60 protein-coding genes are annotated in these 57420 nt (G+C 45.3%); 46 read left to right on the top strand and 14 right to left on the bottom strand.

Going from position 1 to position 57420, the window contains the following annotated elements; genetic code table 11:
- Positions 1-246: 246 nt before the first annotated feature.
- Both HDC91_RS19255 and HDC91_RS19250 read right to left on the bottom strand, forming a co-directional pair.
- Positions 247-1479, bottom strand: coding sequence for a TlpA disulfide reductase family protein (locus HDC91_RS19255; RefSeq protein WP_183554994.1), 1233 nt, complete (start codon positions 1477-1479; stop codon positions 247-249).
- Between the two features lie 57 nt (positions 1480-1536).
- Positions 1537-2676, bottom strand: coding sequence for an acyl-CoA dehydrogenase (locus HDC91_RS19250; protein ID WP_183554993.1), 1140 nt, complete (start codon positions 2674-2676; stop codon positions 1537-1539).
- Between the two features lie 609 nt (positions 2677-3285).
- On the opposite strand from HDC91_RS19250, the gene HDC91_RS19245 reads away from it, so the two are divergent.
- The 7 genes from HDC91_RS19245 to HDC91_RS19215 all read left to right on the top strand — a co-directional run bounded on the left by HDC91_RS19245 (position 3286) and on the right by HDC91_RS19215 (position 10063).
- The gene (locus HDC91_RS19245) at positions 3286-5340 is read left to right on the top strand and encodes a M13 family metallopeptidase (protein WP_183554991.1); all 2055 of its coding nucleotides are present in this window, start codon (positions 3286-3288) and stop codon (positions 5338-5340) included.
- Between the two features lie 108 nt (positions 5341-5448).
- A complete protein-coding gene (pnuC, locus tag HDC91_RS19240; protein ID WP_183554989.1) occupies positions 5449-6084 on the top strand; it encodes a nicotinamide riboside transporter PnuC in 636 nt (211 codons plus the stop codon).
- Entirely contained in the window at positions 6084-6644 is a 561-nt protein-coding gene (locus tag HDC91_RS19235; protein ID WP_183554987.1) for an AAA family ATPase, read from the top strand. The genes pnuC and HDC91_RS19235 overlap by 1 nt, the downstream gene beginning before the upstream one ends.
- A gap of 131 nt (positions 6645-6775) precedes the next feature.
- The gene (locus HDC91_RS19230) at positions 6776-7336 is read left to right on the top strand and encodes an RNA polymerase sigma factor (protein ID WP_162430197.1); all 561 of its coding nucleotides are present in this window, start codon (positions 6776-6778) and stop codon (positions 7334-7336) included.
- Positions 7333-7899 carry a hypothetical protein gene (locus HDC91_RS19225; protein WP_183554985.1) on the top strand — a complete coding sequence of 189 codons (567 nt, stop codon included), beginning with the start codon at positions 7333-7335 and terminating at the stop codon, positions 7897-7899. The genes HDC91_RS19230 and HDC91_RS19225 overlap by 4 nt, the downstream gene beginning before the upstream one ends.
- Positions 7880-9220: a hypothetical protein gene (locus HDC91_RS19220; protein WP_183554983.1), complete on the top strand. Its 1341-nt coding sequence runs from the start codon at positions 7880-7882 to the stop codon at positions 9218-9220. Before HDC91_RS19225 ends, HDC91_RS19220 begins: the two co-directional genes overlap by 20 nt.
- Positions 9221-9304: 84 nt before the next feature.
- Positions 9305-10063, top strand: a complete 759-nt coding sequence (locus tag HDC91_RS19215) for a TerC family protein (RefSeq protein WP_183554981.1) — start codon at positions 9305-9307, stop codon at positions 10061-10063.
- Between the two features lie 170 nt (positions 10064-10233).
- Here HDC91_RS19215 and HDC91_RS19210 read toward each other — a convergent pair whose 3' ends face one another.
- Positions 10234-12495 carry a Tex family protein gene (locus HDC91_RS19210; protein WP_183554979.1) on the bottom strand — a complete coding sequence of 754 codons (2262 nt, stop codon included), beginning with the start codon at positions 12493-12495 and terminating at the stop codon, positions 10234-10236.
- Between the two features lie 158 nt (positions 12496-12653).
- On the opposite strand from HDC91_RS19210, the gene HDC91_RS19205 reads away from it, so the two are divergent.
- Together HDC91_RS19205 and HDC91_RS19200 are read left to right on the top strand one after the other, a co-directional pair.
- Positions 12654-13493, top strand: coding sequence for a transporter (locus HDC91_RS19205; protein WP_183554977.1), 840 nt, complete (start codon positions 12654-12656; stop codon positions 13491-13493).
- 17 nt (positions 13494-13510) lie between these two features.
- The gene (locus HDC91_RS19200) at positions 13511-14167 is read left to right on the top strand and encodes a metal-dependent transcriptional regulator (RefSeq protein WP_183554975.1); all 657 of its coding nucleotides are present in this window, start codon (positions 13511-13513) and stop codon (positions 14165-14167) included.
- A 28-nt stretch (positions 14168-14195) separates the two neighbouring features.
- Here HDC91_RS19200 and HDC91_RS19195 read toward each other — a convergent pair whose 3' ends face one another.
- The gene (locus HDC91_RS19195) at positions 14196-15119 is read right to left on the bottom strand and encodes an EamA family transporter (RefSeq protein ID WP_183554973.1); all 924 of its coding nucleotides are present in this window, start codon (positions 15117-15119) and stop codon (positions 14196-14198) included.
- A 112-nt stretch (positions 15120-15231) separates the two neighbouring features.
- Between HDC91_RS19195 and HDC91_RS19190 the strand changes: the two genes are divergently transcribed.
- Entirely contained in the window at positions 15232-15858 is a 627-nt protein-coding gene (locus tag HDC91_RS19190; RefSeq protein WP_183554971.1) for a CGNR zinc finger domain-containing protein, read from the top strand.
- A gap of 52 nt (positions 15859-15910) precedes the next feature.
- On the opposite strand, the gene metK is transcribed toward HDC91_RS19190, so the two are convergent.
- Positions 15911-17161, bottom strand: a complete 1251-nt coding sequence (gene metK, locus HDC91_RS19185) for a methionine adenosyltransferase (protein WP_183554969.1) — start codon at positions 17159-17161, stop codon at positions 15911-15913.
- Positions 17162-17368: 207 nt separating this feature from the next.
- Between metK and HDC91_RS19180 the strand changes: the two genes are divergently transcribed.
- From HDC91_RS19180 to HDC91_RS19035, 30 genes are all read left to right on the top strand, one after another.
- Positions 17369-18259 (top strand): diacylglycerol kinase family protein, encoded by an 891-nt coding sequence (locus tag HDC91_RS19180; protein WP_183554967.1) that lies wholly within the window; start codon positions 17369-17371, stop codon positions 18257-18259.
- An 80-nt stretch (positions 18260-18339) separates the two neighbouring features.
- Positions 18340-18675 carry a translation initiation factor gene (locus tag HDC91_RS19175; protein WP_183554965.1) on the top strand — a complete coding sequence of 112 codons (336 nt, stop codon included), beginning with the start codon at positions 18340-18342 and terminating at the stop codon, positions 18673-18675.
- Positions 18676-18836: 161 nt separating this feature from the next.
- Entirely contained in the window at positions 18837-20441 is a 1605-nt protein-coding gene (pckA, locus tag HDC91_RS19170) for a phosphoenolpyruvate carboxykinase (ATP) (RefSeq protein ID WP_183554963.1), read from the top strand.
- Between the two features lie 298 nt (positions 20442-20739).
- Positions 20740-21576, top strand: a complete 837-nt coding sequence (locus HDC91_RS19165) for a MotA/TolQ/ExbB proton channel family protein (protein ID WP_162430209.1) — start codon at positions 20740-20742, stop codon at positions 21574-21576.
- Positions 21577-21677: 101 nt separating this feature from the next.
- Positions 21678-22295, top strand: a complete 618-nt coding sequence (locus HDC91_RS19160; RefSeq protein ID WP_183554961.1) for a biopolymer transporter ExbD — start codon at positions 21678-21680, stop codon at positions 22293-22295.
- Between the two features lie 6 nt (positions 22296-22301).
- Complete coding sequence (locus tag HDC91_RS19155; protein ID WP_183554959.1) at positions 22302-22835, top strand: biopolymer transporter ExbD; 534 nt, start codon at positions 22302-22304, stop codon at positions 22833-22835.
- 35 nt (positions 22836-22870) lie between these two features.
- Positions 22871-23695: an energy transducer TonB gene (locus tag HDC91_RS19150; RefSeq protein ID WP_162430212.1), complete on the top strand. Its 825-nt coding sequence runs from the start codon at positions 22871-22873 to the stop codon at positions 23693-23695.
- A 6-nt stretch (positions 23696-23701) separates the two neighbouring features.
- Positions 23702-23932: a hypothetical protein gene (locus tag HDC91_RS19145; protein ID WP_183554957.1), complete on the top strand. Its 231-nt coding sequence runs from the start codon at positions 23702-23704 to the stop codon at positions 23930-23932.
- Positions 23922-24836, top strand: coding sequence for a PstS family phosphate ABC transporter substrate-binding protein (locus HDC91_RS19140; RefSeq protein ID WP_183554955.1), 915 nt, complete (start codon positions 23922-23924; stop codon positions 24834-24836). The genes HDC91_RS19145 and HDC91_RS19140 overlap by 11 nt, the downstream gene beginning before the upstream one ends.
- 30 nt (positions 24837-24866) lie before the next feature.
- Entirely contained in the window at positions 24867-26585 is a 1719-nt protein-coding gene (locus HDC91_RS19135; RefSeq protein WP_183554953.1) for a hypothetical protein, read from the top strand.
- 68 nt (positions 26586-26653) lie between these two features.
- Complete coding sequence (locus HDC91_RS19130) at positions 26654-27025, top strand: NADH-quinone oxidoreductase subunit A (protein ID WP_183554951.1); 372 nt, start codon at positions 26654-26656, stop codon at positions 27023-27025.
- A 197-nt stretch (positions 27026-27222) separates the two neighbouring features.
- Positions 27223-27765, top strand: coding sequence for an NADH-quinone oxidoreductase subunit B (locus HDC91_RS19125; RefSeq protein ID WP_162430216.1), 543 nt, complete (start codon positions 27223-27225; stop codon positions 27763-27765).
- On the top strand, positions 27765-28268 hold the full coding sequence (locus HDC91_RS19120) for an NADH-quinone oxidoreductase subunit C (protein WP_183554950.1): 504 nt from the start codon (positions 27765-27767) through the stop codon (positions 28266-28268). Before HDC91_RS19125 ends, HDC91_RS19120 begins: the two co-directional genes overlap by 1 nt.
- 5 nt (positions 28269-28273) lie before the next feature.
- Positions 28274-29485: an NADH-quinone oxidoreductase subunit D gene (locus HDC91_RS19115; RefSeq protein ID WP_183554948.1), complete on the top strand. Its 1212-nt coding sequence runs from the start codon at positions 28274-28276 to the stop codon at positions 29483-29485.
- Entirely contained in the window at positions 29478-29996 is a 519-nt protein-coding gene (nuoE, locus tag HDC91_RS19110; protein WP_162430219.1) for an NAD(P)H-dependent oxidoreductase subunit E, read from the top strand. Before HDC91_RS19115 ends, nuoE begins: the two co-directional genes overlap by 8 nt.
- A gap of 116 nt (positions 29997-30112) precedes the next feature.
- Positions 30113-31477 carry an NADH-quinone oxidoreductase subunit NuoF gene (gene nuoF / locus HDC91_RS19105; protein ID WP_183554946.1) on the top strand — a complete coding sequence of 455 codons (1365 nt, stop codon included), beginning with the start codon at positions 30113-30115 and terminating at the stop codon, positions 31475-31477.
- Between the two features lie 129 nt (positions 31478-31606).
- Positions 31607-32605, top strand: a complete 999-nt coding sequence (locus HDC91_RS19100; protein ID WP_183554944.1) for a 2Fe-2S iron-sulfur cluster-binding protein — start codon at positions 31607-31609, stop codon at positions 32603-32605.
- A complete protein-coding gene (gene nuoH, locus HDC91_RS19095; protein WP_162430222.1) occupies positions 32605-33636 on the top strand; it encodes an NADH-quinone oxidoreductase subunit NuoH in 1032 nt (343 codons plus the stop codon). Before HDC91_RS19100 ends, nuoH begins: the two co-directional genes overlap by 1 nt.
- 17 nt (positions 33637-33653) lie before the next feature.
- Positions 33654-34151, top strand: coding sequence for an NADH-quinone oxidoreductase subunit I (locus HDC91_RS19090; RefSeq protein ID WP_183554942.1), 498 nt, complete (start codon positions 33654-33656; stop codon positions 34149-34151).
- Positions 34152-34215: 64 nt separating this feature from the next.
- On the top strand, positions 34216-34725 hold the full coding sequence (locus tag HDC91_RS19085) for an NADH-quinone oxidoreductase subunit J (protein WP_183554940.1): 510 nt from the start codon (positions 34216-34218) through the stop codon (positions 34723-34725).
- Complete coding sequence (gene nuoK, locus HDC91_RS19080) at positions 34725-35054, top strand: NADH-quinone oxidoreductase subunit NuoK (RefSeq protein WP_067056863.1); 330 nt, start codon at positions 34725-34727, stop codon at positions 35052-35054. The genes HDC91_RS19085 and nuoK overlap by 1 nt, the downstream gene beginning before the upstream one ends.
- Positions 35055-35195: 141 nt before the next feature.
- Positions 35196-37115: an NADH-quinone oxidoreductase subunit L gene (nuoL, locus tag HDC91_RS19075; RefSeq protein WP_183554938.1), complete on the top strand. Its 1920-nt coding sequence runs from the start codon at positions 35196-35198 to the stop codon at positions 37113-37115.
- Positions 37116-37123: 8 nt separating this feature from the next.
- The gene (locus HDC91_RS19070) at positions 37124-38590 is read left to right on the top strand and encodes a NuoM family protein (protein ID WP_183554936.1); all 1467 of its coding nucleotides are present in this window, start codon (positions 37124-37126) and stop codon (positions 38588-38590) included.
- A gap of 14 nt (positions 38591-38604) precedes the next feature.
- Positions 38605-39984, top strand: coding sequence for an NADH-quinone oxidoreductase subunit N (locus HDC91_RS19065; protein ID WP_183554934.1), 1380 nt, complete (start codon positions 38605-38607; stop codon positions 39982-39984).
- 126 nt (positions 39985-40110) lie between these two features.
- Complete coding sequence (locus tag HDC91_RS19060) at positions 40111-40749, top strand: DedA family protein (RefSeq protein WP_162430227.1); 639 nt, start codon at positions 40111-40113, stop codon at positions 40747-40749.
- Between the two features lie 16 nt (positions 40750-40765).
- Positions 40766-41311, top strand: a complete 546-nt coding sequence (locus HDC91_RS19055) for an inorganic diphosphatase (protein WP_162430228.1) — start codon at positions 40766-40768, stop codon at positions 41309-41311.
- A gap of 8 nt (positions 41312-41319) precedes the next feature.
- On the top strand, positions 41320-42660 hold the full coding sequence (locus tag HDC91_RS19050; protein ID WP_162430229.1) for a hemolysin family protein: 1341 nt from the start codon (positions 41320-41322) through the stop codon (positions 42658-42660).
- Positions 42661-42750: 90 nt separating this feature from the next.
- The gene (locus tag HDC91_RS19045) at positions 42751-43458 is read left to right on the top strand and encodes a 16S rRNA (uracil(1498)-N(3))-methyltransferase (RefSeq protein WP_183554932.1); all 708 of its coding nucleotides are present in this window, start codon (positions 42751-42753) and stop codon (positions 43456-43458) included.
- Complete coding sequence (locus HDC91_RS19040; protein WP_183554929.1) at positions 43459-44121, top strand: DUF4159 domain-containing protein; 663 nt, start codon at positions 43459-43461, stop codon at positions 44119-44121.
- 49 nt (positions 44122-44170) lie between these two features.
- Positions 44171-44668: an acetyl-CoA carboxylase biotin carboxyl carrier protein subunit gene (locus tag HDC91_RS19035; protein ID WP_183554927.1), complete on the top strand. Its 498-nt coding sequence runs from the start codon at positions 44171-44173 to the stop codon at positions 44666-44668.
- 81 nt (positions 44669-44749) lie between these two features.
- On the opposite strand, the gene HDC91_RS19030 is transcribed toward HDC91_RS19035, so the two are convergent.
- From HDC91_RS19030 to HDC91_RS19015, 4 genes are all read right to left on the bottom strand, one after another.
- Positions 44750-45298 (bottom strand): NUDIX hydrolase, encoded by a 549-nt coding sequence (locus tag HDC91_RS19030; protein WP_183554925.1) that lies wholly within the window; start codon positions 45296-45298, stop codon positions 44750-44752.
- An 85-nt stretch (positions 45299-45383) separates the two neighbouring features.
- On the bottom strand, positions 45384-46190 hold the full coding sequence (locus HDC91_RS19025) for a YgcG family protein (RefSeq protein ID WP_183554923.1): 807 nt from the start codon (positions 46188-46190) through the stop codon (positions 45384-45386).
- Between the two features lie 9 nt (positions 46191-46199).
- Positions 46200-46634 (bottom strand): TPM domain-containing protein, encoded by a 435-nt coding sequence (locus HDC91_RS19020; protein ID WP_183554921.1) that lies wholly within the window; start codon positions 46632-46634, stop codon positions 46200-46202.
- A 98-nt stretch (positions 46635-46732) separates the two neighbouring features.
- A complete protein-coding gene (locus tag HDC91_RS19015) occupies positions 46733-47311 on the bottom strand; it encodes a LemA family protein (RefSeq protein ID WP_162430236.1) in 579 nt (192 codons plus the stop codon).
- Positions 47312-47511: 200 nt separating this feature from the next.
- On the opposite strand from HDC91_RS19015, the gene HDC91_RS19010 reads away from it, so the two are divergent.
- Positions 47512-49800, top strand: a complete 2289-nt coding sequence (locus HDC91_RS19010) for a GH92 family glycosyl hydrolase (RefSeq protein WP_183554920.1) — start codon at positions 47512-47514, stop codon at positions 49798-49800.
- A 222-nt stretch (positions 49801-50022) separates the two neighbouring features.
- Here the strand turns inward: HDC91_RS19010 and HDC91_RS19005 are convergent, their stop codons facing one another.
- Positions 50023-50592: an RNA polymerase sigma factor gene (locus HDC91_RS19005; protein ID WP_183554918.1), complete on the bottom strand. Its 570-nt coding sequence runs from the start codon at positions 50590-50592 to the stop codon at positions 50023-50025.
- 338 nt (positions 50593-50930) lie between these two features.
- Between HDC91_RS19005 and HDC91_RS19000 the strand changes: the two genes are divergently transcribed.
- Together HDC91_RS19000 and HDC91_RS18995 are read left to right on the top strand one after the other, a co-directional pair.
- Positions 50931-52481, top strand: a complete 1551-nt coding sequence (locus HDC91_RS19000) for an NAD(P)/FAD-dependent oxidoreductase (protein WP_183554916.1) — start codon at positions 50931-50933, stop codon at positions 52479-52481.
- Between the two features lie 245 nt (positions 52482-52726).
- Entirely contained in the window at positions 52727-53215 is a 489-nt protein-coding gene (locus tag HDC91_RS18995; RefSeq protein WP_183554914.1) for a DinB family protein, read from the top strand.
- Between the two features lie 75 nt (positions 53216-53290).
- Here the strand turns inward: HDC91_RS18995 and HDC91_RS18990 are convergent, their stop codons facing one another.
- The 3 genes from HDC91_RS18990 to HDC91_RS18980 form a co-directional block, all read right to left on the bottom strand.
- Positions 53291-53506, bottom strand: coding sequence for a hypothetical protein (locus tag HDC91_RS18990; RefSeq protein WP_162430243.1), 216 nt, complete (start codon positions 53504-53506; stop codon positions 53291-53293).
- A 101-nt stretch (positions 53507-53607) separates the two neighbouring features.
- Positions 53608-54009: a hypothetical protein gene (locus HDC91_RS18985; protein WP_183554912.1), complete on the bottom strand. Its 402-nt coding sequence runs from the start codon at positions 54007-54009 to the stop codon at positions 53608-53610.
- A gap of 20 nt (positions 54010-54029) precedes the next feature.
- Positions 54030-54605 carry an RNA polymerase sigma factor gene (locus HDC91_RS18980; protein WP_255476797.1) on the bottom strand — a complete coding sequence of 192 codons (576 nt, stop codon included), beginning with the start codon at positions 54603-54605 and terminating at the stop codon, positions 54030-54032.
- 316 nt (positions 54606-54921) lie between these two features.
- Between HDC91_RS18980 and HDC91_RS18975 the strand changes: the two genes are divergently transcribed.
- Positions 54922-55287 (top strand): CoA-binding protein, encoded by a 366-nt coding sequence (locus tag HDC91_RS18975; protein ID WP_129877370.1) that lies wholly within the window; start codon positions 54922-54924, stop codon positions 55285-55287.
- A 62-nt stretch (positions 55288-55349) separates the two neighbouring features.
- Here HDC91_RS18975 and HDC91_RS18970 read toward each other — a convergent pair whose 3' ends face one another.
- Entirely contained in the window at positions 55350-55922 is a 573-nt protein-coding gene (locus HDC91_RS18970) for a C40 family peptidase (RefSeq protein WP_183554910.1), read from the bottom strand.
- Between the two features lie 105 nt (positions 55923-56027).
- On the opposite strand from HDC91_RS18970, the gene HDC91_RS18965 reads away from it, so the two are divergent.
- Positions 56028-56444 (top strand): DUF4476 domain-containing protein, encoded by a 417-nt coding sequence (locus tag HDC91_RS18965; protein ID WP_183554908.1) that lies wholly within the window; start codon positions 56028-56030, stop codon positions 56442-56444.
- A gap of 647 nt (positions 56445-57091) precedes the next feature.
- Positions 57092-57420 (top strand): hypothetical protein (locus HDC91_RS18960; RefSeq protein WP_183554906.1); only part of this gene is annotated, 329 nt, incomplete at its 3' end.

Below are 57420 nucleotides of genomic sequence, written 5' to 3'. Positions count from 1 at the left end.
GCACGTGAACACCGTGAACATTCATGAACGACTGATAATCAGCATTTTAATAATTCAGGTACTGACAAAACACTGCCACCATTTACTTAACCACCTGATGTTGATTTTATAACGCGTCAAAGCAAAGGGCTCGTGCGATTCCTTCCCTTGGGAAGGTGCACGAAGGGGTTATTGAGGCGTATAAACCCCTCCCTTCCACTACGTAGACCACTGCACCCCTCCCAAGGGAAGGAATTAAATTATTTATTACCTTTCCGCCAGCAGGTCATCCGTCAGCTTTTCAAACTCGCTGATGAACGCGGTATAATGTTCGCCTGTGCCCGGGCCGCTAAATCCGGTGTGTATTTTTCGTACATCGCCCTTTTTATCGATAATAATGGTGGTGGGGAAGCCTACTACTTTGGTTAGTGCCGGCAGGCTTTTGGCAGTTTCTTCCTTGTTGCTGGTGTAGCCCGTTATCAACAGGGGGTAGGTTATATCAAAACGGTTTTTTAACTGCGCCAGCGTACGCTGTGATCTGGCGAAATCATTGGTGCGCTCATAGGCCAGGCCAATAACCTCTACGCCCTTAGGCCGGTACTTTTTGTAATAATTAACCATATAGGCGGTTTCGTCCATACAATTTGGGCACCACGATCCCATGATCTGAACAATCACCACTTTATTTTTAAAACGGGCGTCGCCTAACGAAACCTGCTTGCCGTTAATATCTTTAAAGCTGAAAGCCAATTTTTTATAACCAGGTTTTAATGCGGATAGCGAATAGGCATCCGGCAGCTTAGCGTTCTCGTCCCGTACGGCGGCCCAAACATCTGTACCGGTGAGGCCCGAAAAAAACTTACCATCGGTTAAGGTATTGTTATCGCTGATCTTAGCAGTAAAAAGGAAGGCGTGCCCGCCATCAAAGCACGACAGGTACAGGCTGTCGCCGGATACCGTGCCATCTAAAAAACGGTAATCGCCGGTGGTGGTCAGGAACGTACCGGTAACCCTTTGCCCAGCCTGTTTAAATTCGCCCACGGTTGTGTCGCGCCCGGTGGAATCACCAATAATTGCCGACCAGCGCCCGCTAACGTTGTAATTTGTTTTGGCCGGCGCTTCAAAAAAGCGCCATGGCGTACCCGCGGTCGCGCTAAAGTTCATGAGTGCGTCACGGTCGCCCAAATGCTTTATATAGTGCCCCGTCAGTCTATCGCCATCTTGTTTCAATCTGAATTCGGAATCGAACAATGGCATTTTAATAAATACCGAATCCCCTTTGGCGGTTAAGTCGGTTACCTTTAAGTGCTCCGTATTATTGATGATGGCCAGTTCTTGTTTGCCGGCTGTGTTGCTTACCTCAAAATTAAAAGGTATCTGGTGCGCACTTGCAGTTATTAATGCACCCCGCCAAATACCAGGTTTAAGTTTAGTTTGGGCTGCTGTTATATGCGTAAGCGCGGCAACCAGTACCGCGCTGAAGAATATCCTTTTTATCATAGCAAAAATAGTCTACTAACTTTATATACTTTTTCAAAAGTAGTAAAAGCCGCACAACTATTTTAAAACTTCACGCGATATGACAATGCGCTGAATTTCAGATGTACCCTCGTATATCTGGGTGATTTTAGCGTCACGCATCAGGCGTTCTACGTGGTATTCTTTCACAAAACCATAGCCCCCGTGTATTTGCACCGCTTCCACTGTAGTGCGCATAGCGGTTTCCGAAGCGAAAAGCTTAGCCATTGATGCTGCCTGCGCATAAGGCAGGCCGTTATCTTTAAGCCATGCCGCCCGGTAGCAAAGCAGGCGCGCAGCTTCTATCTCGGTAGCCATGTCGGCCAGCTTAAACTGGATGGCCTGCAGGTCGGCCAGGGTTTTACCAAAGGCTTTACGTTCTTTAGCATATTGCACAGATAGTTCGTAAGCGCCCGAGGCTATGCCCAGGGCCTGTGAGGCTATGCCGATACGCCCGCCTTCAAGCGTAGCCATCGCGAACTTGAAGCCGAAGCCGTCTTCACCAATGCGGTTTTCTTTAGGGACCTTAACATCGGTAAACATAAGAGAATGCGTATCTGACCCGCGGATGCCCAGCTTGTTTTCTTTTGGGCCCACTGTAAAACCTTCCATTCCTTTTTCAACTATAAGCGCGTTTATGCCGCGGTGTTTTTTACTGGCATCGGTTTGCGCCATTACAATATAGGTAGATGCGGTACTGCCGTTGGTGATCCAGTTTTTAGTGCCGTTTAAAAGGTAATGGTCGCCCATATCAATTGCGGTGGTGTGCTGTGATGTGGCGTCCGAACCGGCCTCCGGTTCGCTCAGGCAAAATGCGCCTATTTTTTCGCCCTGGGCAAGGGGTACCAAAAATTTCTGCTTCTGTGCTTCGGTACCATATTTTTCTAAACCGTAGCAAACCAGCGAATTATTAACCGATACCACTACCGAGGTTGAAGCGTCAACCTTTGATAGTTCTTCCATAACGATAGAATAGGATATGGCGTCCATGCCGCTGCCGCCATACTGCGGCGATACCATCATACCTAAAAAACCCAGCTCCCCCAGTTTTTTTACCTGTTCTGCCGGAAATTTTTGGTGCTCGTCGCGTTCAATAACGCCGGGCTTAAGTTCGGTTTGTGCAAAATCACGCGCCGCCTGGCGTATCAGTAAGTGTTCTTCGGTAAGTTCAAATTGCATAACGGTAAATAAAAATTAAAGGTATAATTATTATGCATGCATAGCAAAAATATCGGCACAAAAAAAGAGAGCCTTTTTGAAGCTCCCTTTTCCCCTAATTAATTTAAACTATTGATTAAACCCAAAATAAAAGAACATGTTCATCTCAACTTGGGCAACTGAGAATTCGTTTTAGCCTGATCAATTTTGAAAGTTTTTCACAGGTAGATGATATATTTTCAAAGATGTATGCAGGGCCGCTTAACTTTGAACAAAACATAAGCCACAAATCCGTATCCGCGAAAATAAATTACGGCAAGTTTATTTGCAGCCGCACCCGAAAACGACGGTTGCGAGAAAGTTTTTAATCTGAAAGAAAAATTATATTTAGTAATATCGTGATTAACAGTGTTTTGTAAATCATGCCCGACAGCGCATTTTCATTTACCCGGTTATAAAGCACGTAGAACTACGTAACTTTCTTGTTGCACAAATAATTTGATATTTTTTTGTTTTAACCACCCTTTAAACTGATTTTTAGAAAAAATTACCTAAACAGGCCTGTACAGAAAAACATAACATTCTGTTTTTCCATACACTCCCTGTATTTTATTTTATACAAATTGTAAAATGATAATAAAAAAGTACACTCTGCATGCTGTTACAGCCTGCGCCATGAGCGCCTTATTACTAAGCGCTTGTAAGGATAAAAATAAAACGTACGCCGAGAATGATGTGGTGATCAAAAACATCGACAAAAGCGTAAAGCCCGGGGATGATTTTTTTATGTACGCCAATGGCACCTGGTTAAAAAATAATCCGATACCTGGAGCCTACTCGTCCTGGGGGATTGGTAACGCTGTGCAGGAAGACCTGCGCAATAAACTGAAAAAGATAAATGAAGACGCACTGAATGCCAATGCGGCTAAAGGCAGCAACACGCAAAAAATAGGCGATTTTTATTACAGCGGCATGGATACCGTTAACATTGAAAAGCAGGGCCTGGCCCCGTTAAAAGAGGAGCTGGCCAGGGTTGATAAGGTAACCGACGTGAGAACGCTGATAGAAGAATTTGCGCACCTGGAAACCATCGGGGTGCAAACGCCGTTTGGCGCTTATGCCGCGCAGGACGACCGCAACAGCGAAAAGATATTGATGCAGCTGTCGCAGTCGGGTATAGGGTTGCCTAACCGCGATTACTATTTTAACACAGACGAGCACAGCGCAGCTATACGTAACGATTACCAGCAAAAGCACTTGCCCGCTTTGTTTAAGCTGATAGGCCTTGACGATGCAGCAGCCAGGGCAGCTACGCAAAAAACGTATGCCATAGAGAAATTCCTGGCGGATAGTTCGCGCAAATTGGTTGACCTGCGCGACCCATACCATAATTATAACAAGATGGCGCTGGCGGGGTTAAGCAAACTGGCGCCGGTTGTTGACTGGAAAAAAACGTTTGAGCAAATGGATTTTAAGCAGGTTGATACGGTGATTGTTGGCCAGCCCGAGTATTATCGCGCGGTTAACAAGGCCCTTACAACTTTTACTGTTAACGACTGGAAGAACTACATCCGCAAAAATATCGTTAACGATTATAGCCCTTACCTGAGCAAGGCGTTTAGCGATGAAAGTTTCAGGTTTTATGGTACTGTTATTTCGGGCAGAAAAGAACAGTTGCCACGCTGGAAAAGGGTGCTGGATACCGAAGGCAGCCTGATGGGCGAAGTGCTTGGGCAAATATTTGTAAAAGAATACTTTCCCGAGAAAACCAAAAAGCGCTACGTTGATCTGGTAGAGGCTGTACGCACATCATTTGGTGAACACATTGACAAGCTTGACTGGATGAGTGCTGAGACCAAAAAGAAAGCGCATGACAAACTTGCCAAGGTGTTCCCTAAGGTAGGTTTCCCGGATAAATGGAAAGATTTTTCGTCGCTTGAAATAAACCGCGGCCCATATGCGCAAAATGTGATGCGCGGCAACAGCTACTGGCATAAATACAATGCGGATAAACTGGGTAAGCCCGTTGACCGCACCGAATGGGGGATGACGCCCCAAACGTATAATGCTTATTACAACCCGTCGAATAATGAAATTGTACTGCCGGCGGCCATATTTATTTTGCCATGGGCGATGGACGAGAATATAGACGATGCCGTTGTTTATGGTTATGGTGCGGCATCCACCATTGGCCACGAAATTACTCACGGCTTTGACGATCAGGGCCGCCAGTACGACGAGAAAGGGAACCTTAAAGCATGGTGGACACCGGCTGATTCTACAAAGTTTGCGCAGCGCGCCCAAATGCTGGTCGATCAGTTTAACGGTTACACCGTTTACGGCCAGCATATCAACGGAAAGGCAACCTTAGGCGAAAACATTGCAGATTTAGGAGGGATAACTATCGGCCTTGATGCCTTTAAAAAAACCGACCAGTATAAGCAAGGTAAAACTATTAACGGCCTTACCCCAATACAGCGCTACTTTTTAGGCTACGCCATGGGGTGGCTGGGCCAGGATAGAAAAGAATCGTTATTAAGCCAGATACTAACCAACGAGCACTCGCCCGGCTTTTTACGGGTAAACGGCCCTTTTAGTGATGTGCCCGAATTTTATGAAGCATTTGGCGTTAAAAAGGGCGACAAAATGTGGCTGGATCCCGATAAACGGGTAAAGATCTGGTAAAGCCTCACCCTGCCCTCTCCAAAGAAGAGGGTTAAAAGAGCCTCATCTTAAGTCCCTCTCCTTTGGAGAGGGGTTTGGGGTGAGACCTGCTTTTTATATCTTTACCGCATGCAAATCGTACACGCCCTGCAGCAGTGGTGGCAGCATCAAACCTGGCTCGAAATAACCGGGGTTATAACCGGGCTGCTCTGCGTGTACCTCGCTGCAAAAAATAATATCTGGAACTGGCCGTTTGCAATTATCAGCGTAACAATCTACGTCTTCATTTTTTTTGAAGCCCGCCTTTTTGCCGACATGGGCCTGCAAGTTTATTTTTTAGCCATGAACGTTTATGGCTGGTGGTACTGGAGCCGAAGGCCGGCAAATGAAAAAAAGATTCCCGTTGCCCGCATCACAAAAAAAGAAGTGGCCATATCTGCAGTGGCGATAATTATATTTACAATTTTACTCGGCTCGTTATTAAAATATACGCCCGCCTCATTCCCGTATCTTGATAGTTTTTGTACCGCTTGCAGCCTGGTTGCCCAGGTGTTTTTGGCTCGGAAGGTGCTCGAGAATTGGCTGATATGGATATTTGTAGATGTTGTATATGTGGGTGTATATATTTTTAAGGACCTTCACCTTACGGCCCTGATGTATGCCATATACGTAGCCATTGCGCTGATGGGATATCTCGATTGGAAAAAAGACTGGATAAGAGGCCGGAAAGAAACAAAAAGTAAGATCCAAGAAACAAGAAATTGATGATCAAATCCGAAATCGAAAGTTCGACATCCGAAATAATAAAAATAGCCGTTGTTGGCCCGGAGTCTACCGGTAAATCGCACATGTCGGCTTATTTGGCTAAGTATTACCAAACGGTTTGGGTGCCTGAATATGCGCGCGGGTATTGCGAAAAGCTAACCGCGCCCCCCACCTGGCAGGACGAGATAAACATGTTTTACGGGCAGCTTGCGTTAGAGGCGGAGTTGCTGCCTCAGGCAAATAAGATACTTATCTGCGATACTACGTTTATTACCGTAAAGATATGGAGCGACCAGATATTCGGTCAGGCGCCTCAACAGGTTATTAACGAATTGCCAAAACACCCATACAACCTTTACCTCTTACTGGATATCGACCTGCCCTGGCAGGACGACCCGCTGCGCGATTTCCCGCACCTGCGCGAGCATTTTATGCAGGTATGGCACACCGAATTGCAGGCGTTAAACGCCCGTTATGTGGTGATATCGGGCACCGGGGACAACCGGTACCAAAACGCTGTTGATGCGATAAGCACTTATCTCTCTGAACAGAAACTTTAGCGGAATTTTGGAAGGGCAGAATTCTGTATATCAATTAATTCTTAAAAATTTGGGTTCAGACATTTTTTTTCTTCCCACCGTGCAACGTTGTTAAATACCCTGCGTCATTTAACCTGAAACCTGTCATTAATTTGGAAGCCGTATATGTAGATAAACACTATAGCCTGGTGGTTGAGTGTAAACAGGGAAGTAAAAAGGCCTGTTATGAATTGTATCGATTATATGCTAAAGCGATGTTGAACGTCGCCTTTAGAATTGTGGGCAATATTGGCGAGGCGGAAGATGTTTTGCAGGAATCGTTTACGGATGCTTTTAATAAACTGAAGGATTTTAGGCAGGAAACAACCTTTGGTTTATGGTTAAAACAAATTGTTGTGCACCGCTCTATAAACCTTTTGCGAAAAAGGAAGTTAGCGTTTGTTGAAATAGAAGACGGGCAACTGGATAATGTACCCGACGAAGAGCCCTGGGATGATGAAGACGTACAATACCAGGTAGCACAGGTAAAAGAAGCCATGAAGGAGTTGCCCGAAGGCTACCGTGTGGTATTATCACTTTATCTTTTAGAAGGGTATGATCACGAGGAAATAGGGCAGATACTGAATATTACAGAAAACACCTCGAGAACGCAGTTTTTGAGGGCTAAAAGAAAATTGAGCGAGATATTATTAAGAAAGGGAATAAGAAAATGAGCAAGCGTTTAGAAGATTTTATGAGCAGCAACAGGGAAGAATTTGACGACCTGGAGCCACGCGCCGATATCTGGAACAATATTGCCAGGGAGTTGGATGCGTGGGAGGAAGCGGCGCCAAAAAAGCGCGAAGCAAAAACCTTTTCACTGGGTTTTGTACTAAAGGTAGCCGCTTCGGTGATCGTAGTTATGGGTTTAGGTTTCGCTGTGTACCTAAAAGGCCAGCATACGGCAACCGTAAACCTGGCCGATATTAACCCCACTTATGCCAGGCAACAAATGCACTATGCATCGATGATAGAGAGCAAGCGCACCAGGTTAAAACTGGTTGCCAAATTTGACCCGCAGCTTTACAATGAGTTTACTGCCGACCTGAAAAAAATGGACGCCAACTACAAAAAACTAAATATAGATTTAGCCACCAGCCCTAACCAGGAGCGTGTTTTACGTGCAATGATCCGGAACTTGCAAATACAAACAGAGGTGCTTAATCAGCAACTGAGCGTAATTGAACAATTTAATCAAAGTAAAAAGGATCATCAAAATGAAAACAAGGATATTTAAACACAGCCTGCTTGCGGCTTTCGCCGCACTGGCCTTAACCACTACCGTAGCAGCACAGGACTCTGTTGTGGCCCCGCCTGCGCCACCCGCCCCGCCCAAAGTTTATTTATTTAAGGAAAATAAAGCCTTTAAGAAAAACATGGCCGACCTTAAAATAAAAATGAAGGACCTGAAGGTGAAGATGGGCAAAATGAAATTCAAGCAAAACGCGGATCTTAAGTTTGCCTTTAAAGATTTTGACAAAAACTTCAAAGAAAACTTTAAAGATTTCGGTAAAAATTTCCGGGATTTTGGAAAAAACTTTGCCGGCAGCTTTAGCGAGCTATCGCCCAATTTTTCCGAAGGGTTTAAGAACATGGATGGCATAAGCTTCAATAACAACTTTAGCGATGATGAATACAAGCAGAAGGTTGCCAGCGGCCAGATTACCGAAAAGGTAAAAAATTACAGTAAAAGCTACAGCGCTGATGGGAATGATATTTTGCAGATCAACAACAAGTTTGGTAAAGTAGTGGTTAACACCTGGGCCAAAAACGAATTTAAGGTTGATGTACAGATGAAGTTTGGCTCCGACGATGAGGATTTTGTGAACAAGATGATAGAGGGCTCAAGCATCAGCGATAGCAAGGTAGGTTCAATCGTATCATTTAAGACTAACCTGCCACGTAATACCAACAGCCATGGCAACACCCATATGGAAATAAATTACACCGTATACATGCCCGCCGGGAATACATTAGATCTTACCAACCAGTTCGGCAGCGTTACCCTGCCCGACCTTACCGGTAAAACCATATTAAGAGTGTCATATGGCGCATTGAATGCTCAACAGCTTTTAAATAAGGATAACGATGTAAAGGTGAGGTTTGGGGATGCTACCCTGGTTACCTTTAATGGCGGCAAGCTGGATATTGGTTACGGCAAGCTAAAAGCCGGCACGGTAAGCAATGTTAACGCCGATGTATCTTTTGGAGGCATGACCGTAGACAGGCTAAAAAACAACGTAGACGTAAATATCAAATACGGTAACGGCTTTGATATCGGATCGATTGACAAATCGGTACGCAACCTTACCATCAATGCATCGTTCACAAAAATAAAGCTCGATTTTAAGGAAGCCGACAGCTTTAATTTTGATGTGGTTACCAAATTTGGCGGCTTTAACTATGATGACGACAGGATGAAAGTTACCGACAAATCACCAAGCGACAGCGAGCGCGGATGGTCGTCAACAAAAACCTACAAAGGGTACATAGGGAAAAGTAACAGCGATGGTAAGATTGCCATTAATGCCAGTTATACCGATGTAAAGTTCTATTAAAAACTATTGATCAAGCATAAATTTAAAACCCTTGCCATAACGGCAGGGGTTTTGCTATTTTAGCCCTGAAAAAGTTTACACCGAATGGAAATATTAACCGACCCGGAAGCGTGGGTTTCGCTGATAACGCTAACCCTTTTAGAGATAGTGCTGGGTATCGATAATGTGATATTTATATCCATATTATCAGATAAACTGCCAAGGAACCAGCAGGAAAAGGGCCGTAAGATAGGCCTGGCAATGGCAATGATAACCCGCATATTGCTGCTGCTTACCATCACCTGGGTTATGAAACTCACTGCGCCATTGTTCAACATTTCGGGCATGTTGGGCGTTACCGACCCTGAATGGGTAGAAAAGCTGGCCATCTCTGGCCGCGACCTGATACTTATTATCGGCGGCTTGTTCCTTATATATAAGAGCACTGCCGAAATACATCATAAAATTGAAGGCGAAGACGAAAATGAAGGAAATGTTAAACCGCATTCGTTTTGGGGAACCATTGTTCAGATCATGCTGCTGGACATCGTTTTCTCGCTCGATTCGGTTATTACCGCGGTTGGTATGGCCAAGCACGTAGAAATTATGATAGCTGCGGTAGTAATAGCTGTAGGTATTATGATGTGGGCATCAAGCGGCGTAGCCAATTTTGTGAACAAACACCCAACTGTAAAAATGCTGGCGCTATCGTTCTTGTTATTAATTGGCGTATCGCTGTTAGCCGAGGCTCTTGAGCAGCATATTCCTAAAGGATATATTTACTTCGCAATGGCTTTCTCGATACTGGTTGAGATGCTGAACCTTAAAATGCGGTCAAAACGAAATGCCAAAACTACCCATTAAGTGGTTAAGCAGTATGATCAGTGTACCGGAATAAGTCACTGTAATAGGGCATATTAAGCCTTGGTTTTGATCATCAGGATAGATTAAGGCTTACAGCGGGGCGAGGCACCCGCCGCGCTGTAAGCATAAATTCCGGTATGCGGCAGAACGCTGAATTATACAAAGCAATTCTATTTAAACTTATTTTTAAGGGCGGCCAGTTTGCTCGTCATATCCATTTCGGGTTCCGGTTGTACCTTTTTTGTAAAGGTTTTTTGAACCGGTTTTTGATCGCGGGGTTTAGTTCCGCCTTGTTCGCGTTTTTCGCTCTCTTTCATTGATAGCGAAATGCGCTTGCGGTTAACATCCACTTCGGTAACGGTTACCTCAACCTTTTGGTGCACTTTTAATACCTCGTTAGGGTCTTTTATAAAACGGTTGGTTATCTGGCTCAAGTGCACCAGGCCATCCTGATGAACGCCGATATCTACGAAGGCGCCGAAGTTGGTAATGTTGGTTACAATGCCAGGCAGTTTCATGCCCGTTTTCAGATCGCCAATGGCGTTAACACCTTCGGTAAAACTAAATGCTTCAAACTGTTCACGCGGGTCGCGGCCGGGTTTGGCCAGCTCGGCAATAATGTCGTTTAGCGTGGGCAACCCAACCGTATCTGAAATATATTTTTGCAATGGGATGGATTTACGCAAGTTATTATCGCGCATCAAATCCTGCACGCTGCATTTCAGGTCTTTGGCCATTTGCTCAACAAGCGCGTAGCGTTCCGGGTGTACCGAGCTGCTATCCAAAGGGTTTTCCGCTTCGCGGATACGTAAAAAGCCTGCGGCCTGTTCGTATGCCTTGTCGCCCAGGCGGGCCACTTTTTTAAGCTGGTCGCGGCGTTTAAAAGCGCCGTTTTGGTTGCGGTACTCTACAATGTTTTGCGCCAGTTGCGGGCCAAGGCCCGATACATACGATAATATTTGTTTTGATGCGGTATTAAGTTCCACACCCACTGCATTCACACAGCTGATAACGGTGTCGTCAAGCGATGTTTGCAATTTGTTTTGGTCTACATCGTGCTGATACTGACCTACGCCGATGGATTTCGGGTCTATCTTTACCAATTCGGCCAGCGGGTCCATCAAACGGCGACCAATAGAAACAGCGCCCCGTACGGTAATGTCCTTATCCGGGAACTCCTCGCGGGCAACATCAGATGCTGAATAGATGGAAGCCCCGCTTTCGTTTACCATAACAACGGTTGCTCCCGGCAGGTTAAGGTTTCGTATAAACAGTTCTGTTTCGCGGCCAGCGGTGCCGTTGCCTATAGCGATTGCTTCAATGTTGTATCGCTCAAATAAGTGCTGAACGGTTTTCCCGGCTTCTTTGGCCTGCCCTGCACCGGTATGGGGGTAAATGGCAGTGTTTTCTAATAGTTTTCCCTGTTCATCCAGGCAAACTACCTTACAACCCGTGCGGAAACCCGGGTCGATGGCCATTATCCGTTTCTGACCAAGCGGAGCGCCCAGCAATAATTGGCGTGCATTTTCTGCAAACACCCTTATCGCTTCTTCGTCGGCTTTCTTTTTGGTAAGCAGGCGTATCTCAGTCTCCATCGATGGTTTAAGCAAGCGCTTGTACCCGTCGGCTATCGCCAGCCCAACCTGCGATGCAGCGGCATTGCGCGAAGTAATAAATTCGCGCTCTAACAAAGCGATAGCGTCCTCTTCGGCAGGTTTTATGTCCAGGTAAAGTATCTCTTCCTTTTCGCCGCGGCGCATGGCCAGTATGCGGTGCGAGGGCGCTGTTTTAACAGGCTCTGTCCAATCAAAATAATCTTTGTATTTAATGCCCTCTTCCTCTTTGCCCGGTGCCACTTTCGACTCAAAAACGCCCTTCTCGGTAAATAAGTGGCGCATCTTAGCCCTTGTTTCGGCATGTTCGCTAATGTGCTCGGCAATAATATCACGCGCGCCGGCAAGCGCTTCCTCAATAGTATTTACGCCTTTTTCCGGATCGATAAATTTGCCCGCTTCCAGTTCAACATCAAAATTCTTTTGAGCCAAAACAGCATCGGCCAGGGGTTGTAAACCTTTTTCGCGGGCTGCCGTTGCGCGGGTTTTGCGTTTGGGGCGGTATGGCAGGTAAATATCTTCCAACATCACCATGGTTTCGGCGGTGTTTATCTGCTCTTCCAGTTCAGGCGTAAGCTTGCCCATATCAGTAAGCGATTTCAAAATAGCTTCGCGGCGTTTATCCAACTCGCGCAGTTGCTGCACACGGTCGCGGATGGCGGCCACCTGCACCTCGTCAAGACTGCCTGTAGCTTCTTTACGGTAACGGGATATGAAAGGCACCGTTGCGCCTTCGTCAAGCAGGTTAATGGTTGCGCTTACCTGTTTGCTTGCTATAGAAAGCTCCCGGGCTATTTTTATGTTGTAATCAGATTCCACAGTTATAATAATTATACCGATCAATTTTTTGTCGTTTATCGGGAATGCGAAGTTGGTACTCTTTAATCAAAAATCAAAAGCAATTAAAACAATCTATTTATTAGGCTTATCTAATAAATTATAATCGCTTAACCTAATTTTAGTATATTTGACCAATCATGAAGATGTCTTTAACGCTATTGGGTTGTGGAATAATGCTGACGTATGTTACTGCCTACGGGCAAACAGATACTACCCGGCACAAATACAACTTGTTTAACCCTGTGCCAAAGGACAAAATGAAAGACATGGAAACCGACAGGCCGGATGTTACCGAGAGCGCATATACGGTAGAAGCAGGCCATTTCCAGGTAGAAAGTGATTTGTTCAGGCATGTGCGTAATACAAGCGATGGCGTGCATAGCATCCAGAACACGTATAACCTGGCTAACTATAAACTGGGTTTAACTGAGCGCTCAGACATACAGCTTGTGGTGCCAACCTATACAACCATAACCATGCGTAACATAATTACAGGCAAAATAATAAACAAGGCCGCCGGCATTGACGATATCTCCGTACGCTTCAAATATAACCTGTGGGGGCATAATGGGGGTAAAACGGCGCTTGCGGCCCTGCCTTACGTCGTGCTGCCTACGTCGTCGTTTTCCAGCACGGCTACGCAATATGGCATAGTATTCCCATTTGCGCTGTCGCTTACCGATAAGTGGAACTTTGGTTCGCAGGTCTCGGTTAATATAGCTAAGGAAGAAGACAATGCTTTTCATCCCGAATATCTATACTCTTTCACTTTTGGCCGGGAGATCACTGAAGATCTGAGCGCCTTTGTAGAGGGTGTTGCTACCTATAATGTATTTAAAAAGAACGCCGAGACCTTTGCCAACGGCGGCCTGATTTTTTCTGTGACAGATAACCTAAACATTGATGCGGGGGTAAATATTGGCCTTAAACAAACTTCTGACAAAATATATTTTCTGGGTTTTTCGTTCCGGTACTAATTAAGCTTATTTGAAAGATGCATACCCTATCAGAACAGAATTACCTGAAATGTATTTATCGGCTTGGGCAGGATAAAGGGAAGAAAATAACACCAACCGCAATTGCCGCGCTGCTTGGTAACAGCCCGGCCTCGGTGGTTGATATGATACGCAAGCTTACCGATAAGCACCTTATAGTGTATGATAAAAGGAAAGGCGTAGAGCTGACCGAACCGGGACACAAACATGCCGCGCTTATTGTACGCCGGCACCGCCTTTGGGAAGTTTTTTTGATGGAAAAATTAGGCTACCATTGGGACGAGATACATGATATTGCCGAGGAATTGGAACACATTAACGATGCATCGCTGGCCGACAGGCTGGATAAGTTCCTGGGATTCCCGGAATATGACCCGCACGGCGACCCTATACCCCAGGCAGATGGTAAAATTCCCAAGCGGCACGCTACAACGCTTGTTAATGCCCCCGCAGGGTGCAATTGCCGCGTGGTTGGGGTAAAAGATTCCTCAGCCCAGTTTTTACAATATCTGCTAAAGCTTAAAATTAATATCGGCACAATAATCCGGGTAATAGAAAAGATCCCGTTCGATGGCTCGCTTACGATCTGCATCGACGAAAAAGACCAGAAAACGGTTTCACAAAAATTTGGCGAAAGCATATTGGTTGATGTATAAATCATTAATCCCCTCGGTAACTTATATACTAATCAGCATGTTTGCTCTTTAAGTATGCGGGTAAGTTAACCAAAAGTATTCCAACTAAAATTACAATCAGGCTTATCAGCTGCGCGGCGTTTACCCGCTCATTTATAAGTAACCAACCCAATAGTACCGCTACAACGGGGTTTACGTAAGTGTGGGTACTTATTATAGCCGGCGGCTTTATGCTGATAAGCCATACAAATGAAAGGTAAGCCACTAGCGATCCGAAAACCACAAGGAACAGTAATCCTGCCCATGCTTCGGCGCTTACGTTAGCGAATGAAAAGCCAGCCTGCTCGTGTTTCGCAAATGCTATAATCGCGCTTGCAGCACCCGCGGCTAATAATTGTATGCTGGCGTTCATAGTAGATGAACTGCTGCCCTTGCTGTTTTTGGTGATTAACGCCCCCAGCACCCAAAGAACCGCGCTGAATAACACCACAATACTGGCTATGGTAGCCAGGGGCGAAGGATTTACCACCGATACACCAAGTTTAAGGAACAGGAATATGCCGGCAAAGCCGATAATAAGGCCGCTAAGGATATATTTGTTTGAAAAGTATTCAGACCAGTTCTTCCTGTCGAGCAGTAAAAATATCAGGGGCTCGGTAGCTACCAGTATGGCGGCCTGCCCCGAGCTGATGTATTGCTCGGCCCAGGCTATCATACCGGTGCCGCCAACCAGCATCATGATGCCGCTAATGGCATGGCGCCATAGGTTGCGCGATACAGGCAGGCTTTCGCCCTTAAATTTACACCAGGCAAAAAATATAACGCCTGCCATAGCATAACGTAACCCTACCAGTATAAATGGAGGGAAGCTTTTAAGCCCGTAAATAACCGCCAGGTAGGTTGACCCCCAAATGATATATATGTTAAAAAACGCGAACGCTACCAGTAACGGTGAAACCAGTTTTTTTTTCATCACCAAAACCATTTAATTTTTACTATCATAAGTGGTAACGCTGGTAAAAGTAATAATGTTTTTTACTATCTAAAATATTTTTGGTGGTAAACATTATATATTTGATATAACAATGAGTAAGGTTAGAAATATAGCTAATTTACCTTTAGACGGGGGCCTGCTTTGCCTTGATTTTGTAAATACCGTACAAACGCGTAAAAAGGAGGTGTTTCATGAGTATATACCTAATTACGGGGCATTTTTACAGTGGTGCGTTAAGTTAAATATCATCAGCCCAAAAGAGTTGAAAATGTTTAGTGATATAACAGAACACGCACCGGCTTCGGCTATTACGGCCTATCATCATGTTATGATAGCACGCGAACTGTTGTATAAAGTATTTTCGGCAAGGGCCGCGGGTATGCCGGTAGATAAGGATGTTTTAGGTGGCTTTAACGAATTGCTGGCAGAGACCCTGCAGCACATTGGCTTTGATAACGCGAAAGATGGGTTAAAAGAGGTTTGGCAAAATACCGAAGATAATATTGTAGCCCCATTGTGGAAGGTAATTAAATCGGCCTATGACATTTTAACCGCGCCCGAAGCCAGGTACGTAAAAGAATGCCCGGCCTGCGGTTGGCTGTTTCTGGATAAAAGCCGCACCCATACCCGGCGGTGGTGTAACCCGCTGGAATGTGGCAGTGTGGATAAAGCTACACGTTATTATCATCGCCAGAAAGCGAAAAAGCAACAAGCATAAAAAAAGACACGCTCCAATAGCGTGTCTTTTTTTATTTTAAGTAAACTGGTTATTATAAACCAAAGGCGCTTTTCACCTTATCTACGTAATCAAGCTTTTCCCAGGTAAACAGTTCCACTTCGCGGGTTACAATGCTGCCGTCGTGCGCACGGAACGATTTGGTAACCGTTACGTTAGGGCGGCCGAAATGGCCATAGGCAGCGGTTTCGCTGTAAATAGGGTTACGTAATTTAAAACGGGTTTCAATGGCGTATGGCGTCATGTTAAAAATGCTTTCAACCTTTTTAGCTATTTCGCCATCATTTAAATCAACTTTGGCAGTGCCGTAAGTGTTTACGTAAATGCCCATAGGCTGTGCCACACCAATAGCGTATGATACCTGAACCAAAACTTCGCTGCAAATACCGGCAGCTACCAGGTTTTTGGCAATATGGCGGGTAGCGTAAGCAGCAGAGCGGTCAACTTTGGACGGGTCTTTGCCACTAAATGCACCACCACCGTGCGCGCCCTTACCGCCATAAGTATCAACAATAATTTTACGTCCGGTTAAGCCGGTATCGCCATGGGGCCCGCCGATAACAAATTTGCCGGTTGGGTTAATATGATATTTGATCTGGTCGTTAAAGAAATGCGCGTACTTTGGATATTTAGCCTTAACACGCGGGATCAGGATATCAACAATATCGCTGCTGATCTTTGACAGCATAGCCTCCTCATCACCAAAGTCATCGTGCTGAGTTGATATCACTATGGCATCTATGCGGGTTGGCTGATTGTTGTCGTCATATTCAAGCGTAACCTGCGATTTCGCATCCGGGCGCAGGTATTTGATATCGGTATTTTCGCGGCGGATAGCGGCAAGCTCTACTAATAAAGCGTGTGCAATATCCAAAGCCAAGGGCATATAGTTATCTGTTTCTACCGTAGCATAGCCAAACATCATCCCCTGGTCGCCGGCGCCCTGCTCTTCTTTGGCTTTGCGGTCAACTCCCTGGTTAATATCAGGCGATTGCTCGTGTATAGCTGATAATACACCGCACGAACTGCCGTCAAACATATATTCGCCTTTGGTATAACCAATACGGTTGATTACATCGCGGGCAATTTTTTGTACATCTAAATAAGCCTTTGATTTAACCTCGCCGGCTAAAATAACCTGCCCGGTTGTTACCAATGTTTCGCAGGCTACCTTCGACTCCGGGTCGAATGCTAAGAAATTATCAATTAATGCGTCCGATATCTGATCGGCAACTTTATCCGGATGCCCTTCTGATACGGATTCGGATGTAAATAAGTATGGCATATTATTTAAAATAAACGTAAATCGAAAGGTGAAAGTTCTATCTGAAACGTTGTAAAAGGAGCAGGGTTAGCACTTTTTTACGTGGTTGCAATACGCTCCTCCCAATTTCAGAGGGCGTTAAATCAGTCCACTTTCGGGTGGCAAAAATAAAACAATTTTTCACAAAGCCGAAAATACATTTACTTTTGACGACTGAAACCCATATAGTTGAAAAGGAAAGCTTTATTTATAATAAACCCGGTATCGGGCGGGAAGAAAAAGGATGGTGTGCCGGAGCTTGTGGGAAAGTACCTTGACCCGGCTATTTTTGAATATGATATTGAATACACTACCGGTATTTTTCATGCCCACGACCTTGCCAGGGCGGCGGTAGGCGAGTACGAAGTTGTTGTTGCCGTTGGGGGCGACGGTACCGTGAACGAAATAGCATCGGCAATTGCCGAAACAGATACGATTTTAGGTATTATCCCCTTTGGCTCGGGCAACGGCCTGTCCCGGTTCCTGAATATACCAATGGATACCGAAGGCGCCCTTAAAACCATGAACGCCGGACGGACAATTACTATTGATGCAGGTAAAATGAACGGGCAATGGTTCTTTAACATGGCGGGCATGGGGTTTGACGCCCATATAAGCCATGTGTTTGCGTATGGTAGCGAAAAACGCGGCTTTATCAGCTATTTCAAATCGTCGTTAAAGGAGATAGCTAACTATAAGGCCAAAGATTACCAGATAGAGATAGACGGGATCACATACGCCCGTGAAGCGTTTATGCTGAGCACGGCCAATTCATCGCAATATGGCAACAATGCGCATGTATCGCCGCATGCATCGGTGCAGGATGGTTTATTGGATGTATGTATCATCAAGCCTTTCCCGCTTTGGCGCTTCCCCGAAATGGGGCTGCGTATGTTTACTAAAACCGCCGATAGTTCGAGGTTTGTAGAAATTATTAAAGGGAAGCATATTCATATTACCCGTGCTCAAAGCGGGCCCATTCACCTGGATGGCGAACCACAGGACGCCGGTACAGATATAAAGATAGATATAGTACCTAATGCGCTAAAAGTTATTGTCGGCGGAGGGTATAAAAATTAAGGGCCCCTTTAGGGTTAAAAATAACGAATAATTATATTAACAGGTGTACCCCAAACAGGGGAAGATTTAGAGGGGCTACTATGGCAAAGAAGAATTTTACGGGCATCATGTATTCAACAGATCCTGATTTTCAGTACCAGGAAGAAGGCGGCAACGAACAGCAGACCCTGCCGCCACAGCAACAAAACCTTAAAATATTTTTAGACCGGATAAAAGGCAATAAGCTGGTGACCCGCGTTAATGGCTTTATCGGGCTTGACGCCGATCTGCAGGTCATCGGTAAAAAGCTGAAAACCAAATGCGGCGTAGGAGGCTCTGTTAAGGATGGCGAGATACTGCTGCAGGGTGATTTCAGGGATAAGGTGCTAACCATGCTGCAAACAGATGGTTTTAAGGCAAAAAAAGCCGGAGGTTAGTGTATCGACATAAAAAATAATTGCTAACATTAACGATTGATTATTAATGATTTATGTAGTGTGTAAAACGTACATTATGTAAATAAATACTGCAAAACACTTGTTTGTTAGTGTATCAAACAGGTAATTTTGCGGCAACCAATTATAAATCAATCTTCTTAATGAAAAGTATGAATAACCGGGTACCCCAATTAGGGTATCTTAACCTGGCAAAGGCCCCTGCTATTTTATATCAGCTAACCCCCGCACAACTTGTTGAAGCCGCAATAAAAAGGAACGAAGGCGTTTTGAGCGACTCCGGCGCGCTTGCCATTGATACGGGCGCATTTACCGGCCGCTCGCCCAAGGACCGTTTTATTGTTGATGACCATATCACCCATGATAATGTATGGTGGGGAAGCATCAATTTTAAGTTTGACGGTGCAAAGTTTAACGCCTTATATAATAAGATGACCAGTTACCTTGCCGGGCGCGAGATTTTTGTGCGCGACTCATGCGCCTGTGCCAACGAAAAATACCATATAGATATACGTGTAGTAACCGAAACCGCTTACCAAAACCTGTTTGTACACCACCTCTTCATTCGCCCGGAGGTTATTAACCCCGAAAACCAGCCGGAGTGGACTATAATTGCCGCGCCGGGCTTTATGGCCGACCCTGAAGTTGACGGCACAAGGCAGCCGAACTTTTCCGTCATCAGCTTTAGCAAAAAGATGATACTGATTGGCGGTACGGGTTACACCGGCGAGATCAAGAAAGCGATATTTTCGGTGTTAAACTTTATCCTGCCGTACGATAAACAGGTACTGCCTATGCATTGTTCGGCCAATACGGGCAGCAAGGGCGATACCGCGGTTTTCTTTGGTTTATCGGGTACGGGCAAAACCACACTCTCTGCCGATCCGCAGCGCAACCTGATAGGCGACGACGAACACGGCTGGAGCGATTACACCATATTTAATTTTGAAGGCGGGTGTTATGCCAAATGTTCGGGCCTTACGGCCGAAAAAGAACCGCAAATATTCAGTGCTATAAAATATGGCGCACTGCTTGAGAACGTTAATTTTTATCCGGGTACGCGCAAGGTTGACTTTAATAATATAGATAAGACCGAAAATACGCGGGTTGCATATCCGTTATCTAACGTAAACAACGCCGTAATACCGTCAATAGGGGCATCGCCAAAAAATATATTCTTTTTAACTGCCGATGCGTTTGGCATATTGCCGCCGGTTTCAAAATTAACGGCCGAGCAAGCCATGTATCATTTTATATCCGGATATACAGCTAAGATAGCAGGTACAGAAACCGGTATAACCGAGCCTAAAGCAACCTTTTCTGCCTGTTTTGGCGAGGCCTTTTTACCCTTGCACCCGGTTACCTACGCCAAACTGCTGGGTAAAAAAATAAAAGAGCACCAGGTAAATGTGTGGCTGGTAAACACCGGCTGGACCGGCGGCGCCTACGGAACCGGGCAGCGCATGAAACTTTCATACACCAGGGCCATGATAACCGCGGCAATAAATGGGGGGCTTGATCATGTACAGTACCACCAACACCCGGTATTTAATATGATGATACCTGAAAGCTGCCCCAACGTACCCGATGAAGTGCTTGATCCTAAAAACATCTGGGCCAGCCCTGAAAATTATGAAGACAGTGCAAACAAGCTGGCAGCAGCGTTTGTTAAAAATTTTGAAAAGTACGCCGCTTACAGCACCGCAGATATTATAAACGCAGGGCCAAACGTAGCCGAAACAGTGTAGTTAGACGCGATTATATCAGTTTAGTTACACATTTTTTATGTGTTATAACTTGCTATTATTAAAAAAAATGGGTTTCATTGTAAAAAATTGTCTGCCTGACAGACAATTTTTCTGTTTTAAAGCGTTAAGTAATCACCAATTTGCAGAACGCTGAAAGCTGTATATTAAATTATTATAAAGAATTACATAAAAAGTTTTTTTATTTCATTTAAATTCTATTTTTGTTATTCGCTAAAAACGCACACATTTTTTATTAACTTATATTATAAACAAAACGAAAACTAAAAATTAAAAAGTAATGGCAAACGCACCAACAAAACCAACTACTCCTGTTAAAGAAAGCTCAAGTGCATCAGGCGCATTTGCAACTTTGACCATTCCTATCTGTATAGTAGTGGCAATTTGTATTTTTATATTCATCTTAGGTCACCCAAGTCACTTTAAAGGCGGTAACCCCGAGAATGATCCAAACCCGGGCGATTTATTTGGTACTATACACAAAGGTGGGGTAATTGTACCTATCATCATGTCGTACCTGTTAATGGTTATCGTTTTTTCAATCGAAAGGTTTGTAGTTATCGGCAAGGCATCAGGTACAGGTAATGTAGATGCATTTGTTAGGAAGATCCAATCTTTACTTAACGCTGGTAACATCGACGGCGCAAGCGCTGAGTGCGACAAACAAAAAGGTTCTGTAGCAAACGTTATCAAATCTGGTTTGAAAAAATACCGCGAAATGGAAGCTGACCAGACAATGGACGTTGACCAAAAAGCATTAGCTATCCAGAAAGACATTGAAGAAGCTACCGCTTTAGAAATGCCAATGTTAGAGCAAAACTTAACCATTATCGCTACCCTGGTATCAATCGGTACATTAACCGGTCTGTTAGGTACGGTAATCGGTATGATCGGTGCGTTCGCTACATTGGGTGCATCTGGTGCTCCAAACCAATCAGAACTTTCAACTCACATTTCTGAGGCGCTTATCAATACAGCGTTAGGTATCGGTACTTCGGCTATATCAATTGTAATGTACAACGTGTTTACATCAAAAATTGATAAGTTAACCTATGCTATCGATGAGACTGGTTTCAGCATCGTACAAACATTCGCGGCTTCTCACAAAAATAAATAATTGTAAAATATAGTTTGCTTTTATCCGTTATAACAAAATATAATTTGGATAATTGAAATGAGTCACTATCTTTACATTATATATTTTAAATTTAACAGAATATGCCAAGAGTAAAAGTTGCAAGGAAAAGCACTGCGATAGATATGACCGCCATGTGCGACGTAGCTTTCCTGTTGCTTACCTTCTTTATATTAACAGCAAAGCCCCGTACAGAAGACCCTGTGCCAATAGATGTGCCATCGTCAACGGCAGTAACACCATTGCCCGAAGAGAACGTACTTTTATTAACAGTTGGTAAAGGCCAGGTATTTTATACGGTAGAGGGTACCGATATCCGTAAGCAAACCCTTACGCAGATGGGCGAAAAGTATAACATTAACTTTACCCCGCTGCAAAAGCAGGTATTTTCGAGCCTACCGGTTTTTGGCGTACCTATCAGGCAGCTGCCTGCTTTCCTTGACCTGGACAGCGATAAGCGCAAGGCGTTTAAACAACCGGGTATCCCTAACGATACAACAGCCAACAACGAACTTAGTGATTGGATACGCGAATCGCGCAAAGCGGTTGCCTCGTTACATAACAAGCCGTTAAGGATATCTATAAAAGGGGATAACAAGGAGGAGTACCCAACTATTAAAAAGGTAATTGGTATTCTGCAGAGACAAAAAGTTAACAAGTTTAGCCTGATCACGGCGGTTAAAGACGCACCAAAAAAATAACAGAAAATGGCAGAATTAGACACCTCCTCCGGCGGGGGAAAAAAAGGCGGGAAAGTAAGAAGTAAGAAAGCCTCGACACGTGTGGATCTAACCGCGATGGTGGATTTAGCGTTCCTGCTTATCACCTTCTTCATCATGACCACCACGCTATCAAAGCCTAAGGCTATGGATGTGGCCATGCCCGATAAGGATGAAGATACAAAACAGCAATTGCCGGTAGCTGCTTCGCGCTCTATGACCATATTATTAGGCGCTAACGATAAACTGGAATGGTTTTTAGGCGAGCCCGGTACAGCGCAGCCATCTACCGAAGATTACGGTAAAGACGGTATACGTAAAGTGCTTATAGAAAAAGGCAAGGAAGTACAGCAAACCTTTGGTAATTATATGATAGTGCTTATCAAGCCAAGCGATAAATCAAACTATAAAAACCTGGTTGATATTTTAGATGAGATGAAGATCACCAACGTGCAATCATACGCTATTATTGATATTACACCGGTTGAAGTGGATTTATTGAAGAGAGATAACAATTACTAAAAGGAATTATTAAAGTAAATTAACGTTATAAGATAATGTTTGGATCAAAATTAGACATACTAAACCAGCAGTGGATTGACGTTGTTTTTACAGGCCGTAACAAAGCTTATGGTGCATACGAATTAAGAAAGGATAATCCTCGTAATACAAACAAGGCCCTTATTATTGGAGTTGCAGTATTTGTTTTACTTATATCTTTTAAAACAATCCTCAATGCTATATCGGGATTTATCCCTAAAGCTGATGAAAAGGTAAAGGTTACCGAGGTGGTATTACCGCCGCCGCCGGTAAACGAGGAGGTTAAACCACCACCTCCGCCACCAGAACCACCAAAACCAAAGGTTGATCAGGTGAAGTTCCCTCCTCTGGTTGTAAAACCGGATAACGAGGTTCGCGAAAAGGAACCGCCAACCGTAAAAGAGCTGGAAGTTGCAGACCCTGGTCAGAAAGACCAGAAGGGCGACCCGAATGCCGATATCAGAATTGATGAACCGGTAGGTAACTCGGACGTTAAACAAGTAGTTGAAGAAAATCCTAACCAGATTTTTACCGCGGTAGAGAAATCTCCGTCGTTCCCTGGCGGTGAGGGTGCATTCGGCAAGTACTTGGGTAAAAATATCCGTTACCCGGCCATAGCAAGAGAAAACAACGTTCAGGGACGTGTGGTTTTAACTTTCGTGGTTGAGAAAGACGGTTCGTTAACCGATATTAAGGTTTTACGATCGTTAGGTAGCGGTACAGATGAAGAAGCTGTACGTGTATTGAAAGCTTCGCCTAAATGGACACCAGGTATTCAAAACGGACGTCCCGTTCGTGTACAATACAGTATACCTGTAAACTTCCAGTTGGCATCAGATTAAATCTTAATGTTATCAGATAACAATGAAAAGCAAAAATCGCCCAAAAGGCGGTTTTTGCTTATTTTAGGAGTGGCTGCATTTATTTGCTTGTGTGTGTTTGGGCTGATGATCATTTTCGGTGATTATTTCCTGGCAAATTTGCCCAAAACACAACGGATCATATTTGGTTCGGTAGTATTGATATATGCGGTTTTACGCTTTTCGCGCTATTTAAGAAAGGACCCTAATGAAATTTAGTTTCAGGGCGTTATTGTCAGGCGTAGCGTTTTTAATAATGCTGCAAGCCTGTAAGCAAAATGCCGGTAAAAAAACGGAGCTTGACGGTTTTATGTCAGGAACTGCGGTATTTGGTGCCGATGAATCGTTTTCGCCTATTATTGACGAAGAACTGTATATTTTTAAGGCAGCTTTTCCAGACGCCAACCCCGTACTTCAATATAAGGCCGAAGCTGATGTGGTAAACGACCTGATGAACGACAAATACAGGGTGGCTATTTTATCCCGAACCCTGGATACCACTGAACTTGGTATATTAAAAAGGCGCAGTTTAACGGCAGATACCATCAGGTTTGCTGTAGATGCTATCGCGCTTATTGTAAATCAGGCATCTAATGATACTTTAATTTCGGTAAACGAAATAAAAAATATGTTGAACGGGAGATCAAAAACTGATAAAAATATCGTGTTTGACAACCCGAACTCGAGTTTGGTAAGGTATTTGAAGACCTTGTCTGGTAACAACGGGTTGAAACAAAAAAATATTTACGCGTTAAGCTCAAGTAAAGAAGTTATAAGGTATGTAAGTACCCACCCAAATTCAATTGGGATAACGGGTTTCAGCTGGCTAAATGATCCGGATAAGGATTATGCCGACGCGGTAGATAAGGTTAAAATTGTTGGTGTGCGCAACGAAGATAGTAAGACAGCCCCCAACCAGTACTTTAAACCTTCGCAGGAAACGCTTGTCCAACATACGTATCCGCTAAGCAGGTCGTTATATATAATCGATTGTACAGGCCGAAAGGGATTAGGCGCAGGCTTTGCATCATTTTTAGCCAGCGAACGCGGACAAAGAATAATACTAAAATCGGGGTTATTACCCGATTCTATCCCCCCGCGGGAAATAAACATTATACACTAACTATATATATTTACAAACTAAAGAGATAAGATGAAAATGATCAGTAAGATAAGTAAGCTGGTATTAGCACTGACCCTTGTAGGTTCATCAACAGTTTTTGCGCAAAGCTTAGCCGATGCCAAGAAAGCGATTGATGCAGAGCAGTTTCAGAAGGCTAAATCGATGCTTAAGAATTTAACCGTAACACAGGCTAATAAGGACGAAAACTTTTTTTACCTGGGTTGGGTGTATCTTTTACAAGATTATCCCGACTCGGCAAAAACTGTGTTTCAAAAAGGTGTTGCTGTAAACCCAAAATCTGCTTTGAATAATGTAGGGTTAGGCGCGGCCGCTTTTGTTGACAAAGACAGGGCTACGGCTACAAGATATTTTAACCAGGCGCTTGCGTTGGCAGACAAACATGATGGCGACCCTGCGTTGTATATAGGTAAGGCATACTTACTTAACGAAGTTGATGGTAAAGTTGCGCCGGCGGATGCCAATGCTGCTATTGCCGTGTTAACAAAAGGCAAAGAAGCTGATAAAAAGAACGCTAATATTTTAGTTGCATTAGGTGATGCCTTACGTACACAAAGCAAAAACTCTGATGCAGTAGGCGCTTACCAGTCTGCCTTAGAGATAGATCCTAAACTGGCACATGCTAAGGTAGCAACCGGTATCATCTGGAAATATGCCAATAACTTTGAAGCATCGCAGGATGAGTTTAAAAAGGCTTTGGCCATTGACCCTAACTACGGCCCCGCCTACCGCGAGTGGGCTGAGACCGATGTTCGCTGGGCGTTGTCAGATCCTAAAATGGCATCAGTAAAAGTTAAAGAAGGTGTGGATAATTATCGTAAGTATCTTTCTTTAACAGATATGTCTATTGAGTCGCGCTTACGTTATGCCGACTTCCTGTTGTACGCCGGGGATTACAAGGCACTACAAACAGAGGCCGCCGCATTAGCAAGCTCTGCAAACAGTAACCTTAAAGTATACCGTTACTTAGCTTACGCTGCGTACGAAAATAAAGATTACCAGGCTGGCATAAACGCAATGAACACCTGGATAACAAAGGCCGATCCTAAACGTATCATTACACGGGATTACGTGTACCTGGGTCGTTTGCAATTGGCAAATAAGCAAGATTCGTTAGGTGTCTTATCGTTGCGTAAAGCTTTAGAGTTAGATACAACCAAGGTAGATGTTTATCCGGAAATAGCTAAAGCGCTTTACGGGCAGAAAAAATATATTGAATCGGGCGATACCTACGCAAGTTTTATAGCCAAGTCAAACAAGGCAACGTTAAACGATTACTTGTCGGAAGGGTTGAGCTACTATAAGGCATTTACCGAACAATATTTTAGTAACGCAAAACCAAAGCCTACGCCAGATACAACGCTTTTGGTAAAAGCCGACTCTGCCTTTAGTTACATTCAGCATAAGGCGAGTGCGCCCGTTGCAGTAGTTGCACTATACCAAGCCCGCGCAAATGATTTTAGGGAACCCGACAGAAATACAATAAAAGGGTTAGCAAAACCATATTACGAGCAGTATATACAATTGCAAACAGCTAAAACCACATTAAGCGATAATGATAAAACATTCCTGGCCGAGGCATATGCTTACTTAGGTGCTTATTACGACTTTAAAGAAAAGGACGATGCAAAAGCAGCTGAAAACTACAGCAAGGCAAGGGAGTACGACCCGACTAATAAATCGGCAGCGGCTTACTTCTCGCGTAAAAGCGGTGGTTCTAAAAGCAAATAAAACAACTAACCAAAAGCCCCTTTAAAAAGGGGCTTTTTTTATTATGCGCCCCTTTGTATATTTGCCCCATGGAATTACACAGTTTGCCGGTTAACTATTTACCAATCATATTCCAGATGCTGGTGGCCATAGGGTTTGTTGTTACAACAATGCTTGTGACTCACAAAATTGGCCCTAAGCGCGTAACCAAGGATAAATTAACGCCGTTTGAATCGGGTATAGAAGTTATCGGTAATGCCCGTACACCTATGTCTATCAAGTACTTCCTGGTGGCTATACTTTTTGTATTGTTTGATGTGGAGGTGATCTTTATGTATCCCTGGGCGGTAAACTTCCGCGACCTGGGCCGTGAGGGTATGATAGAGATGTTTATTTTTATGGGCACGTTACTTGCCGGGTTTATTTATATTATAAAAAAAGGCGCATTAAACTGGGACTAATCAAACCAGTCTAACTAAGATAAGCGTAGCCGGAATAGCTGCCGCTATAAATAGATACTTAGGAAGTTTATATCCGGCAGTTTAGATTGATTCTAAATATATTCCTGAACCTGCATAGTGTATTTGTTACAACGTATTTATTGTAAATTTGCACATCAGTTTTAGCTGATGTCATAATATTATTTGAGAGGAATTTAATGAGTGATATTCAAATAGTTGAAGCCCCTGCGGGTGTTGAGGGATCGGGGTTTTTTGCTACCAAACTTTCTGAAGCAGTGGGTTTGGCACGTTCGCACTCCTTATGGCCGCTGCCGTTTGCAACTTCTTGCTGCGGTATCGAGTTTATGGCCACTATGGGTTCGCATTACGATCTGAGCAGGTTTGGGGCCGAGCGTTTAAGCTTTTCGCCGCGCCAGGCCGACCTGTTGATGGTAATGGGTACCATATCAAAAAAAATGGGACCGGTTTTACGCCAGGTTTACCTGCAAATGGCCGAACCACGTTGGGTAATGGCTGTTGGTGCCTGCGCATCAAGCGGTGGTATATTTGATACATACTCTGTATTGCAGGGTATAGATGAGGTAATCCCGGTTGATGTTTACGTGCCGGGCTGTCCCCCACGCCCCGAGGCTATTATTGATGGTTTTATGGCTATACAAAAACTGGTACGTACCGAGTCTATTCGCCGCCGCGAAGAGCCTAAATACCAGGCATTGCTGGCTAAATATGGTATCCAATAATGGCTAAAATTGCAAACGAAGAGCTTTTACAGAAGCTAAACGATAAATTTCCGGGCCAGATAACCCAAACAGGTGCCGATTTTGGCTTGCTAACTGTGGAAACGGATAAAAATGTTATCAGCGAGGTGTTAAACTTCCTGAAAACAGATAGCGCGCTGCAGTTTATATTTTTAACAGATATCACGGCCATACATTACCCCGAACTGGAAAAACCGATCGGCGTGATCTATCATCTGCACAGCCTAGCCACCAATACACGTATTCGTATTAAGGTTTTCCTTGCAGAAGCTGATCTGCATATACCAACTGCAACCACCCTATGGGATGGCGCCAACTGGATGGAACGCGAAACGTACGATTATTTCGGGGTGATATTCGACGGGCACCCTGACCTGCGCAGGATACTGAATGTCGACGACATGACGGTATTCCCGATGAGGAAAGAATTCCCGCTGGAAGACCCAAACCGTATTGATAAAAAAGATTATTTTTTCGGGAGATAATATAAATGCAAAACCACCCCGTATATACCGATAACGACCCGCAGACCGAGTACTCTACACTCAACCTGGGCCCAACGCACCCTGCAACGCACGGTGTGTTCCAGAATGTGTTGCAGATGGATGGCGAACGTATTGTTAGCGGTGTATCAACCATAGGCTACATACACCGGGCGTTTGAAAAAATTGCCGAGCATCGTCCCTTTTACCAGATAACACCGCTTACCGACAGGCTTAACTACTGCTCGTCGCCTATAAATAACATGGGCTGGCACATGACAGTAGAGAAGCTGTTAAATATACAAACACCCAAGCGTGTCGACTATATGCGTGTTATCATCATGGAGCTGGCCCGTATTGCCGACCATATTATCTGCAACGGGGTGCTGGGTGTTGATACAGGCGCTTTTACAGGCTTCCTGTATATGATGGAGTATCGTGAGGAGATTTACGAGATATACGAAGAAATTTGCGGTTCGCGTTTAACAACAAACATCGGCCGCATTGGCGGGTTCGAAAGAAATTTCAATACGATCGCGTTTGACAAGATCCGGAAATTCCTGGTGAAATTTCCGCCTGTTTTAAAAGAATTTGAGGCATTATTTAACCGTAACCGCATATTTGTCGATCGTACAAAGGATGTGGCTGCCGTTACTGCCGAAACCGCATTAAGTTACAGCTGGAGCGGCCCGCTTTTACGCGCCGCCGGGGTTGATTATGATGTGAGGGCTATGGAGCCTTACTCGTCGTACGAAGATTTTGATTTCGAAGTGCCTGTGGGCGAGAACGGCGACGTTTACAACCGCTTTTTGGTACGTAACGAAGAGATGTGGCAGAGCTTGCGCATTATTGAGCAGGCGCTGAACAAAATAGAGAAGGAACCGTCGGAGATATTCCACGCGAATGTGCCGGCCTATTACCTGCCCCCGAAGGAAGAAGTTTACAATAATATGGAAGCTTTGATCTATCACTTTAAAATTGTGATGGGCGAAGTAGAAACCCCAACCGCCGAAGTTTACCACGCGGTTGAAGGTGCAAACGGCGAACTGGGCTTTTACCTGGTGAACGATGGTGGTAGGTCGCCGTACCGTTTGCATTTCCGCAGGCCAAGCTTCATCAATTACCAGATGTATGCGCCAATGAGCCAGGGGATGTTATTGTCTGACGCTATTATTAACATGAGTAGTTTAAACGTTATAGCCGGAGAGTTAGATGCTTAGTGTACAGGATACCAACACACCGGTGACATTTTCACCAGAATTGCTTGATAAGTTTGCTGATGTAGTTAGCCGTTATCCTTACGGTAAACAAAAATCGGCGCTGCTGCCTATACTGCATCTGGTACAGGCAGAGTATGGCTGGGTTAGCGTACCTGCAATGGACAGTGTTGCCAATTTTCTTTCTATCCAGCCGATAGAGGTTTACGAGGTAGCGTCCTTTTATACCATGTACTTTTTAAAGCCGCAGGGCAAGTACATGCTCGAGGTTTGCCGTACAGGCCCATGCGAAATTGTTGGCGCTACGCCCATAATGGAGCATATTGAAAAAACGCTTGGTGTTAAAGAGGGCGACGTTACTCCCGACGGTTTATTTAGCTGGCGTGGTGTAGAGTGCCTTGCTGCATGCGGCTTTGGCCCGGTGCTGCAAATTGGCCCTGAGTATACTTTTTACGAGAATTTAACACCTGAGTCGGTTGATCAGTTGATTGGCGATCTGAGGGCAAAAAGTTAAGAGATTTCGATTTCGGATTTAGAATTTATTTTTAGGATTTAGGTTTACCTTTTGGGATTTAGAAATTAGAGTTTAGGATTTAGAATTTCACCTTTTAGGATTATAGTTTACCAACAATGGCTCGTAAATTACTTTTAGAACATATAAACGTACCCGGCATCAATACATTTGATGTTTACCGCTCAAAAGGCGGTTACGCTGCTGTTGAAAAGGCTCTGAAAGCCCTTACTCCCGACGAAGTGGTAGAGGAGGTTAAAAAATCAGGCTTGCGCGGCCGTGGCGGTGCAGGTTTCCCTACCGGGATGAAGTGGAGCTTTTTAGCCAAGCCGGCGGGTGTTGCCCGTTACCTGGTTTGTAACGCTGATGAATCGGAGCCCGGTACATTTAAAGACCGCTATTTAATGACCCACATCCCTCACTTATTAATTGAGGGGATGATTGTAGCCAGCTTTGCGCTGGGTGCTAATACATCATATATATACGTACGCGGCGAAATGATGCCGCAGATACGCATCCTTGAAAAAGCCATCGCCGAAGCAAAGGCAAAAGGCTTTTTGGGTAAAAACATTTTAGGCACCGGGTACGACCTGGAGCTTTACGTACAGCCAGGCGGCGGCGCTTACATCTGCGGCGAAGAAACCGCTTTGCTGGAGTCGCTTGAAGGAAAACGCGGTAATCCCAGGATAAAACCGCCCTTCCCGGCCATTGCAGGTTTGTATGGTTGCCCAACGGTGGTGAACAATGTAGAGTCTATCGCGGCCGTGGTACCTATCATTAACGATGGCGGCGACGAGTATGCCAAAATTGGCATTGGCCGCAGCACAGGTACCAAGCTGATATCTGCAGGCGGTAACTTGCGCAAACCCGGCGTTTATGAAATTGACCTGGGCCTGCCGGTTGAAGAATTTTTATACAGCGACGAATATTGCGGTGGTATTGCAAACGGCAAACGTTTAAAAGCGGTTGTAGCAGGCGGGTCATCCGTGCCGATATTACCGGCCAACCTGTTCATGAAAACCATTAACAACGAGCCCCGCCTGATGAGCTACGAATCATTGGCCGAGGGTGGCTTTGTAAGCGGTACCATGATGGGTTCAGGTGGTTTTATAGCTTATGACGAAGACCAGTGTATCGTAAGAAATACCTGGAATTTCGCCCGTTTTTATCATCACGAAAGCTGCGGGCAATGTTCGCCTTGCCGTGAGGGTACCGGGTGGATGGAGAAAGTTTTACACCGCCTGGAATACGGCCACGGTAAAATGAGCGACATGGACCTGCTGGTTGATGTAAGTAAAAAAATTGAAGGTAACACTATCTGTCCGCTGGGTGACGCGGCAGCATGGCCGGTGGCCAGCGCTATACGCCACTTCAGGGATGAATTTGAATGGCATGTAACACACCCGCATGAAGCAACAATCCGTAACTTTGGGTTAGCGCATTATGCAGACCCGCTGCCGAAGTTGGAAGTAGCGGCGAGTTAAATAAGAATAACAAAGCGTCATTGCGAGGAACGAAGCAATCCTCGATAGAAAAGTTTGCGACAAGCGTGTTGAAGATTGCCACGCTATCGCTCGCAATGACGGGAACGATATAAAAGGACGATAAGTCAGATGAAAGTTACGATAGACGGATTTCCTATTGAAGTAGAAGCCGGGACAACCATCCTGAACGCCGCGAGGCTGATAGGTGGCGACATTGTTCCGCCGGCTATGTGCTATTACTCTAAGCTGGAAGGTACCGGTGGTAAATGCCGTACTTGTTTGGTGCAGGTTAGCAAGGGCTCTGAAAAAGACCCCCGCCCTATGCCAAAGCTGGTGGCCAGCTGCCGTACAACGGTAATGGATGGCATGGAGGTAAAGAACATTACTTCGCCCGAAGTTATTGAGGCGCGCAAGGGTGTGGTAGAGATGTTATTGATAAACCACCCGCTGGATTGCCCCGTTTGTGACCAGGCAGGCGAATGCCATTTACAGGACCTGAGTTACGAACACGGTGCTGCTAAAACCCGCTATGAGTTTGACCGCCGTACATTTGAAAGAATAGATATCGGCGATAAGATACAACTGCACATGACGCGCTGCATCCTGTGCTATCGTTGCGTGTTTGTTGCCGACCAGATAACAGACCACCGCGTACATGGTATTTTAAACCGCGGCGACCACTCAGAGATATCAACCTATATTCAAAAAGCCGTTGATAACGATTTTAGCGGTAACGTGATTGATGTATGCCCTGTTGGCGCATTAACTGATAAAACCTTCCGTTTCAGAAACCGCGTTTGGTTTACCAAGCCTGTGGAAGCGCATCGCGAATGCGAAAACCCAAAATGCTGTGGTAAAGTAACTTTATGGTACAAGGGCGAAGATGTATTGCGCGTAACCGCCCGTAAAGACGAGTATGGTGAGGCCGAAGCATTTATTTGCAACACCTGCCGTTTTGATAAAAAGAAGACCACCGACTGGATAATAGAAGGCCCGCGTAAAGTATCGCACAAATCTGTGATCAGCGCCAATCACTATGATACGTTAAAACCGTTGCCGGTTGTGAAAACCAACCCGGTATTGATAGAAGCGAATAAAGAACAATTTGAAAGGGAGACACGCCTGTAATGGAATTAGCAGATATAGCCATTAAATTTGGCCTTATAATCGTTATATTTTTAATAAGCCTGGTAGTAGCTATGTACTCTACCTATGCTGAACGTAAAATAGCGGCGTTTTTTCAGGATAGGGTAGGCCCTAACCGTGCCGGGCCGGGTGGTATGTTTCAGCCGCTCGCCGATGGGATGAAGATGTTCATGAAGGAAGAGATCATCCCAACCAATGCTACATCGTTCCTGTTTATCGTTGGCCCTTCGCTGGCTATATTAACGGCTTGTATCGGTTCGGCTGTTATACCGTGGGGGCAAAACCTGGTCATAGGTGATAAGGTTATCCCTTTACAAGTCACTGATATCAATGTAGGTATCCTGTATATTTTCGGTGTAGTATCATTAGGCGTGTATGGTGTAATGATAGGCGGCTGGGCATCAAACAACAAATACTCGTTATTGGGCGCTATCCGTGCGGCATCGCAAAATATCAGCTACGAAATTTCAATGGGGCTTTCTATTATCGCCCTGCTGATGGTTACCCAAACTTTAAGTCTGGGCGAGATTGCCGCGCAGCAGCACGGCTGGCACTGGAACGTATTGTATCAGCCGGTAGGTTTCCTGCTGTTTATGGTTTGCGCCTTTGCCGAAACCAACCGTACACCGTTTGACCTTCCCGAGTGCGAAACCGAGCTGGTTGGCGGCTACCATACCGAGTATTCGTCTATGAAGCTTGGTTTTTACCTGTTTGCCGAGTATATCAACATGTTTATATCTTCGGCAGTAATGGCTACCCTGTATTGGGGTGGTTACAATTACCCCGGTATGGATTGGGTTGCCGCGCATGTTGGCCCCGTTATAGGGCCGCTTATTGGTACCGCGGTGTTTTTTGCAAAAATATTCCTGTTCATCTTCTTTTTTATGTGGGTACGCTGGACTATCCCGCGTTTCCGTTACGACCAGTTGATGGACCTGGGCTGGAAGGTATTGATACCTTTGGCCATAGCTAATATTGTTGTTACCGGTATTGTTATTACTTTTTTAAATTAGAGAGAGGTTAAGTTTTAATGGAATCATTAAGTAATAAAAAGAAGCAATTAACCGTAAAGCCGCTCAATTTTTGGGAGCGGGCTTACCTGCCTGCTATTGTGAGTGGCTTAGCCATCACCATGAAGCACTTCTTTAAAAAACCGGTTACTATTGCCTATCCCGACGAAAAACGAGAGTTTTCTGAGAACTACCGTGGCATGCACTCGCTTAAACGCGACGAAAATGGCGCCGAGCGCTGTACCGCTTGCGGCCTTTGCGCATTATCATGCCCGGCCGAGGCTATCACCATGCAAGCTGCCGAGCGCCAGAAAGGCGAGGAGCACTTGTATCGCGAAGAAAAGTATGCTGCCGTTTACGAAATAAATATGCTGCGCTGTATTTTTTGCGGCTTATGCGAAGAGGCCTGCCCTAAAGAAGCGATATACCTTGATGGCGATATTATCCCATCGGATTATTTGCGCAAGGATTTTATTTACGGTAAAGACAAATTAGTAGAAGCACCTTTAAATCAATAACAGAAGTTTTATACCTTTGCCCAACTCTTTTGAGCAGGGCAAAAGTATATTGTAAAATATAAACATGAGTACATTTTACTTCATCGCGTTTTTATCCATATTCTTTTCAATACTGGTTATTTCTGCAAAAAACCCGGTGCATAGTATACTGTACCTTATACTCACCTTCTTTACATTCACCATCCATTATATATTAATGAACGCGCAGTTTTTGGCCATTGTAAACTTTATAGTTTATATGGGCGCCATACTGGTACTGTTTCTATATACATTGATGCTGATAAACCTGAATAAAGAAAGCGAGCCGGTTAAGCCGTTTATGGTGAAGATAGCCGCTGTATTTGGCGGAGGGATATTGGCGGTAGCGCTGGTGTCATCCCTGAAATCATTAGGCGTATCAGATCCGGTGGTGCTCAAGAACCCTGAGCTTGGCCTGGTAAAAAACCTCGGGAAAGTATTATTCAACGAATTCTTGCTGCCGTTTGAAGTATCGTCGGTATTGCTGTTATCGGCAATGGTTGGCGCGGTGCTGCTGGCTACTAAAGATCCTAATGAAACAAAAGCAACCATCTGATGGAAAGTTTAACCCATACCATTCAAGCGGTGCCGCTTAACCACTACATTTTATTAAGCGCTATTATATTTTCGATAGGTGTAATGGGCGTTTTATTGCGCCGCAATGCCATTGTAATATTCATGTCGGTTGAGCTGATGCTTAACTCGGTGAACTTGCTGCTTACCGCCTTTTCGGTTTATCGGGGCGATGCAGCCGGGCAGGTATTTGTATTTTTTATTATGGCGCTTGCCGCCGCCGAAGTTGCGGTAGGCCTGGCTATTATAGTAATGATATACCGTAACACCAACAGTATAGATATTAACGTGCTGAACCGGTTGAAATGGTAAGTTGATTTCGGATTTCGGATTTGCGATTTCGGATTTATAAAAGAACTAAAAATGTTTGTCATTCTGAGCGAGAGCGAAGAATCTATCGCCGAGCAGATGCTCCACGATGTTCAGCATGACAAAAGAAATTAAAGTATATAAATGGACAATTTGATCTGGCTTATTCCTGTACTACCCTTAGCCGGTTTTGTTATTAACGGACTGGGGCGCAATACGCTACCGAAGAACCTTATCGGGGCTATCGGTAGTTTGCTGGTATTGGTATCGTTTGGTATAAGCGTTGCTACTTTTTTTCAGATAAAAAACTCGGGCGTGCCCGTTGAGGTTACCCTGTTTGATTGGATAGCCGTTGGCGATTTTCATATACCATTCGCGTTCCTTATAGATCATCTAAGCTCCATTATGCTGCTGATCATCACCGGCGTGGGTTTCCTTATCCATTTATACTCTATCGGCTACATGCACGATGATAACGGCTTTGGTAAATTCTTCGCGTACCTTAACCTGTTCGTTTTCTTCATGCTGCTGCTGGTAATGGGCAGTAACTATTTGGTAATGTTTATTGGCTGGGAAGGCGTGGGCTTATGCTCATACCTGCTTATCGGCTTCTGGTACACCAACCCAAGTTACGCTGATGCCGCTAAAAAAGCCTTCATAATGAACCGTATCGGCGACCTTGGTTTCCTGATCGGTATTTTTCTTTTAATGAACACCTTTGGCAGTGTTGCTTTTAATGATATTTTCCCTAAGGCTACCGGAGCGGTTGCCGCAGGTGCTCCAATTGTATTAATTACGCTATTGTTATTCGTAGGAGCTGTTGGTAAATCGGCCCAGTTGCCTTTGTTCACCTGGCTGCCAGATGCTATGGCCGGCCCAACGCCGGTATCGGCATTGATACACGCTGCTACCATGGTTACCGCCGGTATCTACATGATAGCCCGCTCGAACATCCTGTTTACGCTTGCGCCGGATACCATGGAAGTAATTGCCATTGTAGGGTTAGCTACCGCGGCGTTCGCGGCGTTAATTGCGCTTACGCAAACCGATATCAAAAAGGTGCTGGCTTATTCAACCGTATCGCAGTTAGGCTATATGTTTTTAGGTTTAGGCGTCGGCGCTTACACAGGCGCTTTCTTCCACGTGTTAACGCATGCTTTCTTTAAAGCTTTATTATTCCTGGGCGCAGGCTCGGTTATCCACGCCATGGGCGGCGAGCAGGATATGCGAAAAATGGGTGGGTTAAAGGGTAAAATAAAAGTTACCTTCATTACCATGCTGGTGGGCACTATTGCTATCGCCGGTATTCCTCCGTTCTCGGGTTTCTTTTCAAAGGACGAAATTTTGGCTGCGGCCTTCGCGCATAGCACCACTTTTTATGTAGTGGGTGTTATCACTGCCGGCTTAACCTCATTCTATATGTTCCGGATGATGTACCTTACCTTCTGGGGTAAGTTCCGCGGTACGCACGAACAGGAACACCATGTGCATGAGTCGCCCGCTAACATGACCATACCATTGATCATCCTGGCTATATTATCAGCTATTGCAGGTATGATAGGCGTACCGGCGGTTTTAGGCGGTCATCACGAATTAGGCGCTTACCTTGCCCCCGTATTTGAAGCATCAACCAAAATATTAGGCGAGCACGAGTTAAGCCACAGCACCGAATGGGTGTTAATGGGTGCGTCGGTGCTTTTGGCGCTGATAGCTATGGGCCTTGCCTACACTAAATACGTATCTAAAAACCACGTACCTGTATCTGACGAAGCAGAGCGCCCGGCATTATCAAACCTGTCGTACCATAAATTTTATATCGACGAATTGTACGATAAGGTTATCCGTAAGCCGCTGGATGCTATATCAGTGTTCTTCTACAAAGTAGTAGAGCAGTTAGGTATTGATGGCTTTGTGAACGGACTGGGCAAAAGCACTTTAGATACAAGCAAGGGCTTGCGCCTGCTGCAAACAGGTAATGTAGGTTTTTACATATTTATGATGGTGTTAGGTATTATCGCCATTTTGGTATACAGTTTAATTAAAATAAATGCGCTTGGCGTTTAAGATATAAAATGACGGTTAGTATTTTACTTTTTTTACCGGTAGTAGCAGCACTTTTAGTGCTCTTGTTTAAGAACGATACAGTAAAGCATGCGGCTTTGTTTTTCGCTGTCGTGGAGCTTGCCGTGGCTTTGTATTTCCTGGCAGGCTTTGTGCCCGATGCATCGGTACAATATGGCGTTGACGCACCCTGGATACCGCAAATGGGTGTGCATTTTACAGCCGGGATAGATGGTATCAGCATGATAATGGTTTTGCTGAGCACCGTACTGGTGCCGCTTATCATTTTAACTACATACAAGCACCAGCACAAAAATGCTAAGGCGTTTTACGCGCTGATACTGTTTATGCAGGCGGGTATGCTCACGGTATTTACAGCGCTTGATGGATTTTTATTTTACGTAGGCTGGGAAGCGGCGCTGATACCTATTTATTTTATCTGCGCTTTGTGGGGCGGCGGAAACCGCATCCGCATTACCATTAAATTTTTTATTTATACGTTCGCCGGGTCGTTATTTATGCTGTTGGGCATCATTTACCTGGCCCTGCAAACCCCGGGCGGTATTTACGACCTGAGGAGTTTTAACGATCTGAATCTTACTTTAACCCAGCAATCATGGGTGTTCTGGGCTTTCTTTGTGGCCTTTGCTATAAAGATGCCGGTGTTCCCTTTCCATACCTGGCAGCCTGATACTTATACTGAAGCGCCCTCGGCAGGTACCATGATGCTATCCGGTATTATGCTGAAAATGGGTATCTACGGTGTTATCCGCTGGCTAATACCAAACGCGCCTGCGGGTTTCCTGCAATGGCAAAACCTGGTTATTATATTAGCGATAATTGGTATTGTTTACGCTTCGCTGATAGCCTTTAACCAAAAAGACGGCAAGCGCCTGGTTGCTTATTCGTCAATAGCGCACGTTGGCCTTATTGCCGCCGGCATCTTCGCCTGGACAACACAGGGGGTACAAGGCGCCATGATACAAATGCTTAGTCACGGTATAAACGTGGTGGGGATGTTCTTCATATGGGATATTATCAGCCGCCGGTTAAACACCCGAGACATTGGCCAGATGGGTGGTATCGCTAAAGTAGCGCCTCATTTCTCGATAGCGTTTTTAATAATTGTGTTAGGCACGGTTGCGCTTCCGTTGACCAACGGTTTCGTAGGGGAGTTTTTATTGCTGAAAGGCGTTTATAACTATAACATTTGGTTTGCGGCAGTTGCAGGCTTAACCATCATATTTGGCGCGGTATATATGCTGCGTATGTACAAGAACGTAATGCAAGGCGAAACGAATGAACTGACAGCCATATTCGCCGATATCAGCGGTTCAGAAAAACTGGTGCTTGGAATAATATGCGTGTTGATCATTGGCATCGGTGTTTATCCGCAGCCTATATTGCATATATCAGAAGCAGCGGTAACAAATTTGGTGAACACGGTTAGTGCGAAGTTCGCCGCGGGAAAATTCTAAAAGAATTTATATAAATGACCACTCTAATAATCATATCTGTTTTACCCATCGTAATATTATACCTGGGTTTATATAAAGTTCAGAAGGCTTTATTGCCGGTGACCGTTATTGGTTTGCTTGCGGCTTTGGGCGCGGCAGTAGCCCAATGGGGCAATAACGCAGTGCCGATTTATCATGGTATGATGTTGTTCAACAACTTTTCTATTGCATTCTCGGTAGTAAGTATTACGTCTACCATATTGATATTGCTGCTTTCCAAAGGGTATTTTGACAGGATAAGCAACCACATTGCTGAATACTACGCCATAATATTATTCTCGTTAGCAGGCATAATCGTTATGGTATCGTACCATAACCTCGCCATGCTGTTCATCGGTATCGAGATCATGTCGGTTAGTTTGTATATACTGGCAGGAATACGTAAAAAAGATTTTGCTTCAAATGAAGCAGCATTGAAATACTTTTTGATGGGTGCGTTTTCGACCGGTTTCCTGCTGTTTGGTATTACGCTGATTTATGGCTCTTCGGGATCGTTCGACCTGGATGGCATCCGCGATTGGGTATTAACCAATCCCCGTAATACCGACCCGTTGTTTTATACCGGGATTATGCTTGTTATTGTTGGCCTTTGCTTTAAGGTTGGCGCAGCGCCGTTCCATTTTTGGACACCGGATGTGTATGAAGGTTCGCCTTCGTTGATCACACTGTTCATGTCTACTGTAGTTAAGGTAGCAGGTATAGTTGCGTTCCTGCGATTATTCTCAGCATGTTTTTCGACTATCAGCAGTTTTTGGACACCGGTATTGCTAACCATTACTATTGCAACCCTGCTTATTGGCAATATAACGGCACTGTACCAGCAAAGCTTTAAACGCATGATGGCTTTTTCCAGCATTTCACATGCTGGTTACCTGTTATTCGCTATTGTAGCATTAGGTGCGGCATCTGCTAATTCGGTGCTCATATACGGCGCCGCATATACTGTAGCGTCAATTATCGCCTTTGGGGCGTTTATCCTTGTAAAACAGCAAACCAGGAGTGATAGCTTCGAGGCCTTTAACGGGCTTGGTAAAACTAATCCGTTTTTGGCGTTTGTGCTTACCATAAGTATGTTATCATTAGCAGGGATACCGCTTACTGCTGGCTTTATAGGTAAATTCTTCATGTTCTCTGGTGCGCTGGCACATTATAATACCTGGTTGGTAATTGTTGCAGTAGTTAATGCCATGATCAGCATCTTCTATTATTTCAGGGTTATAATTGCGATGTATTTCCGCAGCGCCGAGCGTATCGAGGTTGAAGTGCCCGCCTATTACAAGTTTGTTTTGGGGTTTTCGGCTATCGCAACTATCGTTATCGGGGTATACCCGGCGTTTATTTCCGCCCTTATTTAATACGGGGAAGCCTCACCCCGGCCCTCTCCGAAGGAGAGGAGTTAAAAGAGAAAGAAAGTCCTCTCCTTTGAAGCGGATTAGGTAATACAAATCCATTTAATATTTGTAGTTTTACGGATATAGTTAATGGAAAACTTTTGGGAATACCTTCAAAATTTAACCGACGCACAGTCTATTTTAAGCAGTGGTGGCTTTTACCTTTTGCTTATAGTGGTATATGCCGAAACCGGTTTATTCTTTGGTTTCTTCTTACCGGGCGATTATTTGCTGTTTCTGGCAGGCCTGCTAAGCGCTGCCGGCATAATACATGTGCCCATTTACACCTTAGTGCTTTCGCTTATAGCGGCGGGTATTTTGGGTAACTATACCGGCTATTGGTTTGGCTATCGCACCGGGCCGGTACTATTCAACAAAAACGACTCCTTTTTTTTTAAAAAGCGGTACATAGCCGTTGCCGAAGAGTTTTATGCCAAGTACGGTGGTATGGCCTTGATTTTAGGCAGATTTTTCCCCATAGTTAGAACATTTGCCCCTATATTTGCAGGTGTTGTAAGGGTTGACCTTAAAAAGTTTACCATTTACAATATTATTGGCAGCGTAGCCTGGGTAACCATTTTAACTTTAGCCGGTTATTTTTTAGGCAGGCGCTTCCCCGAATTAAAGGATTATCTGGAGTACATAGTACTCGGTTTGATAATTATTACAACAATTCCGCTGATTATTGCTTATGTGAGAAGACAGTATGCAAAGTCAAAAGAAAAGTAAATTAATATAAAGATACATGAGCACACAACATCCCTGGCACCAGGTTTCACCGGGCGATAATATTCCTGAAACTGTAAACGCGATAATTGAGATACCAAAGGGTTCAAAGGCAAAATACGAGATTGATAAAGAGTCGGGACTTTTAAAGTTGGATCGCGTACTGTTTTCGTCAGTAATGTACCCGGCCAATTATGGCTTTATCCCGCAAACTTATTGTGATGATAAAGATCCGCTTGATATTTTAGTGCTTTGCTCGATAGACGTTTTTCCGATGTCGATCATCGAAGCTAAGGTTGTGGGCGTAATGCACATGGTAGATAATGGCGAGCAGGACGATAAGATCATCGCGGTAGCAAAAAACGATATGTCGGTTAATTATATCAACGACCTTGCAGAGCTACCCCCGCATGCTATGACCGAAATTGTGCGCTTTTTTAAGGATTATAAAAAGCTGGAAGGCAAGAATGTTACTATTGAGCATTTACTGGGCGTGCGCTATGCCCATAAAGTAATTACCGAAAGTTTAGAGCTGTATAAATCTACTTTCCCTGTTTACAAATAAATTGATTAATGGACCCCGGACCCTACGAAATAAGTGTATTTTATATTTTTGCTACCATATTTTTGGTGCTGCTCAACGGCTTTTTTGTAGCAGCTGAGTTTGCGATGGTGAGGGTGAGGGGCTCGCAGATCGAGATCCGGGCCAAAGCCGGCAGTGGCGTTGCAAAGGTAGCAAGGGGCATTCTGCATAATCTTGACGGTTACCTGGCCGCTACACAATTGGGTATTACTATAGCATCACTGGGCCTGGGTGTTGTTGGCGAGGGTGTTGTTACCAATATTGTATTGCGTGGCTTTATGAGTGTAGGTATTACGCTTACATCGGGCTTTGTAACCGCCAGTCATATCGTTTCGTTTGCTTTTATTACCATATTGCATATTGTATTTGGCGAATTGGCGCCAAAATCGCTGGCAATTCAAAAATCGGCCGGGACTGTTATGGCGGTATCTGTACCGCTAAGGTTTTTCTTTGTTGTTTTCAGACCGGCCATATGGGTATTAAACGGCTTTGCTAATTTTATTTTAAAGCTGTTTGGTATCACCACCCTGGAAGGCGGAGAAACGCACCACAGTTCAGAAGAGTTGCAGTACCTGTTGGAACAGGGGCGCGAAACAGGCGCGCTCGATTCGAACGAGCATGAGCTGATACAAAACGTGTTTGATTTTAACGAACGCGTAGTAAAAAACATTATGGTACCCCGTACCAAGATATCGGGTATTGAATTAGATACGAGCAAGGAGGAACTGCTGGAGTGCTTGATAACCGAAGGCTACTCAAGGATGCCGGTTTATGATGATGTTATTGATAAAATAGTAGGTATTGTACACGCCAAAGATATTTTGCCCCTGTTGGCTCGTAACGAGCCGATCGTGCTTAAAGACATTATCCGTAAGCCATATTTTATACCCGAAACCAAAAAGATAAACGACCTGATGGCAGAATTGCAGCAAAAGCGTATTCAAATAGCCATCGTATCTGACGAGTTTGGAGGAACGGCCGGAATGGTGACCCTGGAAGATATTGTTGAAGAATTAGTTGGTGAGATACAGGATGAGTTTGACGAGGAAAAACCAATTGTTGAGAAGCTAAACGACCGCGAGTTTGTGGTGAATGCCCTTGCACCTATATACGATGTAAATGAGCATCTGCCTCACGACCTGCCCGAAGATGGCGACTTTGATACCGTATCGGGCTGGTTGGGCCACATATTTGGTAAAATACCTGATGTAGGCGAGCAGAAGGAAAGCAACGGGTACAACATCACCGTACTAAAAAAATCCGATCAGAACATCGAATCGGTAAAGCTGGAGCTGCTGATCAACGAAGAAGATGCGGTAGACCTGCATTAATTATAAATGATATAAAGACGCGAAGTATCGCGTTTCTACGATGATTGTTTGAGGTAGAGACGCGACACATCGCGTCTCTTTTAACATAAAATGCATCTTTTTTACACACCCGATATCGACCCTGCATTACCCCAATACTTTTTAAGTGAGGAAGAGAGTAAGCATGCGGTACGTGTATTGCGCCTTAATATTGGGGATGAAGTTAGCCTGATAGACGGTAAAGGCGGCTTGTATAAGGCCGAAATTAAAGATGCGCACCCCAAGCGCACCATCATCCAAATAAATTCGGCCACCCACGAATTTCATAAACGTGATCATTACCTGCACATAGCTATAGCGCCCACGAAAAACCTCGACAGGGTGGAGTGGTTCCTGGAAAAAGCTACCGAGATAGGTATTGATGAGATATCTCTCATTATTTGTCAGCGATCAGAGCGTAAGGAGGCGAAGGTAGAGCGGTTGAATAAGATCATCACCTCGGCAATCAAACAATCCATAAAGGCCTATCATCCGGTTTTAAATGCGCCGGTAGCGTTTAACCATTTTTTGAAACAGCCGTTTGATGGGCAAAGGTTTATAGCGCATTGCGATGAAGGCGAAAAGGTAAGCCTGGCCGCATCTCTTAAAAAGCAAGGCCGTTACCTGATACTGATAGGGCCTGAAGGCGATTTTGCCCCGGGCGAGGTTGATGCCGCTTTGCAGAATGGATACAAAGCCATAACTTTAGGCGAAAGCCGCCTGCGTACCGAGACCGCGGCGTTAGAGGCTTGTTTTGAAGTGAATTTTTTAAACCGGTAAATGAGATCATCCATTTTCACTGTTATAGCCGTTGCCCTGGTGTTTTGTATCAGCAGCCTTACAGCGCCATCGTACAAAATGGGCCGGCTAAAGTACAATGGCGGCGGCGACTGGTATGGCGACCGCACGGCCCTGGTGAACCTCATTAAATTTTGCAACCAAAACTTAAAAACAAACTTTGAGCCCGAAGAGGAGGTGGTTGAGGTTGGCAGCGAGCAGTTGTATAATTATCCGTTTGTATTTATGACCGGGCATGGCAACGTTATCTTCAGCGACCAGGAAGCCCGCAACCTGCGCAAGTATTTAACAGGCGGCGGCTTTTTGCACATAGATGATAACTATGGCTTTGATAAATTTATTCGCCCGCAAATGAAAAAAGTTTTCCCGGAACTGGATTTTGTGGAACTCCCACCCAACTATGCCATCTATCACCAAAAATATAGCTTCCCTAACGGGTTGCCAAAAATACACGAGCACGACGGCAAGCGCCCACAGGGTTTCGGGCTGATATACAAAGGGCGCCTGGTTTGCTTTTACACTTACGAATGCGACCTGGGTAACGGTTGGGAAGATTACGGCACCTACGCCGGCGACACCCAGGAAGCGCGCCTTAAAGCTTTAAGAATGGGGGCAAACCTTATACAATATATATTTACTAAATAGGGCTAATTATCCTGTTAATTTTTAAATTCGGAAGATCATACCACATAATATGTACAAAATTAAAGTTAACAATAAGCACGATTTTGAGGTTGACAGAAAAGATGAGACGCTAACCGTTAACGGCAATATCGTTAATGCGGATATCGCCCGGTTGAATGATATGCTTTACCACGTTATTAACGACAACGGTTCGTATAACGCCGAGGTGGTAAGCTTTGATAGCGAAGCAAAAACGGCCCAGATAAAAGTGAATAATACTATTTACAGCCTTACCGCTAAAGATCAGTTTGACGTACTGCTTGATAAAATGGGCCTTAGTAATTTAATGACGGCAAAGGTTAGTGATATAAAAGCGCCTATGCCCGGGCTGGTTTTGAAAGTACTTGTTGAGGAAGGCGCCGAAGTAAAAAAGGGCGATAACTTATTTGTGCTGGAAGCCATGAAGATGGAAAACATCATTAAAGCCCCGGCAGACGTTACCGTTAAAACCGTCAAGATCAAACCGGGGGATAAGGTTGAAAAAGGACAGATACTGATCGTATTTTGAGACAAATAAGTCATGGTGAGCCTGCCGAACCACTGACAAAGTGGTAATCTTCGACAAGCTCAGACTGACAGTTGTGTTGAATTATAATTCGCCCAACTTCATTAAAGCATAAAACAGCCCGGTGCAATGCAGCGCCTGGGCTATCTTGTTTTCGGCCAGCAGCTGCTTTACTTCGGCTATGGTATATTCTTCTACCACAAGGCGTTCGTGTTCGTCAAGTTTTTGTTCCTGTACCTTTTGCCCCCCTTTAGCCAGGTAGCAAAAGGTTTTATTGTTTGCGGTTGAGGGGTTGGCATAAACGGTGCTTATCAGTTCCACATCATCAAACCGGTAACCGGTTTCCTCCAATAACTCACGGCGCATGGCCTCTTCCGGGTCTTCGCCATCCTCTATAACACCGCCCGGTATCTCCAGCGATACAATGTTAGCGGCATGCCTGTACTGGCGAACCATCAATATTTTATTATCCCCGGTAAGTGCTACCGCGTTAGCCCAATTGGGGTATTCCAGTACATAATACTGGTCTACTATGGTGCCGTCGGGCATTTCGCATTTATCGGTTCGCAAAGTAGCCCAGGGACCCTTATGTATATATTCGGAAGAACAGGTTTTCCAGATAAGATCGCTCATATAAGCATAGTAATTTATATCCCTTTTATAACAAAAAGGATTTGCTTTAGCTTCGGTTAATTTTAATATTGAAATTTTACACAGCTTACCAGCTGCCGCTGCTTCCGCCGCCGCCGCCGCTTCCGCCGCCAAAGCCGCCGAAACCACCACCGCCGCCTCCCCAGCCGCCTCCGCCGCCAGAGAAGCCGCCCCAATCGCCGCCGCTGCTGCGTCCGCCGCCGCCAAGCATGTTGCCTGCTAAAAACCACCAAAAGGGACTTGCGCCGCCACGGCCGCCAATGATACGGCCGCCGCCGCCCCCGCCGCCGCGTTTGCGGAAAATAATAATGAGGATAATAACTACGATAATAACGATAAACCCTGCAGAACCGCCGCCATCGTCTTTGCGTTTAGCTGTTTTTGCGTCGGCTTTGTATTCGCCCTTCATGGCTTTAATAATGTCGTCAGTTGCGGCATCTAACCCGCCATAATAGTCGCCCTCCTTAAAACGGGGTTTCATATCATTTTGGATGATCTCCTGGGTAGTAATATCCGGCAGCGCACCTTCGGCGCCGTACCCCGTTTGAATGGCCATCTTCCGGTCGTTTATAGCAACCAGTACCAAAACACCGTTGTTCTTTTCTTTGGTACCAATGCCCCACTTGCGCAGAAGCTCTACGCCATATTGGTTGATATCGTAATCGCCGGTTGATTTGATGATAACAACGGCTACTTGCGTGCTGGTAGAATCGTTGTAGTTGTTTAGCTTATCCTCAAGCTTTAGTTTGTCTGATGCGGATAAGGTACCCGTATAATCGGTAACAAGCGTGCCGGATCTTTCGGGGATGTCCTGCGAGAAGGCTGTATTGATGCATAGCACCAGCACGAGCCACAATATTGTTCTTTTTAACATTGTTTATTGTTAATTGCCATCCATAAAGGCGATATCGTCCGGCAGTTCGTTCTTATCGTTAAGCATATAAGGGAAATATTTTTTCAGCTGCGCGCCGGTATTTTCAATGCCGCTAACAATGCCTTCAACCAGGTTGCCATACTTAAACTGGCTCAGCATTTCCTCTTTGGTACTATCCCAAAAATTGGCGGGTACCACTGCGTTAATACCGGCATCGCCTATTATTGCAAACTTACGGTCGACAGTGGCCACGTAAATGAGTACGCCGTTGCGGAGCCTGGTTTTTTCCATCCCGAGCTGCGTAAAGTATTTCACGGCACGGTTAAGCGGGTCGTCGGTGCAGGTTTTTTCAATACAAACGCGTACCTCGCCAGATGTATCCTTCTCGGCATCAGCAACAGCCGTTTGTATGCGCTGCTGTTCCTCTTCGGTAAATACTGCCATATTGGTTGTGATTACACAGATTAAAATGTTGATTACATGTCTTGTAGGAATGATCTCACCGGTAAAAAACCGGCGAGGTCATCCTTATCAGTGAAATCTTAAAACTGAACTTTTGGCGCTTTATCCGAACCGGCTTCGCTTTGGAAATATCCTTTTTCGGCAAACCCAAACACCTTTGCGGTAATGTTGGCCGGGAAAGTGCGGATCTTGCTGTTGTAGGCCTGTACAGCATCATTAAAATCCTTACGGGCCACACTTATCCGGTTTTCGGTACCTTCTAACTGCACCTGCAGGTTTCTAAAGGCATCGTTAGCCCTAAGTGTTGGATAATTTTCTGATGCAACAAGCAGCCTGCCTAAAGCGGTGCTTAGCTGCCCCTGTGCTTCCTGGTATTTCTGTATCGCTTCGGGGGTAAGCTTAGTTGGGTCAACCTGTATTGAAGTAGCCCTTGCACGCGCGTTGGTTACTTCGGTAAGCGTACCTTTTTCAAAATTGGCTTCGCCTTTTACCGTCGATACCAGGTTAGGGATAAGATCGCTGCGGCGCTGATATTGGGTTTGCACCTGGCCCCATTTACTCTTTACGTTCTCGTCAGACTTCACCATGCCGTTGTAACTGCAGCCACCCATAAGGGCAAGCACTATCACAACAGCTATTACGATCCATAAATTTTTCATTGTGTGTTTTTTAGTTTTTTATAGTAATGTGAATTTACAAATTAGATTACAAAACGCATACCGTTGTTACAAAACATAATATTTACGCCATAATGGCAATTATTGCCTGGTAAATGTAATTAAATACGGCTAACATGGTATATGATTTTATATTTGCCATTGATAACTATTTACTGACACATACTATCATTACCCGATAAATGAAAAAGATATTTGCCGCCCTTTTTATTTGTACCGCGCTGCAGGCCACTGCGCAAAACAAACACGAAAACCTTGTACAATATGTAAAACCCATTATTGGCACCCAGCGCATGGGGCATACCTACCCCGGGGCTACCGTTCCGTTTGGCATGGTACAGCTTAGCCCCGAAACGGATACCGCCAGCTATGAACTTAACGGCAGGTATAACCCTAAGGTTTACGAATACTGCGCCGGTTACCAGTACGAAGATAAAACCATAGTAGGCTTTAGCCATACCCATTTTAGCGGTACAGGGCATTCAGACCTGGGCGATTTTTTGATAATGCCAACCGTAGGTCAGCTTAAACTAAATCCGGGTGTAGCAGATGTACCTGGTAGTGGTTACCGCTCGGCGTTTTCGCATGCCAACGAGGTAAGCGAGGCTAACTATTACAAAGTAAAGCTGGACGCCTCGAACATCACAGCCGAAATGACCACCAGCGCGCGCGTTGGGTTTCACCAATACACGTTCCCAAAATCAGATCAATCTCATGTGATATTAGACCTGATGGCCGGTATCTACAACTACCCGGATAAAAACGTTTGGACATACGTAAAGCTGCTGAACGATAGCACGCTGGTGGGTTACCGCCAAACCAACGGCTGGGCGCGTACACGTACCCTTTACTTTGCCATGGCCTTTAACAAAAAATTCATTCAGCACGGGTTTAAAAAATATGATAAGCGCGAAGTGTACGGCGGCTTTTGGGGCAAATTCAATCAAAGCAAAAACTTTCCTGAAATAGCCGGAAAGCAGATACGCGCTTACTTTGACTTTAAAACAGAGGAAGGCGAAAAGATCAAGATCAAATTCGCGCTATCGCCGGTGAGCATGGATGGCGCCTTAACCAATATGCAGGCCGAAGTACCGGGCTGGGATTTTGAAAAGGTAAAGGCTGACGGCCAGAAGCTTTGGGAAACCGAACTGGAGAAAATCACTATTAACGCCAGTACCGAGCGCAAGCAGGATTTTTATACCGCCATGTACCATACAATGATAAACCCAACCGTTTACATGGATGTTGACGGGCAGTACAAAGGCCTCGATCAAAACGTGCACAAAGCGGATGGCTTTACCAATTATACTACCTTCTCGCTATGGGATACCTACCGCGCCCTGCACCCGTTGTTTAATATCATACAACCGCAGCGCAATGCAGATATGGTACGATCGATGCTGGTGCATTTTGATCAAAGTCCCGAAAAGATGCTGCCGGTTTGGAGTAACTCGGCCAACGAGAACTGGTGCATGAGCGGTTACCACAGTGTAGCAGTTTTAGCAGATGCGGTTGTGAAAGGTAACGCGCCGTTTGATGCCGAAAAAGCTTTAATGGCCTGCGTAACCACCGCCCGCCACCGCAGCTACGAGGGCATTGGCGAATACATGGACCTGGGCTATGTACCCGATGAAAAAACAGGCGTATCGGTATCTAATACCTTAGAGTATGCGTACGACGACTGGGCTATTGCACAAATGGCGAAAAAGTTAGGGAAGACCGATATCTATAACGAGTTTATAAAACGCAGCCAAAATTATAAAAATGTGTACGATGCCAAATCGGGCTTTATGAGGCCAAGGAAAGCGGATGGTACCTTCCGCGCCAAGTTTGATCCATTGAGCACCATTAACGAAGGCTTTATTGAAGGTAACGCCTGGAATTATACCCTGTTTGCACCGCAGGACCCGGAAGGATTGATAAAACTGATGGGTGGCAACAAGCGCTTTGTGCCTTACCTGGATTCGCTGTTCACCATGAACCTGCCGGACAAGTACTTTGCCGAAACCGAGGATATTACCCGCGATGGTATAATCGGTAACTATGTACATGGTAACGAGCCGTCGCACCACGTAGCCTACCTGTACAACTGGACTGACAAGCCGTGGAAAACACAGGAACGCGTCCGGATGATATTGCCACGCATGTACAAACCAACACCCGACGGTTTAGGCGGTAATGATGATACCGGCCAAATGAGTGCCTGGTACATTTTCAGCTCGATGGGCTTTTACCCGGTAGCGCCGGGTTCGGTTGATTATTCAATCGGCAGCCCCTCGGTAAACAACGCCACCATACAGGTTGGCAACGGCAAAACTTTTAAGATAACCGTTAAAAACCAAAGCGAGAAAAACGTTTACGTACAAAAAATGATGCTCAACGGCAAACCGTATAACAGCTTAACCATTACGCACCACGATATCATGAATGGCGGCGAGATGGTGTTTTACATGAGCAGCAAGCATCGTTAAAAGGTAGAGAGTGGTGATTAGAGATTAGTTTCTATAACCCCAATACATTCTTGATAGGAATATTAATAGTAATTAAAAGGTGGGTAGCGGGAGTTGCTCACCTTTTGATTTATTGATTAACCCGGCGGCCATGCCTTTAGTAATCAATAAATCATTGTGAAGTTTGGTTGGTGGAGTGTTGTGTGTCTCCCGCTCCTTTGAAGAGGCCCGGGGAGAGGCTTATTACCCAGCCATACAGTGGCGTTCTCTAACAGCTAATCTGTTCAGTTTTTCTTTCAGGATGATGCGGGCACGGTGCAGGGTGGTGCGCGACAATAATTCGCTCATGCCCAGTTTGGTGCTTATCTCCTGGTGCGAAAAGCCCTCGATAGCATACATGTTGAAAACGGAGCGGTAAGTATCGGGCAATTGTTGAACCATGTTCATCAGATCGCCGGCTTCTAATCCGTTATCATTATAGCTGGTACTAACCGGGATGCCCTGTTCGGCAAAATCCTCAACCAATACCACGTTTTTGGCTTTACGGTAACGGGATATAGCGCTATGTACCATAATACGGCGGATCCAACCTTCAAGGCTGCCTTCGCCACGGTAGTTGCTCATGTTCTTGAACATTTTGATAAAGCCTTCCTGCAATATATCCTGGGCTTCGTCTTTATCATTAGCATAGCGCATGCAAACCGCAAGCATTTTTGGCGCTAAAGCTTTGTATAACATCTCTTGTTGCTTCCTGTCGTTACGCAGGCAGCCTTCCCAAAGTGTTTGTAAGCGGTTATCAACGGTGGTCATCATTTCTTTATTATTTACGATACAACGGCCTATGCCAAAACAGCGCCGTTTTTATAACATGTTGATTATCAGAATAATATTTATTAGATTATTTTTTAAGTGTACGATAGCGGACGGTCAACCGTTCTTTACCGAACGCTTTTAAGTGTATTAATTACACTAAGCTATTAGCTTTACGTAGCTTAGTGGCAGAGCGTAACAGTGGGTTGATTTTTTAATTAATTCTCTCCCTGCACCCTCCCGCCGGGAGGAATCGCGCATGCCATTAACCCGCCAACTATTAACTGCATACTTAAAAATGTATCTTTGCCATATCCGGGATAAAAACCCGGCATACCATTATGATAAAGGAAGCAGAAATTGTTTGCCAGCCCGGGCAGCACGAGGATGAAGCGGTTTTAACAGGCCTGGCTTCAACAGCCATTAATATTCCCCAAAAAAGAATTACTGGTATAAAGGTTTTTAAGCGCTCGATAGACGCGCGCGGCCGCAAGGTGCTTTACCGCATGCAGGTAAGGGTATTTATAGATGAGCCGGTACAAATTGAAAGCTACACTCCCCAATATAAAAATGTAAAAGATGCCAAAAGGGTTATTATTGTAGGCGCAGGCCCTGCGGGGATCTTTGCCGCTTTGCAATGTATTGCGCATGGCCTTAAACCCATCATATTAGAGCGTGGTAAGGATGTTAAACAACGCCGCCGCGACCTGGCCAACATCAACAAGCAGGGCCTGGTAAACCCCGAAAGTAATTATTGCTTTGGCGAGGGTGGGGCAGGCACTTATTCGGACGGTAAACTTTACACCCGGAGTACAAAGCGCGGCGATGTTAGCGGCGTACTTAAAACCTTCGTCGCCCACGGCGCTACCGAAGATATTTTGGTAGATGCCCGCCCGCACATCGGCACCAACAAATTACCGCAGATCATCACCGCCATGCGCGAAAGTGTTTTGGAGGCAGGCGGCGAAGTGCTGTTTGATACTAAAGTATCGGCATTGTTGGTGGAGTTTGGTAAGATAAAAGGTGTACAATTAACTACCGGCGAAAAGCTTTTGGCAGATGCCGTGATATTGGCTACAGGACATTCTGCGCACGATGTTTTCAGGATGCTGCATAGCCAGGATATTTTGATAGAGGCCAAACCGTTTGCACTGGGCGTGCGGATAGAGCATCCGCAGGAAATTATTGACCGCGCCCAGTACCACTGCGAATACCGTGGCCCCGATTTGCCGCCATCCTATTACAACTTGGTAGAGCAGGTAGAGGACAGGGGCGTATTTTCGTTTTGTATGTGCCCCGGCGGTATCATAGCCCCATGCGCTACCGCGCAGGACGAGATTGTGGTGAACGGCTGGAGCCCAAGTAAACGCAACAATCCTTTTGCTAACTCGGGCACCGTGGTGCAAATAAATATGGAAGATGTAAAGGGTGATATGAACGACCCGTTCAGGATGCTGAACTTTCAGCAGCAGGTAGAGCATTTGGCCTTTAAAGCCGGCGGCAGTAACCTGGTTGCCCCGGCGCAACGCATGATAGATTTTGTGGAAGGCCGCGTATCAACCGATCTGCCCGAAAACTCGTACCTGCCCGGCTGCAAAAGTGTTGACCTGAAAGAGGTGCTGCCCGATTGGATCCATAACCGCCTGCGCAAAGCATTACCTGTATTCGGTCGTAAGATGAAGGGATATTATACAAACGAAGCGATATTGGTTGGTGTGGAATCGCGCACCTCATCGCCCATAAAAATTCCGCGCGACAGGGAGACTTTTCAGCACCCGCAAGTTGCAGGCTTATTTCCCTGCGGCGAAGGGGCAGGGTATGCAGGTGGCATTATTTCTGCCGCTATTGACGGCGTGAATTGTGCTGATGGGGTAGCGAGATATTTTGATTAAGGCATCAGTACGTCATTGCGAGGGACGAAGCAATCTCCCGTGAGTTTGTGCTGTTTGAATGGCAGTCTGCTCATAGCCGCAGGGGCTTAGTAACTTTTGTCTTGATACAAAAGTCACCAAAAAATCAAGACAAAAAAATCCTTCCCCGCACAGGCATTTGCCCATCGGCCCGGTTTTTTGTCGGCCCACCGCTCTTCGATAAGACTAACATCAAACCAATATTAATAGGAGGTGTTAAAAGAAATATGACAACCATCGCCCAAAAACTTCAGGATTCTTTACAGCAGATCCTATCTAACGACCCCTGGTACGGGCCGGCTACTTACGATATTATTGAAAACATAACCTTTGAGGCGGCGTATGAAGTGCCTCCCGGTTCGGTACACAGCATTGCCGGTATATTATTACATATGCTGGGCTGGACGCAGGAGATTACCGACCGCATGCAAGGCCAAACCGCCGGTGAACCCGCAGGCGGCGACTGGCCCGATCCGGGCCACCCTGATGCGGGTAAATGGAAGCAGCTAATAGCCGATTTTAAGCTGGCCAATGTTACGCTGGAAGGCGTTATTCAAAAGTTTCCTGATAGTAGCTGGGATGGGCCTATTAACGACCACCGTGACCCGGAACTGGGCGGTAAAGGTGTAAGCTATGAAGCCTTAATTGAAGGCCTGATACAGCACCACGTTTATCATAGCGGCCAGATAGCCTTGCTGAACAGGATAGTAAGTTAGTTTCAGTTAGCAGTTTTAAGTTGGCAGTTAGCAAAAAAGGCAATACTGCAAACTATCAACTGGCTTGCTGCAATCTTAATAGGGTAGTTCCTCGCAGGTAAACCCGGCTATTTGCAGCATATGGTTAATGGTTTGCGGCTCGATGCCGCTGCTTACCACGCGCAGTATGTTATCACAGTCTTCCAGGTCGAAGTTGTATTGCTTTATTTCTGCCAGCGAAATTAACAGCGGGTGTATCCGGTTTACTTCCTGCCTGCTGGCAACGCTTGTTTTAAATATCATTACATCCATAGGTAGTAGGGCTTTGGTTGATAAACTTATAATTGTCAGTCTGAGCTTGTCGAAGCATCTATTTGCTAAGTCTTCGACAAGCTCAGACTGACAAGAGCTACTTATTCTGTTTTTGACTCTTTCTCGGCTATGGGCGCGTCTTTCCAGGCATCGCGCCAGTCGTCGCGGTGGCGGCCACGGCCGCCCCAGCCGCAGCGGTCCTTCATTTGCTCCTTAAATCGCTCGCGTTCCTCGGGCGACATTCCTGCCAACCTTTCCTGCATCATTTGTTTGCGGCGCATCCAGGGCGCACCGCCACGGCCTTTTGGGCCGCCAAAGCCAAACAGTATTTTGCACAGGATGAATATGCCCATGGCTTGCCAGAAACTAATGGTGGTTACATGTAAAATATCGGGCAGCAGGTGGTTCCAAAGCTGCATTACCACAAAGCTTGCCAGCGCTAAAATAGCCGCTATGCCGATAGGGATAAAAATGAACCTACCTTTATAAAATGCGTTTTTCATTGTTTTTATTTTTAATGTTTTTAATATTCTGTTATCTCTTTATACAATTGTTTTAACCTGTTGCGCAGGTGTAGTACCGCATACCGCTTGCGTGATACCAGGGTGTTAATGTTTTCGCCTGTGCGCTTGGCAATCTCCTCAAACGGGATATCGTCAAGTTCCTGCCAGATGAATACCTGCCGCTGGTTTTCGGGCAGCTCGCCGAGCGCTACAAAAAGCTGGTCCCAAAAAAGATTGCGCAGGTACTGCGTTTCGGGCGTGGTGGCTTCAGTAAGTAATATCGACTGAAAATCCGGGGTGTCGTCATCGTCATCATCGGTTGCAGGCAGCATATCGTCCAAAAGGGTTTCGGTATGCTTTTTATGCTTGTCGATAATTTTGTTTTTAGCCACCCGGTATAACCACGCGCTGGTTTGCTCAATAGGCCCCGCATTTACCACATTGCTAAACTGGTACCAAACATCCTGCAGAATGTCTTCGGCATCGGCATCGCTTTTTACCCGCTTGCGGATAAACCCCAACAGGTTTTTACCATACGACGCAATGGTTTGTATGATGTGGCTGTTGGTATCCTGGGGCATCGATGCTGCTGTCAATTTATGATGTGTTTAAAGATAAAGACGAGCATGGTTTGAAAACATTTTAAATTATTTTTATTTTTTGATGAGAGATTGAGGATGGGTCAAAAACGTTGAAAATGGCGATGATTCACTCACGCCGACCACGCTTCGCGGGTCGACCCTCTCTACTTCGTAAAGAGGGTGAGAAATATTTTTTTTCCCCTCTTTGCGCAACGCGGTGAGTGGGGGGTCGAGCGAAGCAACGACTGGGTGAGTAAATCACCGCCATGTAAAAAGCATACCGCCAACTCCGAACTGCAAACCAAACCACTACCTTGCACGTTATTACACCATGGCCGACAAAAAAACACTGATACTGGGCGCCACGCCCGATGCAAGCCGTTATGCTTACCTTGCCGCCAACCGGCTGGTACGCAGCGGGCACAGTATTGTTAACGTGGGTATAAAAACCGGTGAGGTTGCCGGCGTGCCTATCGAAAAACCTGAAACCATCCATACCGATATAGATACGATTACATTGTACGTTGGCCCGCAAAACCAGCCGCCTTTGTACGATTATATCATCAACACCCACCCCAAACGGATAATTTTTAACCCCGGTACCGAAAACAGCGAACTGCGCCGCCTTGCTCACGATAACGGTATAGCTACAGATTATGCCTGCACGCTGGTGCTGCTGAGTATAGGACAGTATTAATTTAGCTGAAAGCGAAAAGACTAAAGCAGAAAGCTTTTAGCTTTGGACTTTGCGCTTTTTGCTTAACGGAATATCCGTACCACTTTTACAAATCTTTCCTGGTAGCCTTTGGTTAGGGCCGATATGGTAACCCCATTGTCGCGGCCCGAGGTGGAGTGAATGAATTGAAGTTCTTCGCCGGGGTTGGTAATTACAATCCCCATATGGCCCACTATGCGTACAGTGCTATCGGTACCTGTAAACAGAATAAGATCACCCGCGCGTGCATCTTTTAATGATACCTCGTGATCTACATTGGTAAAATCGGCCGAGGTGCGCGGCACAGCAATACCGAAATGATTAAAGGTATAAGTAATAAAACCCGAGCAATCAAACCCCTGCTGCGGGTCGGTAGAGCCATATTTATAGGGTATACCGATGGCAGTGCGGGCAAAGGCGATCAATTGCGACGGGGTAGTATTGCCCACGTTGATATTATTCATGCCAGCAGTGCCGTCCGTAGGCGCCAGTATCACTGTTTTGCGCCCGGCAGTATCAGCTACCGTATCCGCCGCCGTAATGGTGTACGTAGGCTTATCCCCGCCGCACGAAAGCAGAGTGAGGATGAGGAAACTTAATAGGACGGGTAGGCGCATGATGATATAAGAAAAAAATGCTGTAAATTGTTCTGATAGAGAAGAGTCCCCGTTTTCATTTTTGGAATTTCTTCTTACATTTAATCCCAATAACCCTAATCAGCAATGAAACTATTGATCCCCATCATCCTGCTTTCTACCACAATCGCGCAGGCAACCCCAACCATCGCCAAACCCATAAGCGCCATCCACGCCACACCGGCAGACAAAATTAAGCACCCTACCCAGGCCATGTCCAACGAGCAGGCAAAGGCTATTTTGAAAGAGATGCAGCAGCAGCGTAACGACGAGGAGAAGATTGCGGTGATTAAAGCCAAACTAAACAGCAAGGATGTGGGTATTACAGTAACGCAGCTGATCACTCTGCTTAATCAGTTCCTTACCGACGACTCTAAACTGGCCGCCGCTAAATATGCTTTTGAGTACACTACCAATTACAAATCGTATCTGGATATCAATGATCTTTTTAGTCGCGATGAGTATAAGTTTGCGCTTGAGGATTACGTACACAAGAATAAGTAAGCAGCCCCTGATAGGGTTGTGCTTTGATGAACGGTAGTCCGCTCATTGCCGCGGAGGGCTACTTCTTTTGTCTTGAAACAAAAGAAGCAAAAATTCAAGTCAGCAAAAAGGCTTCTTTGCCGCACAGGGCCTTTGCCCCGCAAAGCAGGCAGAACCACGGGCTGCAAAATCTTGCCTCAACTTCGTTCGCGCCTGGCCGCTGCGCTTCAGGCAAGTATTGCTATGCCCTTACCCCGCCCAAGGCCACCATCGTTCTACCCGCTTTCGCCCGAAGCTGCTTTGCTGACGTGGAAACACAATCCCTTAACGTCATTGCGAGCGTAGCGTGGCAATCCTCGATAGGTCCCCCACTGCCTTAACGCAACCTAAAAATGCGGCATTGGCCTATTCGGGTAGCACAAGCACTGCCTCGGCACTAACTTTGACAGAGCAGGACGCAGCCGCGACTTTTCTTTGGTCACTTTCTTTTGAGAGAAAAGAAAGTGACATCCACTGACGATTCATACTTCTCACTGCCATTGCTAACGAAGAAGAGATAAAGTACTGTGCTTTCATGAACGCCGGTCCGCTCATTGCCGCGGAGGGCTACTTGTTTTTCGCTGTTGTTTGTTTTTTTAAGGTGCTCAAGAGGGCTTCGCCGTTTTGTCTTGAAACAAAAGAAGCAAAAATCAAGTCAGCAAAAAGGCTTCTTTGCGCACAAGGCTTTTGCCCCGCAAAGCAGGCAGAACCGCGGGCTGCAAAATCTTGCCTCAACTTCGTTCGCGCGTGGCCCCTGCGCTTCGGGCAAGTATTGCTATGCCCTTGCCCCGCTCAAGGCCATCATCGTTCTGCCCGCGTTCGTCCGAAGCTGCTTTGCTGTCGACGAAAACACAATTCCCCTAACGTCATCCTATGTTTGTATAGGAGTTGTTTACAAGGAGAATAAGAATAATTTTATTGCAGAAGAAAAGGGTAAAGAGAAAAGATTAAGGCGTGT

It is taken from the genome of Mucilaginibacter sp. AK015, from assembly GCF_014200785.1.
Classification (GTDB): domain Bacteria; phylum Bacteroidota; class Bacteroidia; order Sphingobacteriales; family Sphingobacteriaceae; genus Mucilaginibacter.
Note: the sequence above shows the minus strand (reverse complement) of the source record. Positions and strands in the feature narration are given on the sequence as shown.

What these genes read in the sequence shown, in the direction of transcription:
- HDC91_RS19065 (WP_183554934.1), top strand. Translation starts at nt 38,605, where the DNA reads ATGACCACTCTAATAATCATATCTGTTTTACCCATCGTAATATTATAC.
- HDC91_RS19030 (WP_183554925.1), bottom strand. Translation starts at nt 45,298, where the DNA reads ATGAGCGATCTTATCTGGAAAACCTGTTCTTCCGAATATATACATAAG.
- HDC91_RS19035 (WP_183554927.1), top strand. Translation starts at nt 44,171, where the DNA reads ATGTACAAAATTAAAGTTAACAATAAGCACGATTTTGAGGTTGACAGA.
- HDC91_RS19195 (WP_183554973.1), bottom strand. Translation starts at nt 15,119, where the DNA reads ATGAAAAAAAAACTGGTTTCACCGTTACTGGTAGCGTTCGCGTTTTTT.
- HDC91_RS18965 (WP_183554908.1), top strand. Translation starts at nt 56,028, where the DNA reads ATGAAACTATTGATCCCCATCATCCTGCTTTCTACCACAATCGCGCAG.
- HDC91_RS19130 (WP_183554951.1), top strand. Translation starts at nt 26,654, where the DNA reads ATGGAATTACACAGTTTGCCGGTTAACTATTTACCAATCATATTCCAG.
- HDC91_RS19085 (WP_183554940.1), top strand. Translation starts at nt 34,216, where the DNA reads ATGAGTACATTTTACTTCATCGCGTTTTTATCCATATTCTTTTCAATA.
- HDC91_RS19245 (WP_183554991.1), top strand. Translation starts at nt 3,286, where the DNA reads ATGATAATAAAAAAGTACACTCTGCATGCTGTTACAGCCTGCGCCATG.
- HDC91_RS19255 (WP_183554994.1), bottom strand. Translation starts at nt 1,479, where the DNA reads ATGATAAAAAGGATATTCTTCAGCGCGGTACTGGTTGCCGCGCTTACG.
- HDC91_RS19140 (WP_183554955.1), top strand. Translation starts at nt 23,922, where the DNA reads ATGAAATTTAGTTTCAGGGCGTTATTGTCAGGCGTAGCGTTTTTAATA.
- HDC91_RS18985 (WP_183554912.1), bottom strand. Translation starts at nt 54,009, where the DNA reads ATGAAAAACGCATTTTATAAAGGTAGGTTCATTTTTATCCCTATCGGC.
- HDC91_RS19120 (WP_183554950.1), top strand. Translation starts at nt 27,765, where the DNA reads ATGGCTAAAATTGCAAACGAAGAGCTTTTACAGAAGCTAAACGATAAA.
- HDC91_RS19205 (WP_183554977.1), top strand. Translation starts at nt 12,654, where the DNA reads ATGAAGATGTCTTTAACGCTATTGGGTTGTGGAATAATGCTGACGTAT.
- HDC91_RS19175 (WP_183554965.1), top strand. Translation starts at nt 18,340, where the DNA reads ATGGCAAAGAAGAATTTTACGGGCATCATGTATTCAACAGATCCTGAT.
- HDC91_RS19090 (WP_183554942.1), top strand. Translation starts at nt 33,654, where the DNA reads ATGGAATCATTAAGTAATAAAAAGAAGCAATTAACCGTAAAGCCGCTC.
- HDC91_RS19250 (WP_183554993.1), bottom strand. Translation starts at nt 2,676, where the DNA reads ATGCAATTTGAACTTACCGAAGAACACTTACTGATACGCCAGGCGGCG.
- HDC91_RS19225 (WP_183554985.1), top strand. Translation starts at nt 7,333, where the DNA reads ATGAGCAAGCGTTTAGAAGATTTTATGAGCAGCAACAGGGAAGAATTT.
- HDC91_RS18990 (WP_162430243.1), bottom strand. Translation starts at nt 53,506, where the DNA reads ATGGATGTAATGATATTTAAAACAAGCGTTGCCAGCAGGCAGGAAGTA.
- HDC91_RS19145 (WP_183554957.1), top strand. Translation starts at nt 23,702, where the DNA reads ATGTTATCAGATAACAATGAAAAGCAAAAATCGCCCAAAAGGCGGTTT.
- HDC91_RS19155 (WP_183554959.1), top strand. Translation starts at nt 22,302, where the DNA reads ATGGCAGAATTAGACACCTCCTCCGGCGGGGGAAAAAAAGGCGGGAAA.
- HDC91_RS19005 (WP_183554918.1), bottom strand. Translation starts at nt 50,592, where the DNA reads ATGATGACCACCGTTGATAACCGCTTACAAACACTTTGGGAAGGCTGC.
- nuoL (WP_183554938.1), top strand. Translation starts at nt 35,196, where the DNA reads ATGGACAATTTGATCTGGCTTATTCCTGTACTACCCTTAGCCGGTTTT.
- nuoH (WP_162430222.1), top strand. Translation starts at nt 32,605, where the DNA reads ATGGAATTAGCAGATATAGCCATTAAATTTGGCCTTATAATCGTTATA.
- HDC91_RS19135 (WP_183554953.1), top strand. Translation starts at nt 24,867, where the DNA reads ATGAAAATGATCAGTAAGATAAGTAAGCTGGTATTAGCACTGACCCTT.
- pnuC (WP_183554989.1), top strand. Translation starts at nt 5,449, where the DNA reads ATGCAAATCGTACACGCCCTGCAGCAGTGGTGGCAGCATCAAACCTGG.
- HDC91_RS19200 (WP_183554975.1), top strand. Translation starts at nt 13,511, where the DNA reads ATGCATACCCTATCAGAACAGAATTACCTGAAATGTATTTATCGGCTT.
- nuoK (WP_067056863.1), top strand. Translation starts at nt 34,725, where the DNA reads ATGGAAAGTTTAACCCATACCATTCAAGCGGTGCCGCTTAACCACTAC.
- nuoF (WP_183554946.1), top strand. Translation starts at nt 30,113, where the DNA reads ATGGCTCGTAAATTACTTTTAGAACATATAAACGTACCCGGCATCAAT.
- HDC91_RS19020 (WP_183554921.1), bottom strand. Translation starts at nt 46,634, where the DNA reads ATGGCAGTATTTACCGAAGAGGAACAGCAGCGCATACAAACGGCTGTT.
- HDC91_RS19000 (WP_183554916.1), top strand. Translation starts at nt 50,931, where the DNA reads ATGATAAAGGAAGCAGAAATTGTTTGCCAGCCCGGGCAGCACGAGGAT.
- HDC91_RS18995 (WP_183554914.1), top strand. Translation starts at nt 52,727, where the DNA reads ATGACAACCATCGCCCAAAAACTTCAGGATTCTTTACAGCAGATCCTA.
- HDC91_RS19070 (WP_183554936.1), top strand. Translation starts at nt 37,124, where the DNA reads ATGACGGTTAGTATTTTACTTTTTTTACCGGTAGTAGCAGCACTTTTA.
- HDC91_RS19235 (WP_183554987.1), top strand. Translation starts at nt 6,084, where the DNA reads ATGATCAAATCCGAAATCGAAAGTTCGACATCCGAAATAATAAAAATA.
- HDC91_RS19160 (WP_183554961.1), top strand. Translation starts at nt 21,678, where the DNA reads ATGCCAAGAGTAAAAGTTGCAAGGAAAAGCACTGCGATAGATATGACC.
- nuoE (WP_162430219.1), top strand. Translation starts at nt 29,478, where the DNA reads ATGCTTAGTGTACAGGATACCAACACACCGGTGACATTTTCACCAGAA.
- HDC91_RS19025 (WP_183554923.1), bottom strand. Translation starts at nt 46,190, where the DNA reads ATGTTAAAAAGAACAATATTGTGGCTCGTGCTGGTGCTATGCATCAAT.
- HDC91_RS18975 (WP_129877370.1), top strand. Translation starts at nt 54,922, where the DNA reads ATGGCCGACAAAAAAACACTGATACTGGGCGCCACGCCCGATGCAAGC.
- HDC91_RS18970 (WP_183554910.1), bottom strand. Translation starts at nt 55,922, where the DNA reads ATGCGCCTACCCGTCCTATTAAGTTTCCTCATCCTCACTCTGCTTTCG.
- HDC91_RS19220 (WP_183554983.1), top strand. Translation starts at nt 7,880, where the DNA reads ATGAAAACAAGGATATTTAAACACAGCCTGCTTGCGGCTTTCGCCGCA.
- HDC91_RS19190 (WP_183554971.1), top strand. Translation starts at nt 15,232, where the DNA reads ATGAGTAAGGTTAGAAATATAGCTAATTTACCTTTAGACGGGGGCCTG.
- metK (WP_183554969.1), bottom strand. Translation starts at nt 17,161, where the DNA reads ATGCCATACTTATTTACATCCGAATCCGTATCAGAAGGGCATCCGGAT.
- HDC91_RS19150 (WP_162430212.1), top strand. Translation starts at nt 22,871, where the DNA reads ATGTTTGGATCAAAATTAGACATACTAAACCAGCAGTGGATTGACGTT.
- HDC91_RS19215 (WP_183554981.1), top strand. Translation starts at nt 9,305, where the DNA reads ATGGAAATATTAACCGACCCGGAAGCGTGGGTTTCGCTGATAACGCTA.
- pckA (WP_183554963.1), top strand. Translation starts at nt 18,837, where the DNA reads ATGAAAAGTATGAATAACCGGGTACCCCAATTAGGGTATCTTAACCTG.
- HDC91_RS19050 (WP_162430229.1), top strand. Translation starts at nt 41,320, where the DNA reads ATGGACCCCGGACCCTACGAAATAAGTGTATTTTATATTTTTGCTACC.
- HDC91_RS19040 (WP_183554929.1), top strand. Translation starts at nt 43,459, where the DNA reads ATGAGATCATCCATTTTCACTGTTATAGCCGTTGCCCTGGTGTTTTGT.
- HDC91_RS19115 (WP_183554948.1), top strand. Translation starts at nt 28,274, where the DNA reads ATGCAAAACCACCCCGTATATACCGATAACGACCCGCAGACCGAGTAC.
- HDC91_RS19125 (WP_162430216.1), top strand. Translation starts at nt 27,223, where the DNA reads ATGAGTGATATTCAAATAGTTGAAGCCCCTGCGGGTGTTGAGGGATCG.
- HDC91_RS19045 (WP_183554932.1), top strand. Translation starts at nt 42,751, where the DNA reads ATGCATCTTTTTTACACACCCGATATCGACCCTGCATTACCCCAATAC.
- HDC91_RS19100 (WP_183554944.1), top strand. Translation starts at nt 31,607, where the DNA reads ATGAAAGTTACGATAGACGGATTTCCTATTGAAGTAGAAGCCGGGACA.
- HDC91_RS19015 (WP_162430236.1), bottom strand. Translation starts at nt 47,311, where the DNA reads ATGAAAAATTTATGGATCGTAATAGCTGTTGTGATAGTGCTTGCCCTT.
- HDC91_RS19060 (WP_162430227.1), top strand. Translation starts at nt 40,111, where the DNA reads ATGGAAAACTTTTGGGAATACCTTCAAAATTTAACCGACGCACAGTCT.
- HDC91_RS19165 (WP_162430209.1), top strand. Translation starts at nt 20,740, where the DNA reads ATGGCAAACGCACCAACAAAACCAACTACTCCTGTTAAAGAAAGCTCA.
- HDC91_RS19010 (WP_183554920.1), top strand. Translation starts at nt 47,512, where the DNA reads ATGAAAAAGATATTTGCCGCCCTTTTTATTTGTACCGCGCTGCAGGCC.
- HDC91_RS19055 (WP_162430228.1), top strand. Translation starts at nt 40,766, where the DNA reads ATGAGCACACAACATCCCTGGCACCAGGTTTCACCGGGCGATAATATT.